Below are 57,671 nucleotides of genomic sequence, written 5' to 3' on the forward strand. Positions count from 1 at the left end.
ATCCGCCCCCAGGCTGCCCCTCTCAGCAACGGAGAATGACTCGATGTCACACGGCGGACGCATCCTGGTGATCGATGACAGCGAGATCGTGCTGATGCGGATCCGCGTCGAGCTGTCGAGCGCCGGCTACGAGGTGGTCACGACGACGCAGCTCGTGGGCACGGCCCGTCACCTGCGCGGCTGCGATCTCGTCATCGTCGACTTCTTCATGCCGGGCCTCGACGGCGCCGCCGTCCTCCGCTCGCTCAAGGCCGCGGTGCCCGAGGGCGAGAGGCCGCCGCTCTTCTACCTCTACACAACGGACGCCGAGGCCGGATCGCGGTACGCGGAGCTCGGCTTCGACGGGGTCTTCAGCAGGAAAGGCGATCTGCTCGCCCTCACCCCGCAGGTGCAAGCGGCGCTCCGCATCCGCAAGCTCGCCGGCCTGTCGCGCGGCAAGGAACGCAAGACATGACGCCTCGCCGGCGCGCCCTCGTGCTCGGCCTCTTCGTCGCGGCCGCCCTCGCCCCATTCCATGTCATGGCGGAGCCGGCGACGGCGCCCTTCGCCGTGCAAGCGGAGATCGTCACGCGCATCCTGCCGTACGACAGGGGCTTTCCAGAGCGGGTGAAGGGACAGGTCTCTTTCCTTTTGCTCTCCCGGGCCGGCGACGCGGACTCGGCGAGCGCCGCGCTCCAGATGAGGAGGGCCTTGAACGACATCGGCAAGGTGCGTGACAAGCCGATCCGCGTGGAGAGCGCCGAGTACTCGGGCGCGTCCGAGCTCGCCGCGACGTGCCGCGCGCGCGACATCAACGTCGTGTACATCTCCTCGGGGCTCGGCAGGGAGGTCGCCGCGATACGCGGCGCGCTCACGGACACGGGCATCCTGAGCTTCGCGGCCGTGGAGCCCTATGTCTCGCAGGGGGCCGTGCTCGGCGTCGACGTCGCGGACGGCAAGCCGCGCATGAGCATCAACCTCGCGCAGGCCCGGGCGCAGCACATCGACTTCCCCGCTCCCATCCTCAAACTGGCAAGGATCTATTGACGTGAGCTCGACCCGTCTCGCACTGATCTGCGCCGCGTCGCTCGCGTTGTCGACCGCCGCCCCGCGCGAGGCGCGGGCCGAGGACGTCAGCTCGCTCCTCGAGATCCTCGAAGAGAACGTCGTGTCCGGCGCCTCGCGCTCCGCGGAGCGCGAGAGCGACGCGCCCGCCATGTCGTCGGTGATCACGGGCGCGCAGCTCAAGCTCTTCGGCATACGGCGCCTCGCCGACGCGCTCACCTTCCTCGCGAGCGGCGTCTTCGCGCACGACCGCATGTCGGTCCCGGAGGTCGGCGCGCGCGGGGTCGCCCTGACCCGGGACGCGAACAGCCACGTGCTGATCGTGCTCGACGGCATGGTCGTGAACGAGCAGGGCGGCGGCGCCGTCTTCCTGCACGATATCCCGATCGAGATCGTCGACCATATCGAGGTGGTCCTGGGCCCTGGCTCCGTGCTCTACGGCGCGCAGGCCATGCTGGGGGTCATCAACGTCGTCACGAAGAAGGCCGCCGATCACCAGGGCATCCGCGCCTCCCTGACGCTCGGGGCGTCGCCGCCGCTCGACGAATCGGGCGACATCAGGGCGCCGGACCTCGAGGGCCTCGGGGGCGAGGGCACGGCGGCGCTCGGCTTCGGGCGCCGCTTTACGCTGCTCGGGCAGCCCGCGGGCGTGGTGGCGGCGGTCGACATGCACCGCTTCGAGGGGCCCGAGGTGAGCTTCCCGAAGCAGCGGCTCCCGGTCCTGGCGGACGGCGTGTCCGTCATGGATCTCGGCTCGCACGCCGAGCCCGGCTCCTGGGGCGGCACGGTGGAAGAGCAGTGGTTTCGCCGCAAGGCAGGCGCCTTCGTGCGCCTCGACGTCGGCGACCTGAGCGCCGTCGCGCAGGCGACGCGCGCGTCGTGGGCCGCGCCCTTCATGGATCTCCACGAGAACCGCGTCGGGGCCTTTGACGATGCCCGCAACGACAACACGCAGTCGCTCGTCCTGACCAGCGTGCGTTATCGCGACCGCCTGAGCGAGCGGCTCGAGGGCGTGGCGCGCGGGTACTTCGGGTTCAGCCGGATCGAGCGCTCGCGCTACGTGGTGGGCCACGATCCGCTCGTGCCGCACGTCCCGCTCGACGTGCTCGATCCGGAGCAGTGCCCGCGCGGCCCGTCCGGGCCTTGCCGGAAGGAGGCGCTGTTCCTCTCCCGCTGGTTCGGGCTCGAGCTCCAGGCGCGGTACGACTGGGCGGGCGACGGCGCCTTCACGACCATGGCGGGCCTCGATGGGCGCCTCCGCACGTCGGCCTACGAGTTCGTCGCGTTCGACGAGCTCACGGGGAAGAGTTATGGCTCCGACCCGGCGCGCACGCGCTGGCACGGCGGCGGACACCGTCTCGAGGACGAGGCCGCGCTCGGGGCCTATGTGCAGCAGACGCTCCGCCTGTTCCGGCCCCTCTCGCTCAACGCCGGGATCCGGGTCGACCTCGACTCGCGTATCCCGCTCGAGTACGTGGCGAACGCGATCTCGCCGCGCGCCGCGCTGATCCTCACGCCGGACGAGCGCGTGTCGCTCAAGCTCATCTACTCGAGCGCGTTCCGCGCCCCCAGCTTCGTCGAGCTCTACACCGTGAGCGGCAGGCTCCTGCCGAACCCGGACGGCCTCAAGCCGGAGAAGGTCTCCTCCCTGGAGGCGGTCTCGTCGTTCCGGAGCGGCGCGTACTCCTTCACGGCCGGCGGCTTCTACTCGGAATGGCGGGACGTCATCGAGCTCCAGCTCCTGAGGGCGAAGGCGCCCAGCGTCTCGAGGTACAACAACGTGCCAGGCATCGAGAACTACGGCGCGAACCTCGGCTTCGAGACGAGCTTCCTCGAGCGGAAGCTGCGCGTCGGCGTCAACTCCACGTTCGCCGCGACGCGGCGCCGCATGTCCGCCGAGCAGATCACCCGGAACGCGCGGTTCGGCACCGGCGACGATGTCCCCATCACGGTCGCGCCGCAGGTGTACGGCAACGCCCGCGTGTCTTACGAGGTCGGCGCTGGCGCCGTGTCCCTGGCGGCCGCCTACATGGGCCGGCGGATCGCCGACCAGGCCTACTATGGCGGTGATCCGTCGAACATCGCCCCTCGCCCCGAGGTGCCGCCGCAGGTCGAGCTCCGCGTGGCGGTGACGGGCGCGATACCCGGGGTGAAGGGCGCCGGGTACATGCTCGGCGGGCAGTACGCGTTCTCCGCCCATGAGCCCTACGTCGTCGGCCCCAACCAGGGGCAGCCGCGCTACCTCGTCGAGAGCGGCCCCACCGCGGATTTCGCGTTAAGGAACCGCCTAACGCTCTTCGCCGGGATCGAGCTTCACCTCGACGACGACGCCGCCGCGGGCAGCCCGGCCGCGGCGGCCAGGCCCTCCTCCATCGCGACCGTCGGGCGCGCGAGCCACGGAGCATCACCGTGAAGAGCACATGTTTTCCCGCGCTCCTCCTCCGCTTGTCGGCCACGACAGGCCTCCTGGCGGGGGGCTGCGTCGAGGTGGGCCACCCCATCGAGGTGGGCTGCTTCGTCGAGGACGACAACCCGAACTGCTTCGACACCGGCGTCTCCGCGAGCTCTTCTCAGGCGAGCGGGACCACCGGGGCCGGCGGGGCTGGCGGAGGCGAGGCGAGCGCCGATGGCGGAGGCGGGGCAGGCGCGAGCGCCGATGGCGGTGGCGGCACGGGCGGTGACGGCGGCGCGGGCGGCGCGGGCGGCGCCGGGCTGTGATCGCGCTCGCTCTCGCCTCATCACGGTGGATTGCGTCAACCTATCGCCCCATGAGGGGCCGAATCGTCCACCGTGGAGTCATCTCCGACGGCACCCTACTGTCGATTGGCATGCTCTCCGGCTGGAACTCGCATGGTCGGCATCGTTGGGAACGAGGACGTGAAAGGCGTTGACAGTCAATCCTGTTTCCCATAGTCGTAATGATGCAACTCGGCTGGACCGCCGTGTCCCTGTCGTGAAGGGGGCGTGCACGACCGAAGCTTCTCTGGCGGTCTTCTCCTGCCGACGCGCGTCAGGGAGCCATCGACATGAGGCGAGCGCGCTCCTCATCGATGTACCACGAGAAACGAAGCGTGATCTCCTGCCCTGACCGGGCAGGGAGCTCTCGAGAGAAGTCCCCGCGATGCCCGCGATGAACGAGACCGAGGCCAGCCGGATGCAGGGCGCGACGATCTCGCGAGCCCAGCGGATACTCGACGCCTTGCCGGCGATCGTGTGTGTCCTGGACCTCGCGGGACCGCGGCTCACGGGGCACAACGCCGCGCTCGTCCGGGCGCTCGGCTGCACGGAAGAAGAGCTCCTTTCGCGGGGCGTCGAGGCGCTCTCGGCGCGCATTCACCCCGACGATCTCGCTGGCCTCGCCGCGCGCGCGGCCGAGCTCGCCGCGGCGCGCGACGGCGGGGTCGTCGAAGGCGAGCTGCGGGCGCGGAGCATCGAGGGAGGGCGGTACGAGCGTGTCTTCGCCGTGCGCGCGGAGGTCTTCACGCGAGGGGACGACGGCGCCGTGCGCGAGGTCGTCCTCTTCGCCGAGGACGTGACCGCGCGAAAGCGCCGCGAGCAGGGCGGCCGCAGGAGAGACGCGGTGCTCGCGGCGCTCTGCGACCGCGCCCCTGTCTTCATGTACGCGAAAGACCGTGACGGCGCCTTCCTCATGGCGAGCCGCTCGACGGAGGAGCTCGTCGGGGCGACCCCGGGCAACATGCTCGGAAAGACCGATAGCGACTTCTGTCCGGCGGAAGTTGCGTCTATTTACAAAGACGTCGATGACCTGGTGCGGAGGACCGGCGCCCCGTTCGAGGCCGAGGAGATCGTCCCGCAGGCCCAGGGCGATCGGACCCTGTACACGATCAAGTTCCCCCTCCGCGGCGAGGGCGTCCCGGAGGGCGCGGTCGCCGGTATCTCTGTCGACATCACGCGGGTCAAGGCGGCGGAGCGCGAGCGGGAGGCTGCGCGGGACGAGCTGATCGCGGCGCAGCAGGACACGATACGTGAGCTCGTGACGCCGCTGTTGCCGATCGCCGAGGGGGTGCTCGTGATGCCGCTCATCGGGTTCTTCGACGGCGCGCGGGCGAGCCGGATCATCGAGACGCTGCTGCAGGGGGTGGAGAGGCACGCGGCCCGCATCGCGATCATCGATATCACGGGGGTCAAGGCGGTGGACGTCCAGGTGGCCGAGATGCTCGTGCACGCCGCGCGCGCGGTCGGGCTGCTCGGTGCGCAGGTGGTGCTCACCGGCATCCAGCCGGCGATCGCGCGGACGCTCATCGAGCTCGACGTCGACCTCCGGGGCCTTGTCACGGCGGGGACGCTGCGGAGCGGCATCGCGTATGCGTACCCGGTCGGGCAAGCCCGCGGCGGACAGGAGCCGCGCCACTTGCGGCGTGAATGAGGGCGAGGCGCGCCGAGCGCGCGCCATCGCAGGGGGTCCCGGATGTCGGCGCGCGCACAGCCGCGCCGAGCCGTCAGGGGACGGTGAAACGGGTCGAGCAATATCGAGAAGAGGAGGGGATTCATGGTCGATCGCGCCATCATCGGGGGCATCCTTCTGGCGACCAGCGCGCTTGCCTGCAGCTCGAGCGAGAGCACGGCAGAAGCGCCGCTGACCATCGCTTACATCACCCACAACAAGTGCAATCGGTTCCACGATCTGGGTCGCGCGGGCGCCGCGCAGGCGCAGAGCGAGCTGTTGACGACGAGCGCGCGGCCGGTCAACGTGATGATCCTGGACCCTGAATGTCCGGAGCTCACGGAAGACGGCAAGCCGCTGGACCCCGACGACGCCTGCTACCTCTCCCGGCCGCAGATGGAGGTGCTGCAGGAGGTCATCGACATGAAGGTGGACGCGATATCCATCGATGTCTTCAGCGGGGAATGCGAGAACGACCTCATCAACAAGGCGGTGGACGCCGGCATCAAGGTCGTGACGTACGGCGGCGACGCTCCGGCCAGCAAGCGCCACACCTACTACGGCATGGACAACAAGGCCGCCGCCGCCTTCCTCATGGATGCGCTCGCGACCATCAACGGGAAGACCGGCAAGATCGCCTTGCAGACGATGATGGATGACGACGGTAACGGGGTCTACACCCCCACCCCCGCGGGGACCTTCATCGACCGGCTCGCCGGCTTCTCCGAGGCGCTGAAGAAGTACCCGGACATGACGAACGCCGTGAGCCTCCCTTGCGTGTGCTGCGACTACGCGAACCCTTTCTGCGCGCAGACCGCGGAGGAGGCCCTGAAGAGCGACCCGGAGATCACGGGCTTCTTCTTCTCCTACAGCAAGCTCCTCGGCGAGCCCGACCTCGAGGCGAACGCGCCGCTGCTCACCGCGAGAGCGAAGGAGAAGACCATTCACTCGGTGGCGTTCGACACGCTGCCGGAGTACATGGATCGCATGCGCGCGGGGTACGTGGACGTGCTCCTCGGTCAGAAGCTGTTCGGCTGGGGCTACGATACCGTCATGCTCGCGTATGATCTGGCCACCACCGACCGGCAAGTGAGCGCCTTCACCGACGCTGGCTGGTACGTCGTCTGTCCGAACAACCTGGAGGAGTTCGAGCGCAACACCCAGGCGATGGACTACCGGACGCCCCTGGCGAAGTGCAGCTTGCTCCCCTGAGCCCGCTGTTGCTCAGCACGGTAGGCTGCATTGCGTGACGCGCGCCGCCGCTGTCGCTTGCGCGGGTAGGCCAGGCTAGGGCGCCGCGCCAGCCAGCCGGCCGGCCGGCTGCGACAGCGAGGCGGCGCAGCGTCTACGGTTTCGCCGCGCGCGCGCCGTGGCTATCATGGGTCGAGCTCTGGTCCGCGCGTCCGCCGCCGGGCCTGGAAGGAGCCGCCATGAGGAGAGGCCTGCCGCGATGAACGAGACCAGGGCCAAGGAGCAGCAGGACGCGCTCAGCGCGCGAGCCCGGAGGATGCTCGACGCGGCGCCGACGATCCTGTGTGTCGTGGGCCTCGACGAGCGGCGGCTCGTCGCGCACAACGCCGCCCTTGCCCGTTCGCTCGGCTGTACGGGCGAAGAGCTCTCGACACGCGGCGTCGAGGCGCTCTCGGATCGGATTCACCCGGACGACATGGCCGGCCTCGCCGCGAGCGCGGAGCGGCTGAGGGGGGCGCGGGACGGCGAGGTGATCGAGGGCGAGCTCCGGGCGCGAGGCCGAGAGGGAGACGAGCGCATCTTCGCGGTGCGCGCGGAGGTCTTCGGGCGAAGCGAGGATGGCTCCGCGCGCGAGATCTTCCTGTCGGCCGAGGACGTGACGGAGCGAAAGCGCCGCGAGCAGCGCCTCCACAGGAGCGAGTCGCTGCTCGCGACGTTCTGTGATCACGCGCCGGTCCTCATGTATGCAAAGGACCGGGAAGGCGCCTTTCTCCTGGTGAGCCGCTCGACGGAGGCGCTCGTCGGGGCGACCCCGGGCAGCATGCTTGGAAAGACCGACAGCGACTTCTTTCCATCGGAAGTTGCGTCTATTTACAATGACGTCGATGACCTGGTGCGCAGGAACGGAGTCCCGTTCGAGGCCGAGGATCCCGTCCCTGACGCCGGAGGTGAGAAGACGTTCTACTCGATCAAGTTCCCTGTCTGGGGTGAGGGCATCCCGGAGGGCGCGGTCGCCGGTATCTCTGTCGACATCACGCGGGTCAAGGCGGCGGAGCGCGAGCGGGAGGCTGCGCGGGACGAGCTGATCGCGGCGCAGCAGGACACGATACGTGAGCTGGTGACGCCGCTGTTGCCGATCGCCGAGGGGGTGCTCGTGATGCCGCTCATCGGGTTCTTCGACGGCGCGCGTGCGAGCCGGATCATCGAGACGCTGCTGCAGGGGGTGGAGAGGCACGCGGCCCGCATCGCGATCATCGATATCACGGGGGTCAAGGCGGTGGACGTCCAGGTGGCCGAGATGCTCGTGCACGCCGCGCGCGCCGTCGGGCTGCTCGGCGCGCAGGTGGTGCTCACCGGCATCCAGCCGGCGATCGCGCGGACGCTCATCGAGCTCGACGTCGATCTGAGGGGCCTTGTCACGGCGGGGACGCTGCGGGGCGGCATCGCGTACGCGCTGAAGCGAACGTGACAGCACGGCGCCCCGCGTCACCAGGCGCTTCGCCCCGCTGCGTGGGCGCCTGCCGAACAACGGGTCGCTCAAGCTGGCCGCGCCGGTCGGCGCGTCATTGCAGCGTGCAGATGAGCCGCTGGCCGCGCACGGAGTAGGCGCCGTCGCGCTGCTCGATCCAGGCGACGAGCAGCTTGACGCCGAGCTGCGCGACGGTCGAGCCGAGGATCTGCGCGCTGCTGCCGTCCGGGAGGGAGAAGATGAGCTGGTTGGGGAGCACGTTCTCACCTGTTCGCGTGAACCAGCCCAGGCTCACGCTCTTCCCAGGCGGCGGCACCAACGTCAGATACACGTTCTCGCCGTCGCTCGCGACGGGGCCTGGGGGGTTGTACTGGTTTACATTCTGGAGCTTGAAGACAGGGGTAAAGCCGGGCGGGGGAACCTGTCCGAGCGACAGAAAGTCCCTTACGACGCCCACCTCCGCCGAGAGGGTGAGCCGCGGCGGAGGGACGAGGTGCACCATCAAGAGCGTGACGCCATCGCCGTCGGGCAGCGGGAACGCCCCAAAGAAGGACTCCACCTCTTCAGGAGATGGGCTGAACTGGATCTGGTGCGCCACGCCGAGATCGGCGCGCGAGGCGCCCGTTCTGAAGAACGCCTCTCCGGTCGCGCTGTCATCCAACAAGAGGAGGTGCTGGCCGTTCGTGACGGTGTAGTAGCGAACGTTGAGCGAGGCATCGGTACGTGCGCCCTGGGCCACCAGGGTCGGCGCAGGCTCGGCCGATCCACCGACGACGAGCGCTCGCGTCGAGCCGCCCGGCGCCGCGCAGGTCGCGGCGTAAAGGGTGTTATCGCCCGCCTGGACGAACGCCATCGACGTCGCCACGCTGGGGCTCGAGCACTCCGGTGCGAGCGCGGGAAACCGCTGGAACGTCCCCTCGGACGAGACGCCGTCGGCGGTCGTGGGGAAGACGAGCTGCCCGATCTCGTACCCCACCCTGCCCTGAAGGAACACTCGCCCTCCGGATTCGCGGCCGGTGACGAACGCCGCGCCGTCGGTGAACGGGAACTCCGCCTTCGACCCGGCTGGCTCCCCGATCTCGTGCACCGTCCCGATCACGAGCCGGCTGGCAGTCTTGTCGATGATCGAGGCAAATACGCCATCGGGTCCGCTTGCCAGCACGAGCGAGGAGGTGTCGACCTCGTGGCCGCCGAGGTCTTCGGACGTGAGGATGTCGAACGGCTCGAGGTCGAGCGCGCACTTCGCCTCGGCCGGCTTGCAGACGCCGTCCTGACAGACGCCGCTCGGGCACCCGGGAGAGACGCTGCACGCTTCGCCGCCGTCGCCTCCTTGGCTCAGCTCCGCGTCGGTGCGCACGCCCGCGATGATCTGGCAGCCGGCGACGAGCAATGCGCCCCCGACGACGACGAGCCCCCATGGTCGCATCTGGCGCATCTCAAAAGGTACCTCGCAACGACAGCCCCGCTGTTCCCAGCTCGGCCGGAGGCCCCAGGCGCACCTCCAGCGCCGTCGACGGCGCGGCCTCGCTCGACGGCGCGGTCAGGAACACGACCAGGCCTGTGATGAGCGCCGCGCCTCCCGCCGCGAACGCGACGTTGGAGATGTTGGCGGTCGTGTTGGCGTCCTGATGGAGCTTGACCCCCTCGGCGCCACAACGGGGAGGGTCGTCGTTGGTACACAAGTGCTGGTTGCGCGCTTCGCTCATCTTCGAGAGCGTCTCGACACCGAACACCGCGCCTACCGCGATCCCGGCCAAGCTCACCCCGCCCAGCACGAGCCCGACCGTCCGCTGCGCGCTCCACGAGCTCGCCGCGGGCGCGGCGCTCGTGGCCGCAGGCACGCGCGCTTCCCGCCGTGGCGCGGGCGCGTCTTCGAGCAGAGGGACGTGTACCGTTCTCTTCCCTGGCTTCGGCTCGACGACCACCTCCGTGCTCCATGCCTTCTTGCCAGGCGCCACCACCTCAATCGTATGCTCGCCCGGATCGACCGGGATCGCCGAGCCGAACATCGCCGCATCGAGCGGCTTCGCGTTGCGCCGCACCTCGAGCCCCTCGACCCGGGCCTCCGGCGCCACCTCGATGACGAGCCTCGAGAGCTGCGGCTCGAGGAGGCTCGCCCGCCGCCCCGCTTCCTTCGAGCGCGGCCGATCGCCCGCTCTGCGCGCCATTGCCTCGGCGTCGTTGAAGGTCGCCCAGGCGCTCGCCGTCTGGCGGTTGAGCTCGTAGCAATCCGCCAGGGCGAGCAGCGTCCCGGCCATTGGATCCAGCTTCTGGCTTGCGATGAGCTTCGAGCACCCCAGGGCGTGGCTGCCCTGCTTGACGAGCGCGCGTCCCTCGCGGAAGAGCACATCGGCGGCCGCCCGGTCCTCGGCGGTCGGGTCCGCGAGGGCGCGCGGCGCGAGCGATAACGATAGGATCAGCGCGCTCGCGGCGATGACACTGCGCTTCACACGCACTGGTCCTGGGCCACGCACCGATTCCATTATATCGACACCGGTCGCCGTTGTCCCAAAGTTAGCGCCGCTCGTCGTACGAGAACGTCGGCTCATGCCTCGGGGTGGGAGGGGCCTTGGCCGGGGGCTTCGCACGCAGGGGGGGCTTTGTCGTCTTCGGCTTCAGCGTGGCCGTCGTTGCTGGCGCCGGCGACGGCGAGGTGGGCTCCGGCTGCGCTTTCGCGCTCGCGTCGTGAGAGGCGGGCGCGGACGGGGGAGCCTGGGGTTCAACGGGCGCGGATGGGGCCGCGTTCGGCGCGCCGAACGCGGCCGCCGGCGGCTCTGTCGGCGCCGGGGATCGCGCCCTTTCCTGGCCCCCCCAGGCGATCACCGCCAGCGCAGCGCCCGCGACGAACGCACCGCCGAGGAGAAGGGGAGCCCAATAGCGCGGCTTCGACAGCAGCGCCCCGAAGGGCGGTAGGGCGCCGCTGGGCCAGGACGTGGTGAGCGCTGTCTTCGCCACGGAGTCCCGCGGGCGCGGTTCGAGCGACCGTTCCTCCCCGGCGCTGGGCGACGGCGGGGAGGCCTCCGCGTGGCGCGACCCCGGCGCGTCCGGGGCTCCCGACAGAGACGACCGCCGCATGTTGAGCACCCGAGAGACCCGCTCCGGATAACCCCGCGCTCGCATGGGCGCGTGAGGCGCAAGGGCGCCGGCGAACGCTGCCACGTCGCTCCAGCGCTGCTCGCGATCGTGCAGCAAACACCGCTGGACCACCGCGTCGAGCTCCGGGGGCACGCCGCTCCGGCGCTGGTGGAGCGGCGTGGGCTTCGCCGCGAGCATGCGCCCGTAGAACTCCGCCAAGGTCTCCGCGTGAAACGGCGTTTCCCCGGCGATGAGCTCATACAAGAGGACGCCGAGCGCCCAGAGGTCGCTGCGCGCGTCGACATCCTTCGGCGAGCTCATCTGCTCCGGCGACATGTAGTAGGGGGTGCCGAGCTGCTGGTCGTCTTCGGTGAGGGCGAGCTCCGCGCCGCTGATCTTCGAGATCCCGAAGTCGAGGACCTTGATGCACGCCGCGCCGCTGACGTCCTGGGTGACGAAGAGGTTCGCCGGCTTCAGATCGCGGTGAACGATCCCGACGGCGTGCGCCTCGCCGACGGCTTCACACGTCTGGAGAACGTACTCCACGGCGTCGTCGAGAGAGAGCGACCCGCTCTCCCTGAGCAACGCGGCGAGATCACGCCCGTCGAGGAACTCCATGACGATGTATGGCGCGCCGCTTTCGAGGGTGCCGACGTCGAACACGCGGGCGACGTGCTGGCTGCGCAGCCGCACCGCCGCGCGCGCCTCGCGCAAGAAGCGCGCGCGCACGTCGGCGGTGACGTGGTGGGCCGAGCGCATGAACTTCACGGCGACGCGCTGGTCGAGCTCGACGTGGAGCGCCGCGACGACGATCCCCACGGCCCCCGTGCCGAGCAGACGCTCCACGCGGTACTTGCCCGCCAAGAGGTCGCCGGGCCGGACCGGGGCGTTGATCATGGCTTCCCATGTGGTCTCAGCGGCTCCGGGAGGTCAAGCGTACCGATTCGCCCGGCGCGCTCCCGTCCTGTCACGCGTAGCGGATGCTGGTGCTGAACTCGACGCTCGGACCCGGCGCGGAGATGTCGTGGATCTCCAGCCCCGACGGCGTCCCGTCCCACCAGACGCTTTTCGGGACGGTGTCGGGCCCGAATCGGGGCGCGGACGGAGCGCCGAACAGGTCGCCAGCGTCGCCCAGGTGGAACTGGCGCCGCTCGAGATCGAAGCGGCCGTCCGCCTGGACCAGCGCGCACTCGTAGTGGTTCCGGGGCGTCATCTGCTCATCGCTGTTGTCGCCCCTCTCGTCGATGCGCCAGATCGCCAGACCCGAGTCCGGCAGCGACCTGTCGCGCCTGGTCTGGAGCCGATTCTCGACGAGGTAGTACTCGGTCTGGCTCCGCGCGTGGATCAGGAACTCGTTGACGCCGGCCCGCAGGGCGCCGCGCATGTCCGGCTCGGCGACCATGACCCGATCGGCCCAGCCCGCGCGGTACTTGAGGTACGCGCCCATGTGCGGCGGGTTCTTCGGATCCGCGTTGGCGCCCAGGCCCATCATGCAATAGGCGCCCACGCCGCTCGACTCGTTGCCGTAGTCGTAGAGGTCCGGGAAATCGCAGAGCATGTGTCCATTCTCGTGGCAGTAGGTGCCGAGCGTGAGCTCGGGGCCCATGTTCGTGAACTGGTAGTCATAGGCGAAGACGCCCGGCGCGAGCTCGACCCGCGTCTGGAGGTGGTACGCGTGCGGCCAGAGGCCCTTGGCGTACCGGTTCACGATGTCGCCCGCGTAGAAGACGTTGAGCGCATAGACGCAGCGCTCGTCGTCGACGGTGAGCTGGCTGAAGTCGAAGCCCCTGGACCGGAGCGCGGCGAGCGCCTCCTTGATCAGCTCCCACGCCCGGCTCGGCTGCGCGACCCGCTCGTTCGTGTAATAAGACCGCGGGTGCCGGGCCGTGTAGTGCTCGGTGACGACGGTGTTGTACCGGAGCTTCCCGTGCGAGCTCTCGTGGAAATAGTCGTACACCGAACCGTTGTTGTCGAACCCGCGGTACCCGGGGTCGTTGCAGAAGGCCTCGACCTCCTCGCGCGGGATGGTGTGCGGGACGTCGGGGAACTGCACGAGGAGGCAGAGGCCGACGAAGTCGCCCGTGGTCGTCCGCTGCGGCGGCGCCGTGAGGACGCCGCGGGCCAGCGGGGCCGCTCGCTCGCGGAGGGCGCGCCGGCGGCGCTGCCGCCACCGCGTGTTGCCCACCGGGAGCCCCGGGATCGTGCGGGCCTTCGCCCGGGCGGCGTCGGGGGTGATGCGGAGCCCCGGCGCGACGCCGAGCGCGAGCGGCGCGATCCTGCCGGGCAGCACGCCTGTCGGGACGAGGTCCACGCCGTCGGCGGACAACGTCGCGTACTCATAGAAGCCGGACGCCGGATCCTCGACGAGGGTGTACCCGTCGAGCGTCTCGAAGGTGGCAAAGTGCTGATCGCCGAAGCCGCGAACCCGCAACGTGGTCCCATCGGGTTGGCTGAACGTGAACTCCTTGCCCTGGAAAGGAATGGTCATCTCCTGTCTTGCTCGTCGCCGGCGGGGCCAGGGCGAACGTTCGGTGTCGCCGTGCCCATCACGGCGCCCTGCCTGATCGTCCGCGCCCAGCCCGGGCCGGCGTTGACGCGGCGGGCTTGCAGCGCCCGTGCCGCGCGGGAACCCGCGCCGAGAGCGCGATGACGCCCGTGGGCGGCGGCGAGGCGACCGTGCGGGCTTGCGTCAACGAGCAACGGTTTGCCTGACACCCGGCTAGACAGCGCGCGCGTAGCGACCCGGGGGCTGGCCCACGTGCCGGCTGAACGCGGTGCTGAAGGTGCTCGCCGAGCCGTAGCCGACGCGCTCGGCCACGTCGGCGATCCCGAGATCGTGGCGGCGGAGCAGATCCCTCGCGACGGCCATCCGCCAGGCGAGCAGGTATTCCATGGGCGGCAGGCCCACGGTGCGGGTGAAGCGCTCGAAGAACGCCGAGCGTGACAGGGCCGCGGTCCTGGCGAGCTGGGCGACCGTCCACGAGCGCGCGAGCTGGGCGTGCATCTGCCGTATCGCCGGCGCGAGCCGCGGATCGGCCAGCCCGCGCAGGAGCCCCGCAGGCGCGTCGTCGGCCGAGGTCGACCGCAGCGCTTCGATGAGCAGCACCTCAACGAGCCGCGTGAGCACGAGATCGCGGCCCGATCGCTGCTCGTTGGATTCGTCGCCCACGAGCCGCACAAGCACCGAGAGGCGCTCGACGCCGCGCACGTGCAACACCGCTGGCAGCAGCGACACGAGCAGCGCCGCGTCGGGCGAGTCGAAGAGGAAGTAGCCGCCGAGCAGCCGCACGTCCGGGCGTCCACCCCGCGTGCCGTGGCGGACCTCGCCCGTCGGCGCGGGCGTCACCTTCGGGTCGACGCGCTCTGGCCTCACCGGCTCGAAGCCCGACAGGGTGAACCCCGGCGTCGCCGGCAGGAGCACGAAGTCGCCCGCCTCGAGCGTCAGGGCGCGCTCGCCGTCGACGGCGAGACGACAGCTGCCCTCCAGCACGGCGCAGAAGCTCGGCTGGCCGAAGTCCGCGTAGCGGACCCCCCAGCGACCGGCGCCGCTGATGCGCTTCGAGAACACGGCGCGCGGCTGGAGCAGCGCGATGACCTCCGAGAGAGGGTCGTTCATGTCCGGACTCTAGCAAACGAAACGTGGACTCCCAATGGTAGATAGTCCAGCGCGCCGTCGCTATCTTCCCCTCATGAACACTGTGCTCATCACGGGTTGCTCCTCGGGTTATGGCCTCGAAACCGCGCGCCACTTCCACGCGCAGGGCTGGAACGTCGTCGCCACCATGCGAACGCCTCGAGAGGACGTGCTGCCTCGGTCGGACCGGATGCGTGTGATCGCGCTCGACGTGACGAAGCCCGAGAGCATCGCAGCCGCGCTCGAGGCGAGCGGGCCCATCGACGTTCTCGTCAACAACGCCGGCATCGGGCTCCTGGGCGCCTTCGAGGCCACGCCGATGACCACGGTGCGCGAGGTGTTCGAGACCAACACGTTTGGCGTGATGGCGATGACGCAGGCCGTGCTGCCCCAGCTCCGCGCGCGGCGATCGGGCGTGGTGGTGAACGTGACGTCGAGCGCGACGCTCGCGCCGATGCCGCTGGTCGCCGTGTACACAGCGAGCAAGATGGCCATCGAAGGGTTCACCGCGTCGCTCGCGTTCGAGCTCGAGGACTTCGGCGTGCGCGTGAAGCTCGTCGAGCCGGGCTACGGCCCGACGACGCGCTTCACGAGCAACGGCGGACCCCGCATGGAAGGCTTGATCCCCGACGCCTATGCGCCTCTCGCGCAGCGCATCTTCGCCTCCTTCGGGCAGCCGGCCCTGGTGACGAGCGAGTCCGACGTGGCCGAAGGGGTGTGGCGCGCGGCGAACGACGCGTCGGGGCAGCTCCGTTTCCCCGCCGGTCCCGACGCGGTGGCGCTGGCTGGGGCCAGATGAGCGATCACGCGGTGCCGGGGTTGCGATCGATAAGAACGATGGGAGCGATGGGAACGCCGGGAACGATGGAGATTCATTCCTCCGGGAACTCGCCGCAGCGGCCGCTCCCGCGGCAGACGCCGCTCGCGCAGCTCTCGTGTCGATGACACCGCCGGCCGGGCGCCAGCTTGCAGGCGCCCGCGCCATTGCAGACCTTGTCGTCCAGCACGCAGTCCGGATCGTCCTCGACTCCGGGGCCGAGGGGCGAGCACGTGCCGACCGACCGCTCGACGTTGCACGCCATGCAGGTCTCGTCACAAGCGGTGTCGCAGCAGACGCCGTCGACGCATTTCCCGCTCGCGCAGTCCCTCGGCCCGCCGCACGCTTGGCCGTTCGCGCCCCTGCACGCGCCCGCTGCGTCGCAGACGCGGCCCTGGCCGCACGGCGAGCCTGCTGCCACGACGTGCGTGGCGACCCCTCGCCGACACCCGTCGCGCGTGCATGGGTCGCCGTCGTCGTCGGCGTCGGCGTCGTCCGGCGCAGGATAGGGCTGCCCCGCAGCGCAGGTGAGGATCTGGCAGTCGGCCGCGATCTGCCCGGACGGCAGGGCCGGCACGCCGTCGAGCGGGACGTTGACGCATGCGCCTCTGGTGCACGCGTCCGCGGTGCATGGATTGTCATCGTCGCAGTCGGTCGCCTGCGTCTCGGCCGCGCACGCAGGGGCCTCTCCGTCCCAGCCAGCGCCGGGGTCACCGGCCCCGACCCCGTGATCCCCGCCGCCGCCGGCGCCCGCGCCGCCGGAGCCCTGGAAGCTGCGGGCCTTGGGCGAACAGCCCGCCAGCGCGACGACGAGGCACAGCGGCACCGATGTCGCCTGCACGCGGCTCGTGCGGCGGAGCGGAAGTGCTGAGATGTGAAATGTCCACATGCGCCGAACTCTACTGTCGGTCCAGCTCACCCGCTAATCAGACTTCTTCTTTCGAGCGGCCATGGACGAACGGCGCGCGCGGTTTGCTGGCGGCGGAGCTCGCAGGTGGGCTCGCGCTCCGTTCGAGGCGCGTCACCGCCGTCCGGCTCACCACCCCACCGCATCTGCCCGCCGTACATCCGTGCTCCGCGCGCGGCGCACGCAACACCGCTTCTCCTGATCTTCTCTCTGACGTACAAGAACGGAGAACCTGAGTACGGCCCTCAGACGAGGCGCGGCGCCTCGCCGATCTCGCCGCCGCGGCGCGCCGCGAGCGCCTCCAGGAACGCGATCCACGCCCCGGGGCCATCGAGCGTCAGGTCGGGCTCGACCGCGGTGTTCGGCCGCTCGGACGAGGCGATGTAGACGCCCATGCCGCCGATCTCCCGGGCATGCGCGATCGCTGGCTCGTCCGGCGTGTCATCGCCCGCATAGACCACCAGCGTCCCCGGCGGCAGCCGCGCCACCAGGAACGCGAGGGCGCGGCCCTTGTCATTCGCGGCGTCCCGGACCTCGTGGATGCTGCGCCCCCTCATGACCACGAGCCCCCGCCGCGCCGCCGCGTCTGCCCACGCCCCGAGCGCGTCGAACGCCGCCGGCCGAGCCTCCGCCGGGACGAGCCGCCAGTGAAGCCCGATCGAGTAGCGCTTGCGCTCGATCCAGAGCCCAGGGACCCGCCGCGTCGCCTCCTCCGCCTCGCGCTCCAGGGCGTCGAGCGCCTCGGTCGGCGCCTCCGCCCGGTACACGAACTCCCCGCCCGGCGCCGCGATCTCCGCCCCGTGCTCGCCCACGCGCCACGCCGCGTCGAGCGCCGCCGTGCGCGCCGCGACGTCGTGGATCGTCCTCCCCGTGATGATCGCCACGGTCGTGCCCGGCGCCCGCGAGAGCGCCCCCAGCGCCCCGAGGGCGCGCGGCACCGCCACCGCCCCGCCCGAGACCGCGGTGATCTCGGAGATGGTCCCGTCGAAGTCCGTCGCGAGCAGCAATGACGGCGCTGCCGCCGCGCGCTCAACCCATTGAAGAACGTCCATGCTGCACCAGATCTACCACTGGGCAGGCCAAGAGCACGATCGCAAAGCCGGCGCGACCGGGAGCGACCCGGTGGCCGGCTTTGCTGCTCCACGACGGACAGATCGCCGCCGCGCGCCGCGCGCGTCAGAACCGGATGATCACCTCGTGGACGCGGCGCCCCTCGGTCTTGCCCTCGGTGGCCTCCGCGGGCGCGGCGTCGCCCGCGGGCGCCCCCTCCGCGGCGGCCGCCGGCTCGTCCGGCTTGCACTCGTACTTCACGCGCCACTCGGTCTTCTGCACCGTCTGCGTGCTCTCCTGCTTCCGCTTCTTCGGCCCGAAGAAATCCTTCTCGCGGCGCTCGCTGGACTCCGCCACGGACTCTTCCCCGATCACGGTCTCGCCCTCTTCGATAATCTCGTAGCTCTCGGGTCCGCCGCAGGTCGTGGCCATCGTCTGGCTCGCCTTCTGCATGGCCACCTCGCGATCGCCCAGGATCGCGAGCTCGCCGCCGACCTTCGTCCGTCTCACGACGCGGACCTCGCCATACGGCTGCCACGAGCACGCGGCCGTGGAACAGAGCGTACACGCGGCGATCAATGCATGAATCGCAGAGAATTTCATGCCTTGCACCAGTACCACCCTCGAAATGACGAGGGCAACAACAAAGCGTGGGCGGTTCCGTGCAAAACCTGCTAGCGGCGGCGCGCGTGCCTGGTCGGTTGGCGGGTTGACCGGTTGGTCGCCTGGCCGGTTGGTCGCTCGGTCGGTTGATCGCGTCGCGCCGTTGTAGCGGTCCAACGTTGCGGGTCGGGTCGCTCGAGCGCGCGCCTGCTCGCGCCGGGGCACCGGATCACCACCCGCTGCTGCCACGGCAGCAGCGAGGAAGCTCTCGGCCCCGCGTTCCGGCCCGCTCCGGCGCGGCATGGGGGTTGCTGACCGCGGGTGTTCGCCGGCGCGGATCAACAGGCTTGATCCGCGCCGTGCACCGAGGTCCAACTGCGCTCCTTCATCGACAAGAACCGCTTCCTGCTGGTGTTCGCGGCGCTGTCCTCGGTCATGGGCCTCAGCGTCGGCGTGGCCAAGGTGAGCACGACGCTGTATGCGCTGGAGCTCGGGGCGAACGAGGCGCTGCTCGGGCTGATCTCCGGATCGCAGAGCGTCGGCGTGCTCCTGATGAGCATCCCCATCGGGCTGCTCGTGGATCACCTCGGGCCCTCGCGGCTGTTCGTGCTGGGGAGCCTCGTGGCCGGGTCGCTCTACATGGCCTTGCCGGCGGTCCCGTCTCCGGTGTTCCTGCTGGCCTTCACGACGGCGATCAGCTTCTTCATGCCGATGCGCTTCGTCTCGCTGAGCACCGTGTTCATGCAGCAGCTCGAGACGGTGGGCGAGGGCAAGGCCGGCTGGTACCGCGGCACGCATATGGTCGGCATGTTCCTGCTCGGCCCCATGCTCGCGGCCAGCCTCACGAAGGCGCTCGGCTTCTCGGGCACGTACCGGCTCATCGGGCTCTCGTTCCTGATCACCGTGCTCATGTCGCCGATCGTCTTCGGCCCTTACACGGCGCGGTCCGCGCACCCTCGATCGCTCCGCCTCTCCGGCGTCCGCTCCGACCTCGCCCTGCTCGCGCAGGACGTCGAGCTGCGCAGCGTGTGCCTGATCGAGTTTGCGGCCCAGTCGATCAACTCGTTCTTCATGTTCTTCATCATCCCCATCGGCGTCACCGTCGCCCACCTGACGGCGGCCGAGGCGTCGGGGCTCCTGGCCTGGCAGGGCGTGACGTTCATCTTCGCGCTGTTCGCGCTGGGGGGCCTCGTGGGCCGGGTGGGGCACGAGCGCGTCTACCTCGCGAGCCTGGTCCTCGTCCCGAGCGCGCTCCTCCTGCTCGGCCTCTCGCGCGATCTCCTGCCGCTGCGGGCCGGCGGCCTGCTGCTCGGCCTCGGGCTCGGCATCCTCCAGATCGCGAACCTCACCCGCATCGCCCGGATCGGCGCGCGGGCGGGGCGGGGCAAGGTGGCCGGCTTGCAGGCGCTCGTGGGGCCGTCCGGTGGCCTGTTCGGCAGCGCCGTGGGCGGCCTCCTGGGCCGGAGCCTGGGGCTCCAGACGATGTTCCTGCTCCTGTCCGTGTTCTTCGGCGTGCTCCTCGCCGTGGCGCGCAGGACGTCCCTCGCGGCGACGGCGGCGAGCCCCGCGCCCGCCGAGCCCGCCGCCGCCGAGTAACGGCCGAGGAGAGACAGACACCATGCGAGAGCTCGACAAGCCATCTTCGATCGCCACGACGCGCCGCAGGCTCGCGGCGGCCCTCTGCGCCGCGCTCGCGCTCGCGGCCTGCTCGAAGGGAGACAACGGCAACGGCGACGGCGCCGCCGGCGACTACGAGGTGCAGGAGCTACGCTATCAGGGGTTCTCGGGCATGGTCTCGGTGCCCGAGCTGGCGGAGGATCTGGGGTACCTCGCCCCGCTCAAGCTGAGCTACGTCGGCAACACGATCAGCGGGCCGCAGGACATCCAGACCGTGGTCACCGGAGACACCGATCTCGGGCAGGCGTTCAACGGCGCGGTGATCAAGCTGATCGCCGCCGGCGCGCCGCTCCGGGCGGTGGTGGGCGGCTACGGGATCGACGCGAAGCGGTGGAGCGGCTTCTACGTGACCGAGGACAGCCCCATCAAGTCGGCGCGGGACCTGATCGGCAAGAAGGTCGCGATGAACACGCTGGGCGCGCACCACGAGCTGATGCTGAAAGAGTACCTGTCGCGGCAGGGGCTCACGAGCGCCGAGATCGCGCAGGTCACGCTGGTGGTGCTGCCGCCGGTGAGCGCGGAGCAGGCGCTTCGACAGGGGCAGGTGGAGGTCGCCGTCCTCGGCGACATCCTGCGCGACAAGGCGCTGGAGCGCGGCGGCGTCCGGGCCCTGTTCTCGGATCACGAGCTGTTCGGCGAGCTCACCGCCGGCAGCTACGTGCTGAGCAAGCGATTCTTGAAGGAGAGCCCGAACAGCGCCCGCAAGTTCGTGGAGGCCGCGGCGCGCGCCATCGAGTGGGCCCGGAGCACGCCGCGCGAGGAGGTGGTGGCCCGCTTGCAGCGCATCATCGAGCGGCGGGGCCGCAACGAGGACGCGTCGCTTGTGAAGTACTGGACCAGCCTGGGCGTCGCCGGCAAAGGCGGGCTCCTGTCGGCCGGGGAATACCAGATCTGGATCGACTGGCTCGTGAAGGACGGCGACCTCAAGGCGGGGCAGATCAAGGCCGAGGACCTGTTCACGAACGAGCTCAACCCGTTCGCGGCGACACAGGGGCCGTGACGGCGCCGGCCCCGGCGCGTCCCGCTCGCCGCCGCTTGCGGTAGAGGAGGAATTTGCCGTGGTTCACGGCCCGCGCGTTATGGCGCTGGCCTCTCCTACGAACGCCGCCGGAGGATGTGCTGGAGCAGCTGGCGCGAGACGTTCAGGATTTTTGCCGCCTTCCGGCGGTTTCCCCCGGCGCGCGCGAGCGCCTCGTCGACCATGACGGTGCGCACCTGCTCCTCGACGTCCTGGATCGACGCCCGCCCCACCGCCGCGCGCACCTGAGGCCGGAGATCGGGCGGCCGGGCCAGCGCGTCGTCGATCGTGCGCTCCAGCTCCTCGAGGCGCAGCGGCTTCGCCAGGAACGAGCGCACCCCCATCTGGGCGAGCCGGAACGAGACGGCCGGGCTCGCCGAGCCGCTGATGGCCACGATCGTCGGCGCGACAGCGCAGGTCATGGCCCGCTCCACGACGTCGACGGCGTTCCCGTCCGGGAGCATCACGTCGGCGATGATCCCTTGAAACACGCCGTCTGCGAGCGCGCGGTGCGCCTCGGCCACCGACGCGCACGCGACGACCTCGGCGCCGCGCGCCTCGAGCGCCTCGCGCAGCGCGCGCCTGAGCCTCGCGTCATCCTCCACGACCAGCCAACGTAGCATCGTGTGGTAGCATGCCCCCGGTTCATGGGGGCGCATAGACTCAAGAGAGCGGAGCTGGCCAGCCTCCCGGCGTTGTCGGCCGTGTCGGCCGTGTCGGCGCTGTCAAGTGGCGCTCAGCTCGACGCCCTCATCACGCGCGAGGCGCTGCGGGGTGAGCGCACCGCCTCGATCGCGCGGAGCGTCTTCTGCGCGGCCCTCCTCGCGCGGTTCCTCGCCGTCGGGGGATTGACGCCGTCAGGCTCTCACGCGCGCTCGCTCATCGAGGTTCCGCTGCTCCTCGGCGCGGTTGCCGCCTCGCTGTACGTGTGGTGGCGGAGCCGGAGGAGCGATGCCCCTCCTCACCTGATCCTCGTCTCGGTCGGCCTCGACGCGCTCCTGTGCTTTCTGGCGCTGCTGCCGAACGTGCTCTGGCCCTGGGACGGCTACCCGGGAATCTTGCACCTGCCCGATATGGCCGCGCTCCTCATCACGGTGTCCGTGAGCGCGTTCCGGCTCGTCCGCCGGGCGGTGCTCCTCGCGACGGCGGCGAACGCGCTCTCCGCGCTCGTGCTCATCGCGCTCGACCGCGCGCTGAACGGCGGCCAACACGACGCCTTCTGGGCGCCGGCGTCGCTTTTCTTCCTCCTGCTCCTGACGGCGGCCAGCGCGGCGCTCCTCGCCACGATGCGCACGGTCCGCGTCGTCGAGCTCGGGGCGCGCTCCACGCTGCGCGCCGAGCGCGCGCAGCGGAACCTGAGCGTCATGCTGCACGAGCACCACGACGTGAAGACCTCGCTCTCGGCCGCCCTCATCGACACCGATCTCCTCCGGCGCGAGCTCCTCCGGGTCGAGTCCGCGAGCGCCGAGCGCATGTTGCGGAAGCTGGAGCAGCTCCGCGAGAGCATCGAGGATGTCGCGTCGACCATGGGGCACATGCGCGATCGGACGATGCGCGAGCTCGACGCGCTGCGCGCGACGGCCCCCGCCGAGATCGGCGAGGCGACCCGCGGCGCGCTCCGGGTCGTCCGGCGGCGCTACCAGGCGGTGAAGGTCGACGTCACGGATCGCGCGGAGCGCACAGCGGTCCTGTTCGCGGGGGGGCACGACGTGCTGGAGCGAGTGCTCCTCAACCTCCTCGTCAACGCGTGCGAGGGGACGGGCGAGCGCGGGGCGTCCAGCGTGACGCTGGACGCGCGCCCGCTGGGCGGCGGGCGGGTGGCCATCGAGGTGAAGGACGACGGCCCCGGGTTCCACGACACGCCGAGCCCGAAGCCGGGCGGGTCCGGACAGGGGCTCGGCTTCGTGGCCGGCATGGTGGAATCGAGCGGTGGGCTCGTCCTGCGCGCCAATCTCCCGGAAGGCGGCGCCAAGGTCACGATCGAGCTTCTCGAAGCGCCTGTGTGACGACGGAGCGCACGGCGCGCGGACAGGGCGGCAAGAAGATTTGCCCTCATCGCGCCGCTGGCCGCGCGGTACGCCTCGGTGGCGAAGTGGGGACTCGCATGGGCTCCGTCGCTCGCACACCTCGGAAGGATGACCCGGCATGAAGAAAACCAGCCCGATGACAGGTCCTGCGTTGGCTCCGACCTGGATTGCGATCGCCGCGGCCGCGGTGACGTTCGCGGCCTCCAGCCCCGTGAGCGCGCAGGCGCGGCGCTCGCCGATCTTCGATTCCGCGCTGAACGCTCCCGGCCGGCCGCTGCGCGGGTTCGCCGATCTCCACACCCACCCGATGGCGCACCTCGGCTTCGGCGGGCACGTGCTCCACGGCGCTCCCGACGTCGACGTGCTCATGGCGCCGGGGACCATCTACGACCCCAGCGGTCAAGGCGTGTCAGGCGCCACGTGCAATGCGTCGGCGCGGCGCGCCGCCAGCATCGCGGAGGCGCTGGGGACCAGCTACAGCACCCACCGGGGTCACGATTTTCTCACGAACAAATGCGGGAATCACGTCCGCCAGCTCGTGCTCGGGGAAATGGCGAAATCCCACGGCATCCGCTCGTTCGAGGTCGAGCGCCCCGTGGGTTATCCGACGTTCGCGCACTTCCCGGCGCACAACGATATCCTGCACCAGCAGATGTGGGTCGACTGGATCCGCCGCGCGAAGGACGGTGGCCTCCGGGTGATGGTCGCGCTGGCCGTCAACAGCCGCACGCTCGCCCACGGCGTCGAGGCAAACCCGCCCATCGACGACAGGGCGTCGGGCAATCTCCAGATCGAAGAGCTCGTCCGCTTCGTCGGCAAGCACGATACGTGGATGGAGATCGCGCGTTCATCCGCCGATCTCCGGCGCATCGTGGAGAAGAACAAGCTCGCGGTGATCGTCGGTGTCGAGCTGGACGATATCGGCAACTTCGTGTGGAACAGAGCGTCGCCCACGGAGGCCCAGATCCGCGCCGAGATCAAGCGCCTCCACGTCCTCGGCGTGCGCTACGTGTTCCCGGTCCACCTCACCGACAACCTCTTCGGCGGCACCGCCGCTTACGAGGACGAGGTAGCGCGCGCCAACCGCTTCCAGACGGGGAAATGGTGGGATCTCGAGTGCTCCCGCGGAGAGGGCATCACGAAGCAGATCCAGTCGGGGAACGACCTCTTCAAGCTGATGAAGCTCGGCGACGCCGGCGGTCACATCCCGCTCCCGAGCTGCCAGCCGGGGGAAGGCCACAAGAACCGGCTGGGGCTCCTGCCCATGGGCCGCGTCGCCCTCAACGAGATGATGAGGCTCGGGATGGTCATCGACATCGATCACATGTCGCAGCGGATGGTGAGCGACGTGCTCGCGTTCACCCGGACGACGCCCGGCGGCGCGTATCCGCTCGTCTCGGGGCACAACGGGCTCCGCGGCTCGAGCGGCAACGAGAACGGCCGGACCAGCGCCCAGTACACGGAGCTCGCCGCGCGCGGCGGGCTCGCGGGCGTCGGCTTCGGCGACTCCGACGCGCGGGCCTTCCTGCGGAACGCGGCCGCCGTGGCGGCGATCACGTCAGGCGGCAAGGCGCTTCAGATCACCCTCGGCTCGGACATCAACGGGATGGTCGTCATGCCGCGCTCTCCCGAGTGCCAGGCGCCCCGGGACCAGGTGGTGACGGTGCCAGGCGACGCCTGGAACCACCCGCCCGCGCAGCTCCGGTGCACAGGGGGCGAGATCGACGTGCGCTCCGCGCGCATCGGCTGCCTCGACATCCAGACCAGCGGAAACCTGACGGGCCTCGTCGGCCGCGCCTGCAATGACAGGACGTCCTGCTCTTACAAGGCGCCGACTCCCGACGAATACAGCCGCGCCGGCGTCCAGGCCGCGACGCGCGCGTTCTGTACGCAGGCCATGGAGATCGTGTACCGGTGCGTCGATCCGGCGGCCACGGCGTGCGTCGATTACGTTAGCTTCCCCAGGGCCCGGATGGGGAGCCGCTCGTGGGATTACAACGAGGAGGGGGTCGTTCACATCGGGCTCTTCCCGGATTTCCTCAAGCACGTCGAGGCGCTTCCGGGCGGAGAGCAGCTCATCGACCGGCTCTACGGCGGAGCCGAAGGCTTCGCGCAGATGTGGACGAAGGCCGAGACGGTCGGCCGCTCCGTCCCCTGATCCGTGCACGTCCGTCCCGGGGTCGGGGAGGCCCGACCCCGGTTGGCCCTGCGCGGCAAAGCTGCGCCGCGCGGCCGACGAGGGTCGGGTCCTCGTCCCGCTGTTACTGGCGCATCCACGCCACGAGGAACTTGGTCGTGTTCGCCCCCGGGTTGAACGCGTCACCCTCGCGGATGCTCGCCGAGAACTCGATGGTTTTGGGCCCGGTCTGGGACGCGCTGAACCCGACAGCGCCGTTGTGGCCATCGACCTGCACGGTGATCGTGCCGGCGACGATGTTCGTCGCGCTCGTGATCTTCTTGAAGCAGCCCCGCGTACCAGGCCAGCCGCTGTTGCAGGTCACCGACGTGAGGCCGATCTGGAGCGCCTGCTCCGCCTCTTCCACGGTCTCCTCGCTCAGGTCCTCGTCGCTCAGGGCCTCATCGCCCTCCTGCGCGATGCAGCCCGCGAGCGCCATGGAGGCGAGGACCGCGATCATCCCGCTGAGCTTCGTGAGAAACCTCCGGCCCTTCCCGCTCGACCGAGCTCGCCGGTCCTCTTCGGGTCGGGCCGCGGTGCAGCCGTCCTGGCCTTCGAGGAGTGTGCCTTGTGCGCTCTTGATGTCGTGTGTCATGTTCCGCCTCCATTCATGCTTTCGGTGTCTGTCGCTCCGGCGGGGTGGTTGCCTTGCGGAGCTCGTACGACGACCGTGACCTGGTACGGAGGTGGTACCGCACGGTCAGAGACGCGATAAGGGCAAACGTTCTTGCCCCACCTGGCAAACGTTCTTGCCCCTCGAAGGTGAATGCATGGCCTCTCCGCCACGCGCGGCGCGCGCCGTCGAATGGGCCCGGAGCGCGCCGCGCGAGGAGGTGGTGGCCCGCTCGCAGCGCATCATCGAGCGCCGGGGCCGCGACGAGGACGGGTCAGCGGTGAAGTGCTGGACCAGCCTGGGCGTCGCCGGCAGAGGGGGAGCGCGTGTCGGCCGTCGTCGCCGCGGGCCGGGTCACCATTCGATGGAACCGAAGACCTTGTTCATGGTCTCGAGGGCCCGGATCTCATTGATCATCAGGTTGAAGCTCGGCCACACCAGCTTACCCGTCGAATCGACGGTGATGTCGAAGTTCGGCAGCCCGTGGTTCGTGAGCAGGATCGCGAATATCTCGCGGTTCGGCTCAGGATCGATCACCATGAGCGTCCCGGCGCCGCCCGTCTTGCTGTAGGCGACGCTCGAGGTCGCCTCCCCGCCGGGCCACGAGCCCCCGTCCCACATCTCCCAGCCGTACCCCTTGCGCGAGTAGAACAGATTCTCGGCGTACGTCCAGGCCGGCCTCTGGAGATGGAGCGTGCCTGTCCGGATCGTGGTCATGTCGAGCACTTTCTGGGCAGAGAGGAGGGGCGTCTCGCACATCAAGGAGAACTGAACGTTGGGGTTGCACGGGCGGCGGTGGATGCCCCGGTTCAACATCATCTGGGAGAACTTCGCCAGATCCATCGCCGTCGAGAACAGCCCATCGCACCCGGTGAGGTGCTCCGCGGGGTCCGGGCCGTCCCCTTCGAGGAAGTAGTCGGTCTCGTCCTGCACCTCGCCCCGGAGGTAACGCTCGCGGATCTCGGACCACGCCGTGCCGACGAAGCGGCCCTGCTTCTCCGGCATGTTGAGCGACGGCTGAAAGCCGGTGTCCGTCATGTTCAGCGGGGTGAAGATGTACGTCTGCATCAGGTCCTGGAGCGATTCGCCCCCGACCGTCTCCAGCACGTGGCCCAGGATCCGAAAGCCGAGATCGCTGTAGAGGACCTGCGTCCTCCGCGGGAGGGCCAGCGGCGCCACGAGCATCGAGTGCCAGGGGTCGGCGTCGTCGAAGAGGCCGTTCGGGTTGCTGTCGTCGGAGTAGTCGACATCCTCCCCCGACACGTAGCTCATCAGATCCTTGATCGTGACGAGGTGCTTGTTGTTGACCGAGGAGACGGCGAACTCCGGGAAATACGTCGCGACCGTGTTGTCGATGTTGAAGCCCGGGTAATTCCCGGACTCCTGCATCCTCATCGCGAGGAAGACGGTGAACGGCTTGGTCATGGACTCGAGATCGAAGATCCCGTCGAGCGGCATGGGCGCCGATGGCATGCTCGGATTGTCCTCGTTCAGGCCGTCTTTCGTCCCCACGGCGGTATGGAGCACGATCTTGCCCCTTCGGGCGACCAGGAGGACAGCGCCCTTGATATCCCCGTCATCGACCGCCTCCTCCAGCTCATCGACGGCCTGGTTGAGGATGTTGCTGGCCATGCTCGCCGAGCTCGGCGTGCCAGGGCGGAGGTGTTCGTACCCCGTTGGCGCCAGAGGGTACGTGTGCTGGGCGTGAGCCGACGGCGCCATGCCGACGAAGGCGGCGGCCGCGGCTCCACAGAAGATCAAGCTACTGGCTCTCATGTTCGCGATTCCTTCCTTGAATGGTGCTGCAGCCTCGGCGCAGCGCGGGGCGGGGCGAAGGGCCGTCGGGATCATCGGCTGCGGTCTCGGAGCGCCTCTTCGCCCGCGCCCCGCCAGGGGCTTATCCACCCTTCGTGCCAGCGGGCCGCACGGCGCTCCGGCGAGCAGCGCACCCCGCGCGGCGCGCGCGCCGTGGTGGCCGCGACGACGGCCGGGCGCCCGTCGGGAGCGGCCGTGGCGCCGCCCGCAGTCCGCGGAAACGCGTTTTATATCAGCCACTTGCGAGGCTCATGACGCCCCCTGTAGCGCGGCGCCGGGCGCCGCCTCCGCCTGGCGCCGCGCCGCTCGCGAGGAGGAGGGGAGAGGCTCGGCGCGCTGCCGCGCCGCACGAAGGCACGCTCGCGGAGCGTGACATCGTGACGTTGTCACGGCGTGACATCGTGACATTGTCACAGCGTGACGTCCGAATCTTGGCGTCTTATGGCGTCTTATGGCGTCTTGCGGCGTCTTATGGCGTCTTGCCGACCCCATCATCCCGGCAAGGTGGGGTAAGTCCCCCACCACCCGGCGTTCTCCAGGGCGCTGCTCACGCAGGAGCTCGACGCGATCGAGGCTTACTTCAACGGTTCGGCCCGCCCGGAGGCGGGGGCGGCGGCCCTTCAGGGAGGATCTCGACCGCCATCCCCTCGGTCAGCTCCGCGCTCGCGAGCTTCACGACCCGCTCGCTCCCGTCGAGCCCGGTCGACACCTGGATCGTCGCGCCCGTGTCGCGCTCGACGACGATCGGCGCGAAGCGGATCCTGCTCCCGGGGTCGATGACGGCCACGCGCAGCCCCTTGGCGTCGTTGTAGAGCGCCGTCGCCGGGATCTCGAGCACGCGGTGCGGCGTGGGCAAGGTCAGCGCGACCTCCGCGTACATGCCCGTGAGGAGGCGGCCGTCGGGGTTCGGCACCCGCACCTCCGTGTTCATCGTCCGGGTCGCCGGGTCGAGCGCGCCGGCCGTGCGCGCGATCGTGCCCTGGAACGGCTGCCCCGCGAACTCGCGCACCGTGACCTTCGCCGGCGCGTCGACCCGCACGCTGGGCGCCACGTCCTGCGGGACGCCCACGAAGACGCGCACGGGGTCGGTCGCCGCGACGGTGAAGAGCGGCGTCCCGTTGCCCGCCGTGACCAGCGCCCCGCGCTCGGTCGTGCGCGAGGTGACCGTCCCCGCGAACGGCGCGGCGACCTTCGCGAACTTCTTCTGATCCAGGATGCGCTGGACGTTCGCCTGCTGCGCGGTGATCGCCGCGCGCGCCACGGTGACGCTCGCCTCGGCGACGTGCGCCTGCCCCTGCCGCTGCTCGAGCTCCTCCTGCGGCGCCACGCCCGCGGGGACGAGCTGCTCGTAGCGCTTCACGCTCGACCTCGACAGGTCGCGGTTGGCCTCGGCCTGCACGAGGCCGGCGCTCGCCTGCACGAGCTGCGCGCGGGCCTGCGCGAGCTCCTGATCGAGCTCGGGCGTGTCGATCTCGGCGAGGATCTGCCCCTCATCGACCTTGTCGCCGATGTCCGCGGTCCACCTCCGCACGTAGCCGCTCACGCGCGGGTAGACGACCGTCTCCGCGAGGGGCTGGATGCTGCCGGGCAGGACGAGCGCCCGGTCGCTCGACACCGGCTGCGGCGCGACGACCCCCACGCGCGGGGCCGCGCCCTCGGCGGCCCGGGCGCCCTGCTCGAGCGCGGCGCGGGCGCTGCGGCGGGGCAGGTAGGCCGCGGCGAACGCCGCCCCGAGCACGACGACGAGGCCCACGCCGAGGGCGAGGCCGCGGGTCCTCGTCAGCACGGCGGGCGGCGGCAGATCGAACCCGAGGTCGTCGGCGGGGCTGCCCGGAGGCGGGGGAGCGGTGGTCGGGGGGGCAGCGGAGCGGCGGGCGGGGGAGCTCATAGGTCCTCTGCGAGCAGGTCTCTGGCCGGGGCCTTGTTCCGGAGGAGGCTGTACATCACGGGCACGAAGAAGAGCGTGCTCAGCGTCGCCACGAGGAGACCGCCGATGACCGCGCGCCCGAGCGGGGCGTTCTGCTCGCCGCCCTCGCCCAGGCCGAGCGACATGGGCAGCATGCCGAAGATCATCGCGAGCGCCGTCATGAGCACCGGCCTGAGGCGCGTCATCCCCGCGGCGAGGGCCGCGGTGCCCGCGTCGCGGCCCAGCTTGCGCTGGTCGTTCGCGAACGTCACCACGAGGATGCTGTTCGCCGTGGCGACGCCGACGCACATGATCGAGCCCATGAGCGCGGGCACGCTCAGCGTCGTGTGCGTCACGAACAGCACCCACGCGATGCCCGCCACCGCGCCCGGCAGCGCCATCAGGATGATGAGCGGGTCGAGCCACGACTGGAAGTTCACGACCATCAGCAGGTAGACGAGCACGACCGCGAAGAGGAGCCCGTAGCCGAGCCCCGTGAACGAGGTGTCCATGCTCTCGGCCTGCCCCTTGATGGTCACCTTCGTCCCGCGCGGCAGCTCGGGCCTGAGCTCGTCCACGACACGCGCGACGGCGCCCGCGACCGAGCCGAGGTCGGTGCCGTCGACGTTCGCCTGGACGTCGAAGGTCCTCGCGACGTTGTAATGGGTGATGTTCGCCGGCCCGGTCGCGCGCGACATCGACGCGACGTTGGACAGGAGCTGGGGGCGGCCGTCGCCTGTCGACAGCGGCGTGGCGTTCACGTCGTCGATGGACCCCATCGCGTACTGGGGCGTCTGCACGGCGACGAGGTACTGCACGCCGCGCTTGTCCAGCCAGTAGGTCGGCGACGTCTGCCCGCTCGACGAGAGCGAGACGAGCACGTCGCTCGCCACGTCGCGCTGGCTGAGCCCCAGCTGGTCGGCCATGGTGCGGTCGACGTCGATGCGGAGCTGCGGCCTCGCCGGCACCTGCGCGAGGTGGACGTCGACGGCGCCGGGGATCTTCTCCATGCGATCGGCGATCTTCAGCGCGACGGCGTAGGTATCGTCCTCCTTGCCGATCGGGCCGACCACCTGGACGTTGATGGGCGCCGCGAGGCCGAAGTTCAGCACCTGCGTCGAGATGTCGGGGGCGAGGAAGAAGAACGTCGTGTCGGGGTACGCCGCGTTGAGCCTCGCGCGGAGCGTCCGGACGTGGTCCGCGGTGGGCCTGTGGTGCTCCGCGAGCGCGATGAAGATCTGCCCGTCGGCCGACGAGATCTGCGCGCCCTCGCTGAGCGACAGGTTGATGCCGCTCGCCGGGATGCCGATGCTGTCGAGCATCGTGCGGATCTCGCCCGGCGGGAGCGCCCCGCGGATGGTCTCCTGGATGCGGGCGAAGCGCCGCTCGCTCTCCTCGAGGCGGGTGCCCGGCGGGCCGCGCACGTGGAGCTTGATGAGCCCCGCGTCGACGGTCGGGAAGAAGTCGCGGCCGAGGAGCGGGATCAGCGCGACCGAGGCGGCGACGAGCGCAAGGAACGCCCCGACGAACAGGGCGCGGTGCGCGAGCGCCCAGGCGAGCCACCCGCCGTACGCCGCCCGCAGCCGGTCGAAGGCGCGGTTGAACGCGGCGAAGACGCGCCCGAAGAGGCCCTTTGGAGCGGCGTGGCCGTGCGCGTGCTCCGCCGCCTCGCGCTCGAGCAGGAGGCGCACGAGCGTCGGGACGAGCGTCCGCGACAGGAAGTACGACGTGAGCATGGCGAAGACGACCGCCATGGCCATCGGCACGAAGAGCGACCGCGCGGCGCCGGTGATGAAGGCGACCGGCACGAAGACGATGCAGATGCAGAGCGTGGAGACGAGCGCCGGGACGGCGATCTCCTGCGCCCCGTCGACGATGGCGCGGAGGAACGGCTTCCGCTGCCCGAGGTTCCTGTGGATGTTCTCGATGGCCACGGTCGCGTCGTCGACGAGGATGCCGACGGCGAGCGCCATCCCGCCGAGCGTCATCACGTTGAGCGTGTGGCCGAGGGCGTTCAGCGCGATGATCGAGACGAGGATCGAGAGCGGGATGCTGAGGACGACGATGAGCGTGCTGCGCCAGCTCCCGAGGAACAGCACGATCATGAGCGCCGTGAGCCCCGCGGCGATCAGCGCCTCGTGCACGACCCCGGAGACCGCGGCGCGGACGAACACCGACTGATCGAAGAGCAGCGAGACCTTGAGCTCCTTCGGGAGCTTCTCGAGCGTGGCCGGCAGCATCGCGTGGATGCGCGAGGCGACGTCGAGCGTGCTCGCGCTCCCGTTCTTGAGGATGCTCAGGAGCACGCTGCGCTTGCCCTCCACGTGCACCATGTTCGTCTGCGGCGCGCTCCCGTCGCGCACGCTCGCGACGTCGCGGAGGGTGATGGTCCTGCCGTTCACCGTCCTGAGCGGCAGCTTCCCGAGCTCCTCGAAGGCCGCGGGGCTGCTGTTCAGGATGACGGGGTACTCGTTCTCCCCCATCTTCGCCGTGCCGGAGGGCAGGATGACGTTCTGCAGCCCGAGCGCCGCGTTCACGTCGCGCGGCGACAGCCCCCAGGCGAAGAGGCGCTGCGGGTCGATGTCGACCATGATCTGGCGCTGCTTCCCGCCGTAAGGGAACGGGATCTGCGTTCCCCGGATCGTGGCGATGTCGGCGCGGATGAAGTTGACCGCGTAGTCGAAGAGCTGCTGCTCGCTCAGCGACTCGCTCTCCAGCGCGGCCTGTAGAATCGGCACGTTCGAGGCGCTGTAACGGATGATGAGCGGCGGGCTGATCCCGGGCGGCATCTGGCGGATGGCGGTCTGCGAGATCGCCGTGACCTGCGCCGTCGCGGCCTCGATGCTGGCGCCGGGCTGAAGGAAGATCTTGATGATCGAGATGCCGGTGAGCGACTGGCTCTCGATATGATCGATGTCGTTGACGGTCGTGGTGAGGAAGCGCTCGTAGTTGTTGACGATGCGCTTCTCCATCTCCTCGGGGGGGAGGCCGCCGTAGTTGAAAATTACGGACAGGACCGGGATGTCGATGTCCGGGAAGATGTCCGTCGGCATCCGGGCGACGGTGAACACGCCCAGGATGACGATCAGCATCGACATCACGATGAACGTGTACGTGCGTTGAAGCGCGATCCGGACGAGCCACATGGGCCAATTCCCGTCCCCCTCCGGAGCGCCCCGGCCGGGGGTGGCGCCTGAGGGCAGGCTCCGCATTTAGGGTGCCCTTGACGTTCGTCCAATCTATTCTTTCGTATCACACGATACCTTCAAGGTATGGATCTACGCCACCTCCGGTACTTCACGGCCGTCGCCGAGGAGCGGCACTTCGGCCGCGCGGCGCAGCGGCTCGGCATCGCCCAGCCGCCGCTGAGCCGGCAGATCCAGGATCTCGAGTCCGAGCTCGGGTTCTCGCTCTTCGATCGCTCGCGGCGGCGCGTCGAGCTGACGCCCGCGGGCGCGGTGCTCCTCGCCCATGTCCGGCGGGTCTTCGACGCGCTCGAGCTCGCGGTGCACGAGGCCCGGCGCGCGAGCGTTGGCGAGACCGGGCGCCTCGTCGTCGGGTACCTGTCGTCGCTCGCCTACAGCGGCATCACCGAGCTGGTCCGCACCTTTCGCGGGGAGCTCCCCGCGGTGGAGCTCGCGCTCCGCGAGATGCCGCCGCAGGAGCAGATCGAGGCGCTGAAGGACGGGCGCATCGACGTCGGCTTCGTGAGGGCGCCGCTCCACGACGCCCGGCTCGCGTCCGAGTGCGTCCGGCGCGAGCCGCTCCTCGTCGCCCTGCCGGCCGACCACCCGCTCGCCGCGCGGAAGCGCATCCCGCTCGAGCTCCTGTCGCGCGAGCCGTTCGTCGTGTTCCCGCGCCAGCGCGGGTCGGCCTTCTTCGACCTGGTGATGGGGCTCTGCCGCGCGGCGGGCTTCTCCCCGCGCATCGCGCAGGAGGCGCTGCACCTCGACATCCTGAGCCTTGTGGCGGCGGGCTTCGGCGTCTCTATCCTGCCGGAATCCATCAAGAATGTCGGTCGCAAGGGGCTCGCGCTGCGGCCGATCGTGGGCGCGCCGTCGACCGATCTGCTCGTCGCGTGGCGCGCCGACGACGCCTCCCCCACGCTCCGGCAGTTCCTGTCGTTCGTGCGGCGGGTCGGCGTCAGCAAGGGCAAGCCGCGCGCGGCGCGCGGCGCGCCGGGGGAACCTGGGGAAGGCAAGCGCGGCCGCCGTCCCCGCGGGGCCGCCGCGGCGAGGCCGGACGCAGCGGAATAGCGGAGCCGCGGCGCGGCGCGCGCCGGGGGCTCAGGCCCGGGGGACCCGCGGCGCGTCGAGCGGCTGCCGCTTGCGGCGCAGCGCCGAGAGCGCGCTGCCGAGGGTCTGGTGGAGCGTCATCCCCTGGAGGTCGATGCCGAGGCGGATGAACCCCTGCGCGACCTGCGGCCGCATCCCCACGACGATGACCTCGGCGCCGAGCAGGAGGGCGGCGCGGGTCGTCTTCATCAGCGACGCCGCGACCTGCATGTCGGCGAAGGGCACGCCGGTGATGTCCATCAGCAGCACCTCGGCTTCCTTCTGGCTGAGCTCCGCGAGCACCACCTCGAGCACGTGGCGCGCGCGCTCCAGATCGATGGCGCCGACGAGCGGCACGAGCAGCACGCCCTGGTCGAGCGGGATGACCGGGCACCCGAGCCGGCGCACGTCGTCCGCGAGGGCGCGCTCGCGCTCGTAGGCGGCGCGCGCCTGCTGCTCCTGCTCGATCAGCGACTCGATCAGCGACGCGCGCTCGAGCGCCGCGGTGAGCATCGCCACCCACATCTCCATGTCCCGGTGATCCAGCCCGAGCGGGCTGCTCACCGGGGCGCAGACGGCGAGGATGCCGCGATCCTCGCCCTCGCTGCGGAGCGGGATGAGCCGGAGGACGTGGTCGTCGCGCCGGGCGGCGGCAGGCAGCCAGTCGCCGCGCGGGAACGCCTCGGCCGCGACGCGCGCGCCCGCTTCGGGCGTGGCGGCCGCCGCGCCGGGGGAGCAGCTCTCGACGACCCGCAGCAGGGGACCCGTGTCCCCGGGCGCCTCCCACACGGCGAGGCAGCCCCAGCTCATCTGCACCGCGGAGAGCCAGCTCAGCTTGCTCCCGCCGCTGCCCCCGTCCGCCAGGAGCGTCTCCCGGATGACGAGGTTGATGTCGAGCAGGCCGTTCAGGTAGTCGGCGCGGGCCGCCTCGATCGCGACCCGGCCCTCCATCATGGCGCGCCGGGCCGCCCGGATGTACGCCGCGACGCGCCGCTCGGCGGCGGCGTCCCCCGCGCCGCGGAGCATCTTCTGGCCGGCCCGCTCCAGCCGGTCGATCATCTCGAGGAGCTGGTCGATGTCGGGCATCTGCTCCGCGGCCTCTCGCCAGGCCCTCTCCAGCGCGGCGGCAGCGGGGCCGGGCCTGCCCCAGACGGCCGCCTCGAGCCCGAGGACCACCTCGGTCGCCCCGGGCCAGGCCTCTTCCGGCGGCGAGCTCGGATCGAGGGCGGTCGAGGCGCTCGCGAGCGCGGCGAGCTCCCGCGCGAGCGCGCCGGCCGGCGCGGCGGCGCTGCGGGCCGACGCGGGCGCGCTGGCCGGCGCCGCGGCGCTGCGGGACGACGGGGGCGCGTCGCGCTGCGCCGGGGCGGGTGAGCAGCCGCAGGAGCGGCGCAGGACCAGGGTCGTCGGCGCGATGTGCCCCGCGCAGGGGAGCTCCCGTCCGGCGAGGAGGTCGATGAGCAGCTCGGCGGCCGTCCCGCCGAGCCGGTCGAACCGCTGGCGGACCGTCGTCAGCGGCGGCGAGGCGTACCGGGCCGCCTCGATGTCGTCGAACCCGACGAGCGCGATGTCCTCGGGGACGCGGATGCCTGCCTCGGCGAACGCGTCGAGGACCCCGAGCGCCTCCTTGTCGGCCGACAGGAACATCGCGGTGCAGGTGACGCCCTCTTCAAGCAGGCGCCGCACGGCGAGCCGGCCGCTCGCCCGCTCGTTGTTCGGGAGATCGAAGACGAGGTCGGGGTCGAACGAGATGCCGCGCTCCTCGAGCGCGTCCCGGTAGGCCTGGAAGCGCTGCCGGATGTCCTCGTGCGCCATGTGGCCCGCGAAGACGATCCGCTCGTGGCCGTGGTCGAGCAGGTGGCGTACGGCCGAGAGGGCGCCACCGTGGTTGTCGGGCAGGACGTAGGGACAGCGCGCGTCCTCGTTGGCGCGCGCGCTGAGGGTCACGACGGGCCGGCCTTCGTCGAGGAAGGGCTCGAGTTCCGCCGCGTCGATGAGCGCGATCCACCCGTCGACCTGGTCTCGCGCGAGCCGCAGCCTGTGGACGTCTCGCGGGGACGCCCTGATGGCGAGCACCCGATATCCGGCGCGCGCGGCGGCCGACTGGATACCGCCGAGAAGCTCGCAAACATAGCTGCCCCAGATGTCGGGGCACATGATGCCGATGGCTCTATCGAGCGACATGGTGGCAGCATCCTCGGTGGTCCTCAGCGCCCGCGTTCCGTCGTGACGCGATCACAAGCGCAATCTGGTAGCACGCGACACCCGTGTGGCCATGCCGCTCAGCGGCGCGCTCGCGGCGGGAGCGGGAGCTCGTCGTCTCGCGCTCCCGCGTTCCCGCGTCCTCACGTCCGGCTCCCGGTCGCCTGCTGATGGCCGTGCTGTGCGGCAAGCGGCGCGAGTATCGGATGGACGGCGATGCTTGTCAGCTCCGATTGTCGCGCGCCGAAGGGCGCCGCGGCGGGCGGCCTCATGGGGCCCGCCCCCGCTGGCCCATGTCATGGTCTGCCCTGCCCGGACTCCGAACCGCACGTGTCGTCCTCGGACGAGCACACCTTGCCTGTGCGCAGGTCCACGAAGTACCACGCGAGCGTCATCAGCATCGGGGAGGTGTTGCACGGCGGGGCGAGGTGCATCCGGACGTGCGCGCTCGCCCTGTCGACGTTCTCGGGCCGGAAGGCGATGCAGGAGGCGCCGGCGGGCCCTCGTTGCTTCAGCGCCCAGGCCCTGGCCAGGAGGACGGCCCTTTGCCCCTTCCGCTCCAGGTCCTGAAGAAATCGCTCGATGGGCACGTAGGCCTTGCCGTCGTGCCACATCGCCGCGCCGCGCCGCATATCGACGCGGAATCGCTCCGTGGCGCAGATGCGGCTCGCCGCGGAGCACGTCTCGCCGGCCCGGGCGACGAGATCGAAGACGTGGCCGTGGGACGCCTCCAGCGTGAGCGAATCGACCCCGGACCACTTCCATTCGAGCAGCTGGCCGAGCGCGGTGACCGCCGGGTGATGGTCCCGGTACCAGCTCGCCTTGAACGCCGCGTAGCCGCGGAGCTCGCCGTTGTCGTCCCACGAGAGCTCGCGCGTGCGCCTGTCGACGCGGAAGCGCGCGAGCCGCTTGCGGCCGTCGGGCGAGAGCACGGACACGTGGAGGTGCGTGGCCGTCTCGTCCTCGACGTGCAGCGCGGTCGTGCCTTCCCAGGTGATGGCGTCGTCGATGAAGCGCTTCTCCAGCGCCGAGACGGCGGCTCTCAGGGACTCCTCGCGCGCGGCGAAGAACTCGCGCATCGGCCGGGGCGTAGCCTCGTCCCACCAGCGCACGGTGCCAGCGCGCCTGTCGACGGCGAACGTGGCGAACGGCGCGAGGCGCGCGCTGAACGGAGCGCACTGGACGGGGCCGCGCTCGCGCCGGTGCAGCGCGACGATCGCCAGCCCGGCTGCGTCCTGCTCCGGCGCCAGCTCCCAGCACTCCGCCGGCCGCTTCTCCACGCTCACCCGCGGCGTCAGCCACGTGTCTTGATCGTCGGCCGCGCCCGATCTCGGGGCGGCGAAGAACGGGGCGAGCGCTTCTCTCACGAGGTCCGTGGCGTCGTCCGCCGGGGGGGCCGTTGGGGGGGCTGTTGAGAGGGCTATTGAGAGGGCTGTGGGAGCGCCGTGCGTCACGGGCCGCGCTGCCGGCCGAGGTACCAGAGGTCCTCTCGCCTCGGGCGCGGGTGCCGCGCACGCCGTGAGCGCGAGCGACAGGCAGGCCGCGCAAGAGAGGGCCAGTCCGCGCAGGCGCCGCCTCGCCGGCCGCGCGATCGCCGCAGCGAGCCTCCTGCTCTCGACCGTGCCGCTGCCCGGACCTCTCATGGCTTCACCCTCGAGAACACGCGCTCGACGCAGCGGTCAGCGCCCTGCTTCGCCAGGAGGACGTGGGTGGTCGCGGTGGACCGGGCGAGGCCCGGGCGCGTCAGCCACAGCTCCACGTCCTCGCACTTCGTGGCATCCTCCCCGTCGGGGCCCCCGCACGCGCCGAGCTGCGGTGTCGACGCGAGCCCTGGCAGCGCTGCGCGCAGCTCCCGGTGCCAGCGCTCGCCCGCGGACGGCGACGCCGCTGGGCAGAGCCAGCGCTCGGCCTCTGCCCACTCGAGCCCGAGCCAGGCGTACACGAACGACTCGGCGTCAGGGGCGAGGGGCGGCGCTCGACGCACGCTGTCGCCTTCCACCGTGTAGCGCGCGGCGAGGGCGTCCCAGCGCGGGTACCATGGAAGGAAGGTCGGGTCGCCCGTCCAGCGCAGCGTGAAGCCCCCGGCGGACACCGCGAGGGTGTAGCCGGCCGGCATGTGGAATCGGAGGCTGTTCGCGAAGGCCGCGCGCGGGTGCAGCGGGTCCGTTCCCTCCAGCAGCACCCTCGTGGTCAGCGTCCTCCAGAGCGAGACACAGGACGACTCCGCGCTCGAGACGGCCAGCGCCCAGCGCCCCTTCGGTCGGCCCGCAAGGAAGCCATAAGACAGCCGGTTTCCCTCCGACGTCCACTCCGACGGATCGCTCTCGTGAGCGAGCGCGAGGCGAAAGCCCGCCCGGCCCCGCTCGAAGACGTAGATAGACGAGTCCTCGCCGCACGGGACCGCGAGCGTGAGGAGCGCGACCCGGAGCTCGGGGTGCGCCGCGGGCTGCTCGACGCGGAGGTCGAGCAGGCTGCCCCACCGCCGTTCCTCGCCGGCGGGGGGGACGCCGAGCCGCCCGAGCTCCGCCATCGCGCGCGTGCGTGCGGCGGCCGGCGCGCCCTCGGCCGCGTCGAGCGCGCGCCCGACGACGCCTCGGAGCTCGGCCTTCAAGGCGCGGAGCAGCGCGGGAGCTCCCGCGGGGGGCGCGCTCAGCCCGATGCCTTCCGCGCTTGTGTCGAGCGCGGCGAGCGCCTGCATCGTGGCCACGACATCGGGTGGAAGCGGCGCTTCGCCCGGGGCTGGCCCTGGCGGCGGCGCCGGCGTCCTCTGGCGCTCCGCGGGCAGCGGGCGCGGTGATGTTGAGTCTTCCTGCCGAGGCGGCGCGGGTGACCGGCGCGCTCCGCTCACGGGTGGAGCTCCGCTCCCAGGTGGAGCGCCTCCCGTGCAGGCGAGTTGCCAGAGCAGCACGGCGGCCAGAGCGCCGCCTCCGGCGCGCAAGCGAGGAACTCGGGATGGGCTCGGGGACATCGGCGCAGCCTAACGCCGATCCCGGGTTTCCGATTCCTTCGGCAGCGCCTTGGTCGCGGCTCAGGTCCCGTGCGGCGAGTGTTGCTCGGAGTCGCTCGAAAAGAGAAACGCCTGCTGCTCGAGGGCCACCCGCCCCTTGCGCTTTGGCCGGCGCGGCGGCGCCCCGGACTCCGTCGGCTCGCCCTCGGTCTGCTCGGCGCAGCGCGGGCAGACGGCGGGCGGCTCCGGCGCCGCGATCTCGAGCCGGGGCGGCGAGGGGGGTTCTGGCTCCGCCTCGGGCTGCGGCGGTTCGACCGGATCCGCCCGCTCGATCTCGGCGCGACCGCGCGCGTGCTCGGCGGTGACCAGGGCGCGGAGGGCGCGGGCGGCGGCGCGGTGCTCGGCGGCGGCCCGGCGCAGGCGCGCGACGAGCTCCAGCGCTGCCCGCGGCGGCGCGTGGAAGCGTGCGCGCTCGCGGTGCGCGCAGCCGTCGTGACCGCCGCCGCTGCTGCCGCAGTCGATGCAGATAAGGCCGAGCGAGATCGGCTCTCGGACGGCGGAGCTCGGCTCGTCCGCCGCTGTGTCGTCGGGCGGGATCGCGTCGATGGGTTCCTCGGCGGGCGGCAGCTCTTCGACGACGACGGCGGCGGCGGCCTTGCGGGGGCGCATGCCGATCGGCTAGCAGATCATTGAACGGATGTACAGGTGCGCCTGGCGCTCGCGGCGTGGTGGGCCGTACGGGCTGGCGGATGCCTGGGGAAGGCGGACCACGTCACGAACCGGACGAGGCGGCGCGCCATCTCCTCCGCTTCCTCCACCTGGCAGAGACGCTCGTGACGAGGAGGCGGGGTGGAGGGCTCTATCTCGCGAGCGGAGAGAGATTCAACGCAAAGCGGAGAGAGATTCAACGCAAAGGCGCAAAGGCGCAAAGACGCAAAAAGGCATGGTATTTGTTCTTTATTGCGTCTTTGCGTCTTTGCGTTGAAATCTCTCCTCGGAGCCCTGGCTGGACTCCTGATGGGTGCAACTACGCGCACTTCACCGGGCTCGAGCCCGATCTCTCCCCGAGGAACTCTTACGCCTGCTATCAGGGCTACTTGAACACCAAGCGATTCTATCCGGGGGCGGTTGAGACGTACGGCAGGCTCGGGAACCTGTACCGCGCAATCTCTCCGAGCGCGTGACCCCGACGCCGTCGCGGCGCTGCGTCCGGCTGGGAGCCGACGTGGTAGCCTGCCGGCATGATCCTCCCCCTCGCGCAGAGGAGTGCGCTGCCCCGGCCAGCCCGCCGCGTCCGGTTCGCGCGCGCGGCCTGCCTCGCCGGGGCGGCCGCGGCGTGTCTCGCGCTCGGCTGCCAGGGCATCCTCGGCATTCACGACGTCTCGCACGACGGGGCCGGCGGTGACGGCGGCGCTGGCGCCGGTGGCGCCGCCGCGTCGGGCGGAGGCGGAGGCGGCGACCTGTCCGCGCATGGCAGCGGCGGCGGGGCGCCGCAGGCGGGCTTCTCGATCGCGCTCGACTCGGCGGCGGCGCGGGTGGTGCGCGGCGGCTCGGCATCGCTCACCGTCGCCGTCACCCGCTCGGACGACTTCGCGGGCGACGTCGAGCTCTCGCTGTCGGGCCTGCCGAGCGGCGTCACGGCGAGCTCGGTCGTGGTCCCGGGCGGCGAGGCCACCGGCGTGCTCACGCTGACCGCGGAGCCGCTCGCGGAGGTCGGTGGTGCCACGCCCTCGCTCGTGGCCAGCGCGCCCGGGCTGGAGGATCGGGAGCTGCCGGTCTCGCTGCTCGTCGCCGATCCGCCGGGGGCGCTCGATCAGTCGTTTGATGGCGATGGAATCGCGACCAGCGGAACGCCCCACGAGGCGCGCGCCATCGTCGTCCAGGAAGACGGCAAGATCCTCGTCGCCGGCGTCGACGGAGAGACCTGGGGTCTCGCTCGCTTCCTGCCGAGCGGCGCGCTCGATCCGGAGTTCGGCACAGCGGGCCTCGTCGTCGGCCAGGAGGGAACGGTCGAGTCGCTGGCCCTCCAGCCGGACGGGCGCATTCTGGCCGTGGGGACGCGGAACGGCCAGCTCGCGGTGGTCCGGTTCAACGCGAGCGGCGGGACAGATCAGGCCTTTGGCGCCAGCGGGGTCGCGAGGCTCGATCCTGCCTTGATCAGCGGCTCGGAGGGCTTCGACGCCGCCGTCCAGAGCGACGGCTGGATCATCGCCGCCGGCGTCGGGAAGCCGGGCAACCGCGGCATCGTCGTGCGGTTCTCTTCCATGGGCGATGTCGATCGCGACTTCGGCGGCTCGGGCATCGTCTCGTTCGAGAACCGCCCGCTGCACTCGGTCGCGCTCGGAGAGAACGGGCAGATCGTCGCCGGAGGAACCGAGCGGGACGCGGGCCCGACCTTCCTTGCGGTGCGGCTCGATCGCGACGGGGCGCTCGATCCCGGCTTCGGAACGGGCGGCATCGCCTATCTCTCGCAGACGCCCTACAACGATAACGACCTCGTCCTCGGGAGCGACGGCAAGCCGATCCTCGTCGGATACGCGCTCGACGGCGTGAACCACTATGCCTTCGCGCGCTTCAACGCGGACGGCTCGGCGGACACGACGTTCGGCGAGACTGGCATGGTGAACGCGAGCGGCGCAGAGAATCCCTATGTGCGGGGCTACGGTGTCGCCCTCCAGGCCGACGGCAAGATCCTCGGCGCGGTCGCGGGCGGCACCGTGAACTCCGGCATCACGGCCTCGATCCTGCGGCTCCTGCCGGACGGCTCCAGGGACGCCGGGTTCGGCGCCTCGGGCGCCGTCGTGCTCGACGACCATCCGGACCAGAACTACCTCTACGCCGTCACCGTCCAGCGCGACGGCCGCATCGTGGCCGCGGGGAAGCGGTCGAACCTCGGGCTCATGGTCGTGCGCATCTGGGATTAGCCCCCTCGCTCGGCGTGGGGCGGCTGGTCGCTGGCGCCCTGCTCACGCCGGCCTGCCTCTCACTCCTCCCGCAAGAGCCCGTATCGCGCGAGCTTCCGGTAGAGCGTCATCCTCGGGATCCCGAGGCTCCTCGACACCTCGCTCACGTTCCAGCGGGAGAGCTCGAGCGCGGCGCGGATCCGCTCCTCCTCGGCGCCCTGGTACTCGGCGCGCGACCGGCCCCGCGGCGCGGGCGCCGCCGCCGGCAGCTGGATGTCGGCGGCGCCGATCTCCGGGCCCGGCGAGAGCACACACGCGCGCGAGAGCACGTTCTCTAGCTGCCTCACGTTGCCGGGCCAGCCGTACGACGAGAGCCGCCGGAGCGCGCCCCGGGACAGCCGGAACGCCGGGCGGCCCTGGCGCGCCGCGAGCTTCTCGACGATCACCTGCGCGATCGCCGGGATGTCGTCCGGCCGGTCGCGCAGCGGCGGCAGGCGGATCTCGATGACGCTGACCCGGTAGTAGAGATCCTCGCGAAAGCGCCCCCGGGCGACCTCCTCCCGCAGATCCCGGTTCGTCGCGCAGACGACCCGCACGTCGGCCACCGAGACGCTCCGGTCCGACCCCACCGGGCGAATCGAGCGCTCCTGGAGCGCGCGGAGCAGCTTCGCCTGCACGCCGAGCGGCACCTCCCCGAGCTCGTCGAGGAACAGCGTCCCGCCCCGCGCCGAGACGAACAGCCCGCCGTGATCGCGGACCGCGCCGGTGAACGCGCCCTTCACGTGGCCGAAGAGCTCCGACTCGAGAAGCGCCTCCGGCAGCGCGGCGCAGTTGACCGCCACGAACGGCCCGTCCCGCCGGGGCCCGCCCGCGTGGATCGCGCGCGCGACGAGCTCCTTGCCCGTGCCGCTCTCGCCGGTCACCGTCACGGTCACGTCGCTCTCCGCGACGCGCTCGCAGAGCGCGAGCACCGCGCGCATCGGCGCGCTCCTCCCCGCGATCTCCGGGAAGTCGCGGCGCGCGTCCGCCCGGGTCCGCTCGAGCTCGTGCGAGAGCCGCTCGATCTCGTCGGCCTGCGAGCGCATGAGCTCCGCGACCCGCCGCTGCTCCTCCTCCAGGGCCCGCGTGCGGTCCCGGAGCTCGGCCATCAGCCTGCCGTTGTGCAGCGCGACCGCGATCTGGTCCGCGAACGCGCCGAGCAGATCCGCGTCGCCCTCCGCGAACTTGCCGCGCTGGAACCGGTTGTCGAGGTAGACGGCGCCGAGCACGGCGCCGTGCGCGCGGATCGGCACGCACACGATCGACCGGAGCCGCAGGCCGTGCACGGACGCGTTCCCGTGGAACCGCTCGTCGGCCAGCGCGTCGACCGTGAGCACCGCCTCCCCGCGCTCGACCACCCGCTTCGCGATCCCGTGGCTGAACTTGAGCTGGCTCTTGCCGACGCGCTCGCGATCGAGGTTCCGCGCGACAGCGACCTCGAGCCTGCCCTTCGCGTGGCCTCCCGGTTCCGGCGACGGCGACGGCGACGCGAGAATCACGAACCCCCGCTCGGCGCCGGTCAGCTCGATGGCCGCGTCCATGGCGAGGCGGAGCACCTCCTCTGCGTCGAGCGTCGAGCTCAGGCGCCGGTTCACCTCGAGCAGCTTCAGCACGAGCTCCATGCGGGCCCCCGGCGGCGCGGGCCCGCCGCGGAGCGCGGCCCGCCGGGGGTGCCGCCAGAAGACCTCGGCGAGCTCGGCGGGGAGCGTGCTCCCGATGCGCTCCCAGCACTCGAGCGCGGCCGTGCGGTGCCGCTCCGCCAGCGCCGTCGCCGACCGGAGGCGGAGCACCGCGGCGGACACCTCCTCGTGCTTCGCGTGGAGCTCGAGCTGCGAGACCCTCGCCACGAGGCCCGCGCCCCGCTGCACCTCCGCGAGGGCCGCGCCCGTGTCGCCGCGGGCCAGCGCGAGCTCCGCGCCCGCCGTCGCGTGGCGCAGCGCGAGGTCCGCCGCGTCGGCCTCCCGGAGCAGCGCCGCGGCCTCGGCCAGCCGCGCGCCCGCCGCGGCCCTGTCCCGCGCCGCGAGCGCGACCTCCGCGGCGTGGATCACCGCCTCGCACGCCTCGCGCTTCGATCCGCGCGCCGCGTGGCCGGCGCGGGCCTCCTCGAGCAGCCGCGCCGCCTCGCCGAGCGCCCCGCGCGCGGCGGCGATCTCCGCCGCGAGCCCGAGCGCCGCCACGGCGATCTCCTCGGGGGCCCTCGGGCCCTCGGGCGCTCGCATCCGCGCGACGGCGAGCTCGGCGCGATCGAGCAGGCCGACGTCCGCGTGGATCTTCGCGAGGTTGAAGCGCAGCGTCGCCTCGGTCCGCTCCTTGGCGAAGGCGATCGCCGCCCGGAGCCCGCGCTCGTAGCAGCGCAGCGCCGCGCCCCAGTCGCCGAGCTGGTGCCTCGCCGTCCCCAGGTTGAGCGCGGCCGTCGCGAGCAGGTCGCCGAGGCCCTCGGCCTCGGCCAGGTCGAGCGCCTCCTGGAACCCGCGCGCCGCGAGGGCCGCGTCGCCGGCGCGGTAGGCGTGGAGCGCGTGGTAGCTGAGCGTGCGGGCGCGGGCGCGGGGCGAGCCCGACGCCGGCCGCAGCGCGACGGCGCGCGCCAGGCTCTGGAGCGCCCCGGCCTGGTCGCTCAGGTACCCGAGCGCGAGGCCCAGCGTCTCGGCCAGCTCCGCGGCGGCCTCGCGCGCCTCGCCGCGCCCGAGGCCGCCGTCGACCTCGCGCGCCTCGCCGCTCGCGGGCGCGCCCTCGACCTCGCGTGATCCGACCGCCGCGAGCGCCCCCTCCGCCTCGCGCCGGGCCTCGTCGTAGCGGCCGAGGCGCAGCAGGCAGCGCGCGGAGAGGCTCGCGAGCCGCCCGCCCCAGGGCCCGGGCGAGAGGGACCGCGCGCGCCCGAGCTGCCAGAGCGCCCGCTCGACCTTGCCGAGCTTCTCGTAGCAGCGCGCCGCCCGGTACGAGAGCTCTGCGCCGACGTCGGCGGGCGGCCGCGCGCGCGTCGCCCGCGCGAGCAGCGAGAGCGCGCGCCGCGGGTCGCCGGCCGCCTCGATCGCGGACGCCGCGGCCACGAGCGTCCGCGGCGCCGGCAGGACCTCGCAGGCGGCGTCCGCCGCGCGCACCCAGGCGCGCGGCGCCCACTCGAGCATCGGCCCGGACGCGGCGAGCGCCCGCCGCGCCGCCTCGTGGTCGCCCGCGAGCACGAGCGCCCTCGCCCGGTCCGCCGCGCGCTGGCTGCGGAGCGCCGGGGCGAGTGCCGCCTCGTCGGCGCCGGCGAGGTGGGCCGCCATCGCGGCCGCGATCTCGCGCACGACGCCTGCGTCGAGCCAGGGCAGGATCGCCCTGGCTTGCCCGGGCTGGCCGAGGCGGAACCCCTCGCCGTCGAGCCGCGCGAGCCCCGCGGCCTCGAGCGCGTCGAGCGCCGCGCGCCCCACGCCGAGCGCGGCGGCGGCCTCGGGCCCGAGCGGATCCGCGACCGCGAGCGCCGCGAGGGCGCGCGCCTCGCCGCGGTCGAGCGCCGCAACGCGCCGTCGCCAGAGCTCCGGGGTGCCCGTCGTGTGGACGAACCTGTCGAGCTCCGCCTCGCTCAGGCGGCGCTGCGCCAGCGCGGCGCAGAGCTCCTTGAGCGCGCGCGGCCGGCCGCCGCTCGCGCGCAGGAGGTCCGACGTGCGCGCCGCCGTGGCGAGGGGCGCGGTCCAGACCCGGACCGCGTCCTCGCCGAGAGGGCCCAGCGGGAGCTCGACGACCGCGCCGCCGCCCACGTCGAGCCGCTCCGCGGAGGCGATCAGCCAGAGGACGGCGTCGGTCGGATCGGTCGATCGCACGAGCGCCTCGAGCAGCGCCCGGTCGTGCGCGCCCAGCCTGTGGGCGTCGTCGATCGCGAGCACGCGCGGCCGGTGCGGCGCGGGCAATCCGCACGGATCCCGCACATCGCGCGGATCCCGCGGGCCGCGCGCCGCCTCGCCCTCGCGCCCGCGCGCCCCCGCGAGCTCGCCGCGGGCCCCGAGCAGCGCGTCGACGCCGGCCGGGAGCGCCGCGCCGCCGAGCGCCCGGACCAGCAGCGCGCGCAGCGGATCGTCGCCGCGGGGCGCGCCCTCGACGACCTGCGCGCGGAGCTGCGCGCGCCACTTGAGCTCGCGGAACAGCCGCGATTTGCCCGCGCCCTCCTCGCCCGTGACGATCACCGCGCGCGGACCGCGCTCGCCGCGGAGCAGCGCCTCGAGCGCCGCGCCGAACGCCTCGACCTCGCGCTCCCGGCCCACGATCTCGCCCGGCTCGCTCACGACGGCGGGCGCGCGCCGCGGCAGGCCGCCGGCGGAGAGGGCCTCGAGGACCTCCTCGACCCCGGAGGGGCGGCTCGCCGGATCCTCTGCGGTGAGCCGCTCGGCGAGGCGGCGGACGGCGGCGCTCGGCGCCCCGGAGAGGAGCGGGAACAGGGCCTCGAGCGTCCGCCCCACCGCGAAGAGATCCGAGCGCGCGCTCGGCGGGGCTCCCCGGAGGAGCTCCGGGGCGAAGAACCACGCGGTCCCCGAGAGGTCCCCCGCGTCCGCGCGCATCCTCCGCGCCGCGCTGAGGTCGATGAGCACGCCCGCGCCGTCGTCCCGCACGAGGACGTTCTCGGGCTTGAAGTCGCCGTGGACGATGCCGGCGCCGTGGAGCCACCCGAGCGCGTCGAGCGCGTCGAGCAGGACGGGCAGGGCCGCGCGGAAGGCGCGCCCCCGCGCGTGCTCGGCCAGCGTCCGGCCGCGGATGAGCTCCGTCGTGGCGTACGTGAGCGGCTGGCCCGGCGCGCCGCCGGACGTCGTCCGGGCGAAGTCGTACGCGCGCGGGAGGCGCGGGTGAGCGCAGGCCGAGAGCAGCGAGAACTCCCGCCGGAACGCCTCGAGCGCGCCCGCGGAGCCGAAGCTCAGCGACTTCATCGCGACGTCGCGATCGAAGAGCCGGTCGCGCGCCTCGTAGACCGAGGCGAGCCCGCCGCGCCCGAGCGCGCGCACCACCTCGTAACGGCCATCCACCACGGCCCCTGGCGCAATGCCGTGGTGTACCATCGATACAATATGGTACAGAATGGTACAAAAGGGGCCCACGATCTCCGCGGAAAGCAGCGGATCGCATTGGCGCGACTCTTGAACAGAGGGGCGGCGTGATGCGCTGGCTTGCGGTCCTTCTCGTTGCTTGCGCCGCCGGGTGCGGGGTGAACCCCATCCCGGAGCCGCCCTTCGAGCGGCCGCCGGCGCTCGCCGGCGACGTCGTCGGCGCGGTGTGCGACGAGTGCGACGGCGCCCCGCTGGAGCTCACCGGGGCGCCCGGGAGCGTGACCGACGCCGACGTGGTCTGGGCGGTGAACCTCGATGGGACCGCGCCCCCGGTCGTCGCGCCGGTCGCGGGCGACGGCAGCTTCGCGCTCGACATCGACGGCCTCCGCGGGAACGAGCTGCGCCTCCAGGCGCGGCGCGGCGCGCTGCGCTCCGAGCCGGTGGACCTCATCGCCGCCGCCGGCGCCCTCGAGCCGTCGCCTCGCCCGCTCGCAGGCTGCTTCGAGGTCGAGCGGGAGCTCGCCCTGCCCGAGGCGGCCGCCGGCGCGACGTCCAGCGGCGCCGTCGCGCTCGCGCACGCCTGCGGCGCGCCGATCGCTATCGACAGGATCGCGCTGCGCGCCCCGGCGCCCGAGTACAGCCTCGAGGGAACGGCGGCCCCCGTGGTCCTCGAGGCGGGGAGCGCCGGAGAGCTCCGCGTTGTGTACCGGCCGACCGGCGCCGCCGCGCGCGAGGAAGTGGCGCTGATCGAGGTGTCTTCACCGGAGGTCTTCCGGAGGGCGGTGACGCTCTTCGTGCCCGGCGCTCCCTGAGTCGATTCCAGTTCTCCGCTCCTCCGGGAGGCTCGAGACGGGCCTCGCGGGGGAGCTCGCATCTCCCAACCCACACGAGAAAGATACGGAGACCACCATGCGAGCCTGTGCCTTGTTGCTTCTTGCGGCCTCTTCGATCGTCGGACTGCTCGGCTGTCACCCTCCCACGGGCGGCGGCGGCGGGGCGTGCCCGGACCCGAGCGATCCGGGCGTCCACTACGTCTCTCAAGATCCGGACGAGTGCGCGCTCATCGACTTCGTCTGCGCGGAGGGACAGCGGCTGATGACCGAGCCCGGGTGCGGCTGCGGCTGCATCGACGAGGAGCCGCCTCCCCCCGCGTGCCCGGACCCGGGTGATCCAGGCGTCCGCTACGTCTCTCACGATCCGAACGAGTGCGCCCTCATCGACTTCGATTGCTCACCGCCCGAGAAGCTCTTCGGCGGCGAGTGCGGCTGTGGCTGCGTCGGCCCCACGCCGGAGACCTGCCCTGACGCCGCGGATCCCGACGTCCGCTACGTCTCTCACGATCCGGAGTACTGCCACCTCGTCGACTTCATCTGCGCGCCCGGAGAGGAGCAATTCTCCGACGCGTGCGGCTGCGGCTGCGTCGGCCCGGCGCTCCCCGTCGGGCGCGCTCAAGGCAAGTGACCGCGCCCGCGGTCTGCAGCCCTGAGAAAGCCGCTCGCGCGGCCGCCCTGCGCGCCTCGCAGGGCGAGCCCGCCGCGACCTGAAGCGCTCCCATCATCGACCTCACCTCCTGTGTGGGGCTCCCCACGAACATCGATGCACGGCCGTCCTGCGCAGCCGGCGCCGCGCGCAACCGCTTCGGGCCGAAGCGGCCGCTCCGGATTGTTCACATGCGCGCACCTGTCGCGCGGGATCGAGGGACGGCCGGTCGACGCGCGGACGTTCTTGAGTCGTTTCATCGAGGACGGTGATAGGCTCGCCTGGGGATCAGGGGGCGAACGCGACCGGGATGAAGACTGGGCCTGTCGATCAGCGCACATCGAAGATGATCGGCGTCGCGTCGGTCTTCCTCGACAATTCCTTCAACGCCACGGCCTTTCAAGGCATGCACCGCGCCGCGCGAGCCCGAGGCTACGAGCTCCTCCTCATCTACGCGACGCCTCGGCGCGTCTTCGAGCGCAACGTGGCGCTTCACCAGGTGGCCGGCTGGATCGCGATGTACAACATCGATGGTCTGGAAGAGCTGCTCTCCGATGGGAAGCCGGGCGTCATCTTCTGCGCGCCCCCGCTCGGAACGCGCTGCCCGGTCGTCCGCGCGGAGAACCACGATTCGATTCACGTGGTCGTCGATCACCTCATCCGGCTCGGACATCGTCGGATCGCTTACATCGGCATGACGGGATCGGACGATTTTCACGAGCGGAGCAGGGAATTCGATCACGCGATGCGCGCGCGCGGGCTCGAGGCCGACCTCAACCTGCTCTCCGAGTTTCATGAATGTACGATCTTGTATACCGAGCAGCGCTTCCACGAGCTGCTCGCGCGCAATGGCAAGTTCTGTACCGCGCTCGTGGCGGGCAACGACGAGATGGCGATTGGCGCCATCAACGCGATCCGTGCGCACGGCTACCTCGTGCCCGAGGACATCGCCGTGGTGGGGTTCGACGACATCAACGCCGCCCAGCACTGCGATCCTCCGCTCACCACGGTACGGCAGGACCCGGCGCTCCTCGGGAGCATGGCCGTCGAGCGGCTCATCGACTTGCTCGACGGCATCCCCCCTCGTGAGCTCGTGACCCGCGGTCCGGCCGAGCTGGTCGTGCGTCGCTCGTGCGGAAGCGGCCGCGCCGCGTGGAACGCCGCGCCGGTCGCGCCAGCGATCGAGGCGCCGGAGGGGGACTGGCAGCAGGCGCTGTCCCGCCAGATGAGCCTCCTCCTGGACGGGTGGGAGCGCCCGCTGCCCGACGGCGCGCCGATCGGCTGGCCCGAGGCGGAGGTGATCGCGCAGGGCCTCGGCGCGGCGCTCGCCGGGGAGGAGCCGCTCGACGTGGGGACGCTCCAGCGCGCTTTCTCCGCCGGGGTCGCGCAAAACGACAAGATCGAGGTCCTCCTCGCGGCGGTGAAGCTCGTCGAGCAGACCGCCGCGCGGCGGCTCGCCGGCGCGCCGGAGCCGGAGGCCGCGCGCCGGCTGGAGACGTTCCTCGACCGCGTGCGCCTCGCGCAGCAGCGGGCCCTCGCCGCGTGGGAGCGGCGGAACGTGAAGAGCCTCGAGCGGCTGGTCCGCGCCAAGGTGCACATGAGCAGGCTCCTCGCCTCGAAGCACGCATGGACCGAGGAGCGCTTGGAGTGGCTGGCGCAGACCTCCATCGGCGTCGGGTGCATCGCGCTCTGGGCGGATGCGTCGGACAAGGCCGAGCCGGAGTTCCTCGTCCACTCCGTGTACCCGTGCGCTACGGACCTGACCGCGCTCGTGGGCCAGAGGTACCCGGCCAGCCACTTTCCGCCGCCCGCCCTGCGCGCGGCTTCCTTGCCGGACGAGCCGGGCGGCTATCTCCTGCTGATCCCGCTCGTGAGCGCGACGCGCGACTGGGGGACTCTGGTGCTGGGAGGGCTGCACCTGGAGAGCTTCGTGGAGAACCTCCATCCGCTGGCCATGTGGGTGTCGCTCCTGCTCGCCGCGTTCGAGCACCACGACATGGAGGCCACGCTTCAGGCGGAGCGCGACATGCTGGCCGCCGCCTACGAGCGCGAGCGCGCGCTGGCGAGCACGGTGCGGGAGCTCGGCTGTCCCGTCATCCCGCTGTTGCCCGGGGTGCTGCTCATCTCGCTGATAGGCGCGATCGACGCCACGAGGGCGCAGCAGATCATGGAGGCCGCGCTCTCTGGCGTCGCGCGAGAGGGAGCCCGGTGGGTGCTGCTCGACGTGACCGGCGTGCCGTTCGTCGACGAGGCGATCGCGGCGGCGCTGGCGCAGACGGCGCAGGCGACCCGGCTGCTCGGCGCGCGCGTGAGCCTCGTCGGCGTCGGGCCCAGGATGGCGCAGGGCATGGTCGGCCTCGGGATCGACCTGCACGACATCTCGATCTTCCAGTCGCTGGCCGCCGCCATCAGCGAGCTGACCAGGCCAGAAAAGAAGACGAAGGCGATGCGGTCAGAGTAGCGCCGCAGGAAGCGCCGAGATCGCTCGAGTCACTTCATCAGGAGCCTCACCGCCGCGCGCCCGGCGGCCTCGGTCAGCCGCCGCATGTAGTCCCAGTTGAGCTGATCGACCCGGTCGCAGCGCTGGTGGTAACAGGGGTTGCCGTCATCGCCGAAGAAGTCCTGCGATATGGCCACGGCCGGCGCCCCATAGCGCCAGAACGCCGCGTGATCGCTGCGGTTCGTGCAGGCGTCCACCCGGGTCAGGCCGAGCTCGCCGTCCGACGCGGCCTCCTCGACCAGCGCGGCCAGATCGGACGACGTGTTCTCGTTGCAGTGGATGACGTGATAGTGCCCGTCGTCGTTGGAGTCGTAGCCTGTCATCTCCAGATCCAGGACGCCGACCACCTGATCCATCTGCCCGTTCCGGTAGAGCTTGCTCGCGTAGGCCCGTGAGCCGAGGAGCCCGTCCTCCTCTTGATCGAAGGCGACGACGCGGAGCCCGATGCTCAGCTTCGCGTCCTTCAGCGCGTGGGCGATGGCGAGCGACGACACGATGCCTGAGCCGTCGTCGTCGGCGCCCGCGTTGCTCATGGAGTCGTAGTGCGCCGAGAGGATGAGGACGCGCGACGGATCGGCGCCGGGCCTGTCCGCCGTCAGGTTGACGCCCTGGCTCCAGCCGCTTTGATAAGCGTGCTCCTCGACGGTGAACCCGATCGCCTCGTATTGCTGGCGCATCCAGGCGCGGGCGAGCGCGCGTCCGTCCTCGGAGCCGCGCTCGCGGATGACCGCCGAGCGGCCGCCGACGGTCACGGGCGCGGCGCCGGAGAGCTCCTTGAGCCGCGCCTCGAGGAACGCGGCGTCGATGTGGAGCTCGGGGAGCTCGGCGGCGTCGCGCCCGTGACCGTCGAGCCGCGCGCGCGTCCCGGCCGGAGCGCGGGTCTTCTGTGCTCCCGGAGCGCGCGACAGGGCCACATCGTGCGTCCCGATCGGCTCCGCGTGAAGGCGGTGCGAGCCGAGCCAGTCATGGGGGTCGCGGCCCGTCGGGACGGCGACGGCGGCGATCCCCCCGACGCGCGCGCGCTCGCCCGGGAGCGCCGCGCTGGGCAGCGGCCCCTCCACGAGGTAGAGCGAGGCCCCGCGCTCTTCTCTCACAGTGACGCTCTGCCAGGCGTCATCGACGCTGGCGCGGGTCACGACGACCTGGCCAGTCTCCGTCGCGAGCCGGTTCAGGAACGTGCTGACCGTATCCTTGCCCACGTGCGAAACGTGGATTTCCCCGGCCGCCGGCGCGCCCGGATCTCCGGACGCGCACGACGTCGAGACGAGCGCAAAGGCGGCACCCAGCGCGGCGACGGCGCTCGAACGATTACGGCAGGTTGTCATGGCGTCTTCCCCTTTCGGCGACACCGTACGGATCTCAAACGAATTATCCAAGCACTATCTCGCGATGAGTCGAGCTTTGGATCGAATCGCGTCAAATGCAATGAGGGACACACTCGCGCTCCACCGGAGCTCTGGAGTCATGGTCCAGCTCGTCAGTCCGTGAGCGATGACGAGTCCGCTCGTCCTGTTCGCGCAGGCGCGCGGCCCGGCTCTCCAGGTGGCCTGGACCAGGAGCGTGGCAGTCGAGGAGCGGTAGGCGCCAACCAACCTTAGCGCCGCGTTCTCCCACATCCGAACGTTTGCGTGGTCGTCAACGATAGGCCGTGAACGACCACGACCACGTCCACGTAAACGTGAACGTGAACGTCCACGTAAACGTTGACGTTCACGTTGACGTGGACGCGAACGTTAGTTCGATCACTCTTCGGGCGGGGTTCCGTCTCGCAGCGACAGCTGACCTCGCCGGCACGTATCGATGGCGGACGCGAGGATGCGCATCGCCTCCTGCGGCGCGTGGAAGCCGGACGAGTTCTCCGCCTCGGCGAAGTCGACGAAGAACTGACATTTCCGCTGCGCCGCGCGCGGCCCCGCGAGCGCCTCTTCGGCCATCCCGGCCTCCTTCGCCCGGCGGATGTCGCTGATGAGCGCGGTCACGGCGTCCATCGCCCGGTTGCGCGCCTCGAAATGGCGCGACTGGATCGTCTCCACGCGCTGACGGAGCTCCTCCTCGGGCCACTTGTGGCACGTCTGGCACGCGCGGTTCACGTTGAGGAGCGGGCTCTGCACGTGGTGATCGCTGATCTTCGTCGCGCCGACCCGCTGGTAGGGCATGTGGCAGTCGGCGCAGGCCACGCCGGAGCGGGCGTGGATGCCCTGATTCCACATCTCGAACTCCGGGTGCTGCGCCTTCAGCACCTTCGCGCCCGACTCCGCGTGCGTCCAGTCCGAGTGGCCGCTCTCCTCATAGTAGGCGTAGATCTCGTCGATCTTGATGCCCTTCGCCCACGGGTACACGAGCCGCTTCTCCGGGCCCTTGAAGTAATACTCCACGTGGCACTGGCCGCAGACGTACGAGCGCATCTCCTGGCGCGTGGCCATCGTGTTGACGTCGTAATTGGCCTCACCCATCGACGCCTTGAGCGCGCGGATCCCCTCGATGAACCCGGGCCGGGTCACCCGGAGCTGCAGCGACTCGGGGTCGTGGCAATCGATGCACGAGACCGGGTGCGTCACCAGCTTGCGCGCCTCGGGGAAGGGCATCTGGTTCATCGCCTCCCACCCGCGCATCAGGTCGCCGCCGCCGAGCTTCTTGTACGGCACGTACACGGACGCATGGCAGTGAATGCAGGTGCCCGGCTGCTTCGTCGCGACCTGCCGCTCGGTGTACACCTGATCCTCGAGCATGTGGGCGTGCCCGCGCTCCTCCCGGAAGTCGCGCGCGAAGGCGTAGCCGGCCCACATCGTCTTCAGCCGACCGTCCTCCTCGAGCTTCGATTGCGCGACCACGCTGCGCGGATCGGCGTCCGTCGGCGTGCGCGGCACCGCCTCGCTCCCGCCGAAGCGCGTGCGCTTCTGGTCGACCGTGCGCCGGTAGCCGTCGTACTGGAGGGGGAAGTTCTTCCCCCAGACGGCCGGGTCGTCTATCGTGTCGTCGAGCTCGACGACTCGATAGAACGGGCTCTTCGCCTCCTGCTTGTGCTCGAAGATGTTCACCAGCAGCGCGGCGAGCCCGGCGGTCGCCGCCGCCGCGGCGAGCGCCGCGAGCGGCAGGTAGCGCCAGCGCGCCGGCGGCCTGCCGGTGCGCTCGCTCTTCTGCGTGGATCCTTCGTCCTTCGGCTCCGTCATCGATTCCATCCCTCGTGCAGCGGGCGCCCCTCAGTGCAGGTGGCCCACCGATTCATGGCAGCGCACGCACGAGAGCCCCGCGGCGCCGTGGTGCTGGCTGTCGATCGCATCCACGACGTCGCCGTGGCACCCGCGACAGGTCTCCTCCGTGATGCGTAGATTGCTGGGCTTGATCCGGATCGGGTCCGGGAAGCGGCCCGAGGTGAAGGCGAACGAGTGCCAGAACCCGTTCGACGCCTTCGTGGCGTATTTCCCCAGGAACGTGTGCGGCGCGTGACAGTCGTTGCACCCTGCCACCGCCCGGTGGCTGGAGCGCTGCCACCCGGCGAACTGCTCGTTCATGATGTGGCAGTTGGCGCACGCCGACGGATCGCTCCCCAGGTACGAGGCGCCCTTCGCATAAACGAAGGTGTACCCGCCGAGCCCGGCGGCCACGCCGAGCGCGACGCAGAGCGCGAGGAGCAAGGCTCCTTTGGAGCCACGCCCGCCGCGCGCTCGCTCGCGCGCCGGCGGCTCCGGCGGTTCATCTCGCCGTTGCCCTTCCGTCATGGGATCTTGCTCGTGGGTCATCTATCGCCGGACCGGTTCATCGATTCTCGATCATCGACCCGCCGCTTTGCAAGGCAGGTGCCGCTACGTCTCGGCCGGAGCGGCGATCGACGGCCCGGCGGCGGGGACGAGCCGACTCGGCGCGAAGGGCGGCCGCGGGACGCCGCGGCGGGCCGGCGCACGCGGCCGCAAGGCGTGCGCAGCGGCGCAGATTCCGCGCTGGCGGGCGCTCCCTGCGGCCGCTGTTCCCGCCGCCGCCCGTCTGCGCTAGGGAGCTGGCCAGGAGACGTCACGTGACCCTCGACGAGCACGGGTTCATCCGCTTCCGCGGGTTCGAGGGTCGCGGCGCGGTGCGCTCGCTCGTCGAGGAGGTCGACGCCATGGACCGCCGCCTTACAGGGGAGGGCAGGGCGCACATCAACGGCGTCCCGCTCCTCTTCGGCGCGCGGAAGGACGGCTCTCGTTACGTCGTCGCGCGGGCCACGGCCACGGGCGACGCCCGCCAGCGGCGCGTGATGTACCTGCCGCTCACGAGCAGGCCGCTCAAAGACCGGCGTTATCGCGTCTACGAGCGCTCGCTCGGAGGGAACAGGTGATATGACGACAGCTGCCCCGCACCAGAAGACGCCGTTCACGCCGTACCAGCGGCGGCTGTTCTGGTTCCTGAGCGTGGCCTCGTTCTTCGAGGGCTACGACTTCCTGGCGCTCACGCAGATATTGCCCAACTTCGGCGCGCAGATGGGCCTCTTGCCCCGGCACGAGGGGCTGCTCGTCGGGGTCATCAACTCGGGCACGATGATCGCGTATCTCCTCGTGCGCAAGGCCGACCAGTGGGGGCGGCGGCGGGTGCTCTCGGTCACCATCGCGGGGTATACGATCTTCTCCGTGCTGACGGCGTTCGCGCCGAACGTCTATGTCTTTGCCGTCTTGCAGCTCCTCGCGCGCATCTTCCTGCTCGGGGAGTGGGCGGTCAGCATGGTGTACGCGGCCGAGGAGTACCCGAGCGATCGGCGCGGGATGGTGATCGGCGTCATCCAGGCGTTCTCGAGCCTGGGATCCATCGTGTGCGCAGGCGTCGTGCCGCTGCTCCTCGCGACGCCGTACGGGTGGCGCAGCGTGTACCTCGTCGGCGGCATCCCGCTCGTGCTCATCGCGGTCGCGCGGCGCGGCCTGCGCGAGACGGCCCGGTTCGAGCAGGTGGCGGCCGAGCGAAAGGGGGAGGGGACGCCGCCGTTCACGCGCATCCTGCGCACGCCGCACCGCAAGCGGATGCTGCAGCTCGCCTTGATCTGGGGGCTCACGTACGTTTGCACCCAGAACGCGGTGACGTTCTGGAAGACGTTCGCGCTCCGGGAGCGCGGGCTCAGCGACGGCGAGGTGGGCGGCAGCATCACGTTCGCCGCGCTCGTCTCGATGCCGCTCATCTTCGCCTCGGGCAAGCTGCTCGACGTGGTGGGCCGCCGCAAGGGCGCGGTGATCATCTATGTGCTTGCGGCCGCCGGCGTGCTCGGCGCTTACTCGCTGGGCTCGCGGGGCGCGCTCACGGCCGCGCTGGTCTTCGCCATCTTCGGCGCGAGCGGGGTGCTCCCCGTGCTGAACGCCTACATGACCGAGCTCTTCCCCACGCACCTCCGGAGCGACGCGATCGCCTGGTCAAACAACCTGCTCGGCCGGATCGGCTACATGCTCTCTCCGATCGCCGTCGGCTTCGCCGCGGAGGAGATCGGCTGGGGACCGGCGGTGTCCGCGACGGCGCTCTTCCCGCTGGTCGCGCTCGCGCTCATCCTGTGGCTCCTCCCGGAGACGCGCGGCAAGGAGCTCGAGGAGACGGCGCGGGTATAGCCCAGCTTCGTGTGTCAGAAATCCGGCCAAGGATCGCCGAGACGCCACAAGACGCCAAGAAGAACACAACAATCCTGGCGTCTCGTGGCGCCCTGGCGGTTCCGGCATTCTGGCAGGACGGGGCAGGTACCACACCACCGGGCGGTGAGGGCAAACGAGCGGGCTGACTGAAACGTGCTTGCTGTCGCGGGCGCACCGGCTGCGGGCCGGCTCGGCGGGTGATCGTGTCATGACGGAGCCCGCCCGCGGCGCTCAAGCGGTCGCCGCGGCGCCCGAGCGGTTCCGCACCAAGCAGCAATTTTGGAGTTCCTGCGGTCTGGAGCTCGTCATCAGTTAATTTGGTGGGAGCGCTGGGCTGGTCTAGATCCGCCCCGTCCGAACGATCCCGATCGGTCTGTACGGAAGAGCCCCACCAACGCGTCGTCGTACGTCTGCGTGCGAGCGGCCGAGGTGCGTCCGGAATACAGACCGCCAAGACATTCAGGTCGCCCGCGTCGCCCATATCGACGTCGCGCGCGAGAAGTCAGCGAATATGCAACCTTTCACGCTGCCCGACTTCTACATGCCGCATCCGGCGCGCCTCAATCCGCACCTCGAAGGCGCGCGCGCGCACACCAAGGCCTGGTCCTACGAGATGGGTATCCTGGAGAAGAACCCGCAGGAAAAACCCATCTGGACCGAGCGCGACCTCGACGCGCACGACTACGCGCTGCTCTGCGCGTACACCCACCCCGACGCGCCCGCGCCCGAGCTCAATCTGATCACGGATTGGTATGTCTGGGTGTTCTTCTTCGACGATCATTTCCTCGAGATTTACAAGCGCACCAAGGACATGCGCGGCGCCAAGGCGTACCTCGACCGCCTGCCGCTCTTCATGCCCGTCGTGCCCACGGGGACGCCGCCGGAGCCGACGAACGTTGTCGAGCGCGCGCTCGCGGACCTCTGGGCGCGGACCGTCCCGCTCACCTCGGTGCACTGGCGCGAGCGCTTCCTCGAGGCGACGAAGAACCTGATGCTCGAATGTATGTGGGAGCTCGCCAATATCCAGGAGAACCGCGTCGCGAACCCGGTCGAATACATCGAGATGCGCCGTAAGGTCGGCGGCGCGCCCTGGTCCGCGGGCCTCGTCGAGATCGCCGTGGGCGCCGAGGTCCCGGCCGCCGTCGCCGCGACGCGCCCCCTCGAGGTCCTGCGCGACACGTTCTCGGACGGCGTCCACCTGCGCAATGACCTGTTCTCGTACCAGCGCGAGGTCGAGGACGAGGGGGAAAACGCCAACTGCGTGCTCGTCCTCGAGCGTTTCCTCGGCGTGCCCACGCAAAGGGCGGCCG

General features: G+C 71.2%; 42 protein-coding genes (2 of these 42 running past the window's edge). 21 read left to right on the forward strand and 21 right to left on the reverse strand.

The window, feature by feature from the left end:
- The 8 genes from WMF46_RS07605 to WMF46_RS07640 all read left to right on the forward strand — a co-directional run.
- A protein-coding gene (locus WMF46_RS07605; RefSeq protein WP_437985002.1) for a HAMP domain-containing protein crosses the window boundary here: on the forward strand, positions 1-39 show its final stretch. It extends 2,187 nt beyond the left edge of the window; 39 of the gene's 2,226 nt are visible here — the last part of the coding sequence; its start codon lies beyond the left edge, outside the window; the stop codon is at positions 37-39.
- A gap of 4 nt (positions 40-43) precedes the next feature.
- Entirely contained in the window at positions 44-454 is a 411-nt protein-coding gene (locus WMF46_RS07610; protein ID WP_012234032.1) for a response regulator, read from the forward strand.
- Positions 451-1,026: a YfiR family protein gene (locus tag WMF46_RS07615; protein ID WP_437716343.1), complete on the forward strand. Its 576-nt coding sequence runs from the start codon at positions 451-453 to the stop codon at positions 1,024-1,026. Before WMF46_RS07610 ends, WMF46_RS07615 begins: the two co-directional genes overlap by 4 nt.
- 1 nt (position 1,027) lies before the next feature.
- Positions 1,028-3,457, forward strand: coding sequence for a TonB-dependent receptor plug domain-containing protein (locus WMF46_RS07620; protein ID WP_437985003.1), 2,430 nt, complete (start codon positions 1,028-1,030; stop codon positions 3,455-3,457).
- Positions 3,454-3,762: a hypothetical protein gene (locus WMF46_RS07625; protein ID WP_437985004.1), complete on the forward strand. Its 309-nt coding sequence runs from the start codon at positions 3,454-3,456 to the stop codon at positions 3,760-3,762. Before WMF46_RS07620 ends, WMF46_RS07625 begins: the two co-directional genes overlap by 4 nt.
- Positions 3,763-4,165: 403 nt before the next feature.
- A complete protein-coding gene (locus WMF46_RS07630; protein ID WP_437985005.1) occupies positions 4,166-5,431 on the forward strand; it encodes a PAS domain-containing protein in 1,266 nt (421 codons plus the stop codon).
- 123 nt (positions 5,432-5,554) lie between these two features.
- On the forward strand, positions 5,555-6,661 hold the full coding sequence (locus WMF46_RS07635) for a substrate-binding domain-containing protein (protein WP_437985006.1): 1,107 nt from the start codon (positions 5,555-5,557) through the stop codon (positions 6,659-6,661).
- A gap of 238 nt (positions 6,662-6,899) precedes the next feature.
- Positions 6,900-8,108 (forward strand): PAS domain-containing protein, encoded by a 1,209-nt coding sequence (locus tag WMF46_RS07640; RefSeq protein WP_437985007.1) that lies wholly within the window; start codon positions 6,900-6,902, stop codon positions 8,106-8,108.
- A gap of 94 nt (positions 8,109-8,202) precedes the next feature.
- Here the strand turns inward: WMF46_RS07640 and WMF46_RS07645 are convergent, their stop codons facing one another.
- The 5 genes from WMF46_RS07645 to WMF46_RS07665 all read right to left on the reverse strand — a co-directional run bounded on the left by WMF46_RS07645 (position 8,203) and on the right by WMF46_RS07665 (position 14,799).
- Positions 8,203-9,543 (reverse strand): hypothetical protein, encoded by a 1,341-nt coding sequence (locus WMF46_RS07645; RefSeq protein ID WP_437985008.1) that lies wholly within the window; start codon positions 9,541-9,543, stop codon positions 8,203-8,205.
- Position 9,544: 1 nt separating this feature from the next.
- Positions 9,545-10,558 (reverse strand): hypothetical protein, encoded by a 1,014-nt coding sequence (locus WMF46_RS07650; protein ID WP_437985009.1) that lies wholly within the window; start codon positions 10,556-10,558, stop codon positions 9,545-9,547.
- A gap of 64 nt (positions 10,559-10,622) precedes the next feature.
- Positions 10,623-12,080, reverse strand: coding sequence for a protein kinase domain-containing protein (locus WMF46_RS07655; protein ID WP_437985010.1), 1,458 nt, complete (start codon positions 12,078-12,080; stop codon positions 10,623-10,625).
- Between the two features lie 70 nt (positions 12,081-12,150).
- On the reverse strand, positions 12,151-13,671 hold the full coding sequence (locus tag WMF46_RS07660) for a M6 family metalloprotease domain-containing protein (RefSeq protein ID WP_437985011.1): 1,521 nt from the start codon (positions 13,669-13,671) through the stop codon (positions 12,151-12,153).
- 231 nt (positions 13,672-13,902) lie between these two features.
- Entirely contained in the window at positions 13,903-14,799 is an 897-nt protein-coding gene (locus WMF46_RS07665; RefSeq protein ID WP_437985012.1) for an AraC family transcriptional regulator, read from the reverse strand.
- Positions 14,800-14,872: 73 nt separating this feature from the next.
- Here WMF46_RS07665 and WMF46_RS07670 point away from each other — a divergent pair, with 73 nt between their 5' ends.
- On the forward strand, positions 14,873-15,616 hold the full coding sequence (locus tag WMF46_RS07670; protein WP_437985013.1) for an SDR family oxidoreductase: 744 nt from the start codon (positions 14,873-14,875) through the stop codon (positions 15,614-15,616).
- Between the two features lie 73 nt (positions 15,617-15,689).
- Here WMF46_RS07670 and WMF46_RS07675 read toward each other — a convergent pair whose 3' ends face one another.
- The 3 genes from WMF46_RS07675 to WMF46_RS07685 form a co-directional block, all read right to left on the reverse strand.
- Positions 15,690-16,475 carry a hypothetical protein gene (locus WMF46_RS07675; RefSeq protein ID WP_437985014.1) on the reverse strand — a complete coding sequence of 262 codons (786 nt, stop codon included), beginning with the start codon at positions 16,473-16,475 and terminating at the stop codon, positions 15,690-15,692.
- A gap of 311 nt (positions 16,476-16,786) precedes the next feature.
- On the reverse strand, positions 16,787-17,593 hold the full coding sequence (gene otsB, locus WMF46_RS07680) for a trehalose-phosphatase (protein ID WP_437985015.1): 807 nt from the start codon (positions 17,591-17,593) through the stop codon (positions 16,787-16,789).
- 124 nt (positions 17,594-17,717) lie between these two features.
- Complete coding sequence (locus WMF46_RS07685) at positions 17,718-18,101, reverse strand: hypothetical protein (RefSeq protein ID WP_437985016.1); 384 nt, start codon at positions 18,099-18,101, stop codon at positions 17,718-17,720.
- 504 nt (positions 18,102-18,605) lie between these two features.
- Here WMF46_RS07685 and WMF46_RS07690 point away from each other — a divergent pair.
- Together WMF46_RS07690 and WMF46_RS07695 are read left to right on the forward strand one after the other, a co-directional pair.
- Entirely contained in the window at positions 18,606-19,790 is a 1,185-nt protein-coding gene (locus tag WMF46_RS07690; RefSeq protein ID WP_437985017.1) for an MFS transporter, read from the forward strand.
- A 22-nt stretch (positions 19,791-19,812) separates the two neighbouring features.
- On the forward strand, positions 19,813-20,871 hold the full coding sequence (locus WMF46_RS07695; RefSeq protein WP_437985018.1) for an ABC transporter substrate-binding protein: 1,059 nt from the start codon (positions 19,813-19,815) through the stop codon (positions 20,869-20,871).
- 95 nt (positions 20,872-20,966) lie between these two features.
- On the opposite strand, the gene WMF46_RS07700 is transcribed toward WMF46_RS07695, so the two are convergent.
- On the reverse strand, positions 20,967-21,512 hold the full coding sequence (locus WMF46_RS07700; RefSeq protein WP_437985019.1) for a response regulator: 546 nt from the start codon (positions 21,510-21,512) through the stop codon (positions 20,967-20,969).
- A 24-nt stretch (positions 21,513-21,536) separates the two neighbouring features.
- Between WMF46_RS07700 and WMF46_RS07705 the strand changes: the two genes are divergently transcribed.
- Positions 21,537-22,895 carry an ATP-binding protein gene (locus tag WMF46_RS07705; RefSeq protein ID WP_437985020.1) on the forward strand — a complete coding sequence of 453 codons (1,359 nt, stop codon included), beginning with the start codon at positions 21,537-21,539 and terminating at the stop codon, positions 22,893-22,895.
- 139 nt (positions 22,896-23,034) lie between these two features.
- The gene (locus WMF46_RS07710) at positions 23,035-25,074 is read left to right on the forward strand and encodes a membrane dipeptidase (protein WP_437985021.1); all 2,040 of its coding nucleotides are present in this window, start codon (positions 23,035-23,037) and stop codon (positions 25,072-25,074) included.
- A 103-nt stretch (positions 25,075-25,177) separates the two neighbouring features.
- On the opposite strand, the gene WMF46_RS07715 is transcribed toward WMF46_RS07710, so the two are convergent.
- The 4 genes from WMF46_RS07715 to WMF46_RS07730 form a co-directional block, all read right to left on the reverse strand.
- Positions 25,178-25,687: a hypothetical protein gene (locus WMF46_RS07715; protein WP_437985022.1), complete on the reverse strand. Its 510-nt coding sequence runs from the start codon at positions 25,685-25,687 to the stop codon at positions 25,178-25,180.
- Between the two features lie 372 nt (positions 25,688-26,059).
- Positions 26,060-27,481: a serine hydrolase domain-containing protein gene (locus WMF46_RS07720; protein WP_437985023.1), complete on the reverse strand. Its 1,422-nt coding sequence runs from the start codon at positions 27,479-27,481 to the stop codon at positions 26,060-26,062.
- Between the two features lie 619 nt (positions 27,482-28,100).
- Positions 28,101-29,408 carry an efflux RND transporter periplasmic adaptor subunit gene (locus WMF46_RS07725; RefSeq protein ID WP_437985024.1) on the reverse strand — a complete coding sequence of 436 codons (1,308 nt, stop codon included), beginning with the start codon at positions 29,406-29,408 and terminating at the stop codon, positions 28,101-28,103.
- Positions 29,405-32,572, reverse strand: coding sequence for an efflux RND transporter permease subunit (locus tag WMF46_RS07730; protein WP_437985025.1), 3,168 nt, complete (start codon positions 32,570-32,572; stop codon positions 29,405-29,407). Before WMF46_RS07730 ends, WMF46_RS07725 begins: the two co-directional genes overlap by 4 nt.
- 126 nt (positions 32,573-32,698) lie before the next feature.
- On the opposite strand from WMF46_RS07730, the gene WMF46_RS07735 reads away from it, so the two are divergent.
- Entirely contained in the window at positions 32,699-33,682 is a 984-nt protein-coding gene (locus WMF46_RS07735) for a LysR substrate-binding domain-containing protein (protein ID WP_437985026.1), read from the forward strand.
- A 30-nt stretch (positions 33,683-33,712) separates the two neighbouring features.
- On the opposite strand, the gene WMF46_RS07740 is transcribed toward WMF46_RS07735, so the two are convergent.
- From WMF46_RS07740 to WMF46_RS07755, 4 genes are all read right to left on the reverse strand, one after another.
- Positions 33,713-35,881 (reverse strand): substrate-binding domain-containing protein, encoded by a 2,169-nt coding sequence (locus WMF46_RS07740; RefSeq protein WP_437985027.1) that lies wholly within the window; start codon positions 35,879-35,881, stop codon positions 33,713-33,715.
- A gap of 314 nt (positions 35,882-36,195) precedes the next feature.
- Positions 36,196-37,266 carry a hypothetical protein gene (locus WMF46_RS07745; RefSeq protein ID WP_437985028.1) on the reverse strand — a complete coding sequence of 357 codons (1,071 nt, stop codon included), beginning with the start codon at positions 37,264-37,266 and terminating at the stop codon, positions 36,196-36,198.
- 272 nt (positions 37,267-37,538) lie between these two features.
- Entirely contained in the window at positions 37,539-38,606 is a 1,068-nt protein-coding gene (locus WMF46_RS07750; protein ID WP_437985029.1) for a hypothetical protein, read from the reverse strand.
- Between the two features lie 321 nt (positions 38,607-38,927).
- Positions 38,928-39,515, reverse strand: a complete 588-nt coding sequence (locus WMF46_RS07755) for a hypothetical protein (RefSeq protein ID WP_437985030.1) — start codon at positions 39,513-39,515, stop codon at positions 38,928-38,930.
- 572 nt (positions 39,516-40,087) lie between these two features.
- Between WMF46_RS07755 and WMF46_RS07760 the strand changes: the two genes are divergently transcribed.
- Entirely contained in the window at positions 40,088-41,770 is a 1,683-nt protein-coding gene (locus WMF46_RS07760; protein WP_437985031.1) for a hypothetical protein, read from the forward strand.
- Positions 41,771-41,829: 59 nt separating this feature from the next.
- Here the strand turns inward: WMF46_RS07760 and WMF46_RS07765 are convergent, their stop codons facing one another.
- The gene (locus WMF46_RS07765; protein ID WP_437985032.1) at positions 41,830-46,812 is read right to left on the reverse strand and encodes a sigma 54-interacting transcriptional regulator; all 4,983 of its coding nucleotides are present in this window, start codon (positions 46,810-46,812) and stop codon (positions 41,830-41,832) included.
- 98 nt (positions 46,813-46,910) lie between these two features.
- Here WMF46_RS07765 and WMF46_RS07770 point away from each other — a divergent pair, with 98 nt between their 5' ends.
- From WMF46_RS07770 to WMF46_RS07780, 3 genes are all read left to right on the forward strand, one after another.
- Entirely contained in the window at positions 46,911-47,612 is a 702-nt protein-coding gene (locus WMF46_RS07770) for a hypothetical protein (protein WP_437985033.1), read from the forward strand.
- A gap of 112 nt (positions 47,613-47,724) precedes the next feature.
- Positions 47,725-48,261: a hypothetical protein gene (locus WMF46_RS07775; RefSeq protein ID WP_437985034.1), complete on the forward strand. Its 537-nt coding sequence runs from the start codon at positions 47,725-47,727 to the stop codon at positions 48,259-48,261.
- Positions 48,262-48,589: 328 nt separating this feature from the next.
- Positions 48,590-50,740: a substrate-binding domain-containing protein gene (locus WMF46_RS07780; RefSeq protein ID WP_437985035.1), complete on the forward strand. Its 2,151-nt coding sequence runs from the start codon at positions 48,590-48,592 to the stop codon at positions 50,738-50,740.
- A 29-nt stretch (positions 50,741-50,769) separates the two neighbouring features.
- Here WMF46_RS07780 and WMF46_RS07785 read toward each other — a convergent pair whose 3' ends face one another.
- The 3 genes from WMF46_RS07785 to nrfH all read right to left on the reverse strand — a co-directional run bounded on the left by WMF46_RS07785 (position 50,770) and on the right by nrfH (position 54,519).
- Positions 50,770-52,104 carry a M28 family metallopeptidase gene (locus WMF46_RS07785; protein WP_437985036.1) on the reverse strand — a complete coding sequence of 445 codons (1,335 nt, stop codon included), beginning with the start codon at positions 52,102-52,104 and terminating at the stop codon, positions 50,770-50,772.
- A 417-nt stretch (positions 52,105-52,521) separates the two neighbouring features.
- Positions 52,522-53,949: an ammonia-forming cytochrome c nitrite reductase subunit c552 gene (locus WMF46_RS07790; protein ID WP_437985037.1), complete on the reverse strand. Its 1,428-nt coding sequence runs from the start codon at positions 53,947-53,949 to the stop codon at positions 52,522-52,524.
- Between the two features lie 30 nt (positions 53,950-53,979).
- The gene (gene nrfH / locus WMF46_RS07795; RefSeq protein ID WP_437985038.1) at positions 53,980-54,519 is read right to left on the reverse strand and encodes a cytochrome c nitrite reductase small subunit; all 540 of its coding nucleotides are present in this window, start codon (positions 54,517-54,519) and stop codon (positions 53,980-53,982) included.
- A gap of 272 nt (positions 54,520-54,791) precedes the next feature.
- Here nrfH and WMF46_RS07800 point away from each other — a divergent pair, with 272 nt between their 5' ends.
- The 3 genes from WMF46_RS07800 to WMF46_RS07810 all read left to right on the forward strand — a co-directional run.
- Positions 54,792-55,094: a hypothetical protein gene (locus WMF46_RS07800; protein ID WP_437985039.1), complete on the forward strand. Its 303-nt coding sequence runs from the start codon at positions 54,792-54,794 to the stop codon at positions 55,092-55,094.
- A 1-nt stretch (position 55,095) separates the two neighbouring features.
- Positions 55,096-56,340, forward strand: coding sequence for an MFS transporter (locus WMF46_RS07805; RefSeq protein ID WP_437985040.1), 1,245 nt, complete (start codon positions 55,096-55,098; stop codon positions 56,338-56,340).
- Positions 56,341-56,872: 532 nt separating this feature from the next.
- On the forward strand, positions 56,873-57,671 hold the beginning of the coding sequence (locus tag WMF46_RS07810; RefSeq protein WP_437985041.1) for a family 2 encapsulin nanocompartment cargo protein terpene cyclase. Its footprint extends 1,517 nt past the window's final position; 799 of the gene's 2,316 nt are visible here — the first part of the coding sequence; it begins with the start codon at positions 56,873-56,875; its stop codon lies off the right edge, out of view.

It is taken from the genome of Sorangium sp. So ce117, assembly GCF_051524395.1.
Taxonomy (GTDB): domain Bacteria; phylum Myxococcota_A; class Polyangia; order Polyangiales; family Polyangiaceae; genus Sorangium; species Sorangium cellulosum_B.

Bases quoted from the DNA above. Each gene is read 5' to 3' on its own strand.
- WMF46_RS07610 (WP_012234032.1), top strand. From the start codon at position 44: ATGTCACACGGCGGACGCATCCTGGTGATCGATGACAGCGAGATCGTG.
- WMF46_RS07615 (WP_437716343.1), top strand. From the start codon at position 451: ATGACGCCTCGCCGGCGCGCCCTCGTGCTCGGCCTCTTCGTCGCGGCC.
- WMF46_RS07630 (WP_437985005.1), top strand. From the start codon at position 4,166: ATGCCCGCGATGAACGAGACCGAGGCCAGCCGGATGCAGGGCGCGACG.
- WMF46_RS07635 (WP_437985006.1), top strand. From the start codon at position 5,555: ATGGTCGATCGCGCCATCATCGGGGGCATCCTTCTGGCGACCAGCGCG.
- WMF46_RS07640 (WP_437985007.1), top strand. From the start codon at position 6,900: ATGAACGAGACCAGGGCCAAGGAGCAGCAGGACGCGCTCAGCGCGCGA.
- WMF46_RS07645 (WP_437985008.1), bottom strand. From the start codon at position 9,543: ATGCGCCAGATGCGACCATGGGGGCTCGTCGTCGTCGGGGGCGCATTG.
- WMF46_RS07655 (WP_437985010.1), bottom strand. From the start codon at position 12,080: ATGATCAACGCCCCGGTCCGGCCCGGCGACCTCTTGGCGGGCAAGTAC.
- WMF46_RS07660 (WP_437985011.1), bottom strand. From the start codon at position 13,671: ATGACCATTCCTTTCCAGGGCAAGGAGTTCACGTTCAGCCAACCCGAT.
- WMF46_RS07665 (WP_437985012.1), bottom strand. From the start codon at position 14,799: ATGAACGACCCTCTCTCGGAGGTCATCGCGCTGCTCCAGCCGCGCGCC.
- WMF46_RS07670 (WP_437985013.1), top strand. From the start codon at position 14,873: ATGAACACTGTGCTCATCACGGGTTGCTCCTCGGGTTATGGCCTCGAA.
- otsB (WP_437985015.1), bottom strand. From the start codon at position 17,593: ATGGACGTTCTTCAATGGGTTGAGCGCGCGGCGGCAGCGCCGTCATTG.
- WMF46_RS07695 (WP_437985018.1), top strand. From the start codon at position 19,813: ATGCGAGAGCTCGACAAGCCATCTTCGATCGCCACGACGCGCCGCAGG.
- WMF46_RS07700 (WP_437985019.1), bottom strand. From the start codon at position 21,512: ATGCTACGTTGGCTGGTCGTGGAGGATGACGCGAGGCTCAGGCGCGCG.
- WMF46_RS07705 (WP_437985020.1), top strand. From the start codon at position 21,537: ATGGGGGCGCATAGACTCAAGAGAGCGGAGCTGGCCAGCCTCCCGGCG.
- WMF46_RS07710 (WP_437985021.1), top strand. From the start codon at position 23,035: ATGAAGAAAACCAGCCCGATGACAGGTCCTGCGTTGGCTCCGACCTGG.
- WMF46_RS07715 (WP_437985022.1), bottom strand. From the start codon at position 25,687: ATGACACACGACATCAAGAGCGCACAAGGCACACTCCTCGAAGGCCAG.
- WMF46_RS07720 (WP_437985023.1), bottom strand. From the start codon at position 27,481: ATGAGAGCCAGTAGCTTGATCTTCTGTGGAGCCGCGGCCGCCGCCTTC.
- WMF46_RS07725 (WP_437985024.1), bottom strand. From the start codon at position 29,408: ATGAGCTCCCCCGCCCGCCGCTCCGCTGCCCCCCCGACCACCGCTCCC.
- WMF46_RS07730 (WP_437985025.1), bottom strand. From the start codon at position 32,572: ATGTGGCTCGTCCGGATCGCGCTTCAACGCACGTACACGTTCATCGTG.
- WMF46_RS07735 (WP_437985026.1), top strand. From the start codon at position 32,699: ATGGATCTACGCCACCTCCGGTACTTCACGGCCGTCGCCGAGGAGCGG.
- WMF46_RS07740 (WP_437985027.1), bottom strand. From the start codon at position 35,881: ATGTCGCTCGATAGAGCCATCGGCATCATGTGCCCCGACATCTGGGGC.
- WMF46_RS07755 (WP_437985030.1), bottom strand. From the start codon at position 39,515: ATGCGCCCCCGCAAGGCCGCCGCCGCCGTCGTCGTCGAAGAGCTGCCG.
- WMF46_RS07760 (WP_437985031.1), top strand. From the start codon at position 40,088: ATGATCCTCCCCCTCGCGCAGAGGAGTGCGCTGCCCCGGCCAGCCCGC.
- WMF46_RS07765 (WP_437985032.1), bottom strand. From the start codon at position 46,812: ATGGTACACCACGGCATTGCGCCAGGGGCCGTGGTGGATGGCCGTTAC.
- WMF46_RS07770 (WP_437985033.1), top strand. From the start codon at position 46,911: ATGCGCTGGCTTGCGGTCCTTCTCGTTGCTTGCGCCGCCGGGTGCGGG.
- WMF46_RS07780 (WP_437985035.1), top strand. From the start codon at position 48,590: ATGAAGACTGGGCCTGTCGATCAGCGCACATCGAAGATGATCGGCGTC.
- WMF46_RS07785 (WP_437985036.1), bottom strand. From the start codon at position 52,104: ATGACAACCTGCCGTAATCGTTCGAGCGCCGTCGCCGCGCTGGGTGCC.
- WMF46_RS07790 (WP_437985037.1), bottom strand. From the start codon at position 53,949: ATGACGGAGCCGAAGGACGAAGGATCCACGCAGAAGAGCGAGCGCACC.
- nrfH (WP_437985038.1), bottom strand. From the start codon at position 54,519: ATGACCCACGAGCAAGATCCCATGACGGAAGGGCAACGGCGAGATGAA.
- WMF46_RS07805 (WP_437985040.1), top strand. From the start codon at position 55,096: ATGACGACAGCTGCCCCGCACCAGAAGACGCCGTTCACGCCGTACCAG.